We start from the raw sequence: 47,234 nt of genomic DNA, 5'->3' as shown, positions 1-47,234 counted from the left end.
CTAGGTCTTATTTTATTAATTCATTTACTGAAGTGAATTAATAAAATAAAATTTTTTGGCAGCAATAGTGCAATAGCTCCACCTGATCCCATGCCGAACTCAGAAGTGAAATGTTGTTACGCCGATGGTAGTGTGGGGATTCCCCATGTGAGAGTAGGTTACTGCCAAATACCCAATTTTGCGGAGTGGTAGTTCAGCTGGTTAGAATACCTGCCTGTCACGCAGGGGGTCACGGGTTCGAGTCCCGTCCATTCCGCCAATATATTTACCAATAGGGGCGTAGTTCAATTGGTAGAGCACCGGTCTCCAAAACCGGGTGTTGGGAGTTCGAGCCTCTCCGCCCCTGCCATTAATTTTATTATGAGCAAATTTAACAATCCGTTAGTTGAATGACTAGTGGATTTTTTATTATTGGCTTGTGGAAAAGTTGAATAATCAGACTTTTTGAATTTAATATTATTTTAATAATTTGTTATTGTAGGATAAATAAAATTATCGTTTAATGCGTATTAAAAGTGCGGTAGAATTTTAAAGTATTTATTCAGTTTTTCAGATAAAAAATAAGAAGGCTGATGCCTCCTTATCTCCTATTATTGTGATTAATGACTTTCTGCCATTAAGGCTTCAATTTCTGCTATTTCTTTTGGAACTGAACTAGTTAAGACTTTATTTCCATATTCGGTAATTAGGATGTTATCTTCAATACGCACCCCAATTCCTTTATATTGTTCAGGTACATTAGATTTAGGAGAAATATAAAGACCTGGTTCAACAGTTAAAACCATGCCAACTTCTAATGGGCGATTACGTATTTTTGAATTACGATTGCCATTTTGCGTATCTTTACTATAACTTCCTACATCATGCACATCTAAGCCTAACCAGTGACCTAATCCATGCATATAAAATTCACGATGTGCATCATTTTTGATAAGTTCATCAATATCTCCATGCATAATGCCAAGATTTAATAAACCTTGTACTTTGATACGCACCACTTCATCATTGACTTGCTGGATGGTATTACCAGCGACTAATAGCTCTAATGCACGTTTTTGAGCTTTAAGAACTATTTCATAAATTTCGCGTTGTGGTTGAGTAAACTTGCCGTTTACAGGAAAAGTACGAGTAATGTCTCCAGCATACATAGCAAATTCACAGCCTGCATCAATGAGCACTAACTCGCCATCTCTGAGAACTTGATCATTTTCTGTGTAATGTAAAATACAAGCATTTTCACCACCTGCTACAATGCTAGTATAAGATGGATAACGAGCACCAAAACGATTAAATTCGTGAAGAATTTCACTTTCAATTTCATATTCAAAACGATTTGGACGAGTTTGTTTCATCGCTTTAATATGCCCTAATGCAGAGATTTGTCCCGCTTGTTGCATTAAGCGTATTTCATTAGCAGATTTAAACAAACGCATTTCATCTAAGATTGGAGCCCAGCTAATATATTGCGGAGGTGTACTAAAGGCTTCATTAAGCAGTGCATCACCCCAAGGTTGTAATCCTTGATAATGATAAAGTGCGGTTAAATTTTTAAAAATTTTAGTCGCTTCTTGTTTGAAGTCTTCAATGGAGAAAGCTTTATTTATACGTAATTTAGTGGGCGCATTGATAACCCCTAAACGGCGACCGTTCCAAGTTTCCATGAGCGGATCAGAAGGACGTACAAAGATAGTTGTAGTTATTTGTGCATTCTGTTTGCTAATAATTAATGCAGAATCAGGTTCATTAAAACCTGTTAAATACCAAAAGTAACTATCTTGACGGAATGGAAAAGTGCAATCATTATTTCTGCGTTGCTCAATATTTGAAAAAACGATCATCGCTGAATTATCGGCTAATTGTTCGCCTATTTTTTCACGACGTTGAATAAATTCTTCAATAGGTAAAGCATCCATATAAGCTAAATCCATTTTCTACTCCTTAATGTAAAATCGGTTTTCCTTCAGTTTTAGAGGGATGGAAATGGGTATAGAACAAGGTTGCGACTGTACGCACATATTCAATGATTTCTTCTAAAGCTTCATTAAGCTCTTCTTCATTATCGTCTTCTTCATAACCTAATTGACAAATATCATGTAAATCATCAATAGCTTCGCCAATTTCATCTTTTTCTTTATCCAATTTAGGTTGGACTAAACCAAGACCTAAAAGAAAATTACTGGTCCATTCTGAGAGCGCATCTGCTCGGGAAAATACGTCATCTTCTTCTGGTAGCCATAATTCAAAAGAAAAGTTATCCATATCTGTTAGCTGTAATTGAATTGCTTGATAGACTTCAGCAACTTCATTTAATAATGAGGTTGGATAAGCATGGTTATCATTGGTGAATTGATAGAGGAGTGGTTGCCAGCTTTCATCATTGATACCTCCACATAATAAACCACTAAGAAAACCATGTAATTCTGCAGAAGTAGCGCCGATCCCTGAACTTTTAAGTTGTTGATTTAAATTTGAGTAAGAAATCATATATTTTCACTATTATTGCTTGATTAAGATACCGTCATTCTACCACTGTTTTGTGGATTATCTATGACGAAAATTTTTCTGTGTGGCATAATAAGAGAAATTTTGCAAAACAGGCGGTTATGATATGTCATCAAAAACGATTGAAGTTAATTTCTTAGGTCAAGTGTTACGTTTAAATTGTCCTGAAGAACAGCATGATTCATTGCGTGAAGCAGCAAAAATTCTAGATGCTCGTGTAAGTGAAATGAAAGAACGGACAGGTATTTTACAAGTAGAAAAAGCCTTGGCGATTGTTGCTTTAAATTTAAGTTTTGAATTGTTGCAAGAACAGCAAAAAACACATAACACAGAAAAAGTTTTACAAAACCAAATTGAGCAATTAACCCATTCATTAGAGCGTATTGCAATGTTAACCCCAATGCAAACTAGCTCCTATGAGATTGGTTAAAACTCGACTAGTTAAACTGTTCTCAGTAAATAAGGACTAGTCAAAAAAAAGAATTTACGTTAGTATACTTATAAAGACTTCCTGAGATGTTCGACAGCGGGTTACGTCCCTGAGCCGATACTTATATATTTCGAATTGGTTCTCTATTGTTGGTGTGTATGCTTACCTTGATCTTAGGATCCTGATGTAGGAAACCTGAAAACAATTACAACTGATTCCCTTGAACCGTCGGGTTCAAGGACCGACCACCCACAACGGCATCTCGGGTTCTTTTTACTCTTTTATATTTATGAAGAGCATTTCCCAACATCGTCAAGCAATTCGTTTACAAATACGAAAAAAGAGACAAAATCTTACCGCACTTGAACAAGCTCAAGCCGAGCAATTAATTACTCAAAAAGCCTTATCCTTGGTGGCAAAAAGAAAAGCACATAATATTGCTTTATTTTTGTCCTTTGATGGTGAAGTTTCGACAAAATTATTAATTGAGAGTTTATGGCAACAAGGTAAAAAGGTTTATGTTCCTCTTTTACATCCATTTACTAAAGGCCATTTATTATTTATCAATTATCGCCCCGATAGTTTAATGAAAAGGAATAAAATGGGTATTTCAGAACCTGTATTAAATGTAAATGATGTGATACCTATAGATGATTTAGATATTATTTTTACTCCTCTTGTTGCTTTTGATAAGTATGCTAATCGCCTTGGTATGGGCGGTGGTTTTTATGATAGAACCTTACAACATTGGCAGCAAAAGAATTTTCTTCCCGTTGGGCTAGCCTATGCTTGTCAGCAAGTAGATGAATTACCTATTGAAAGCTGGGATGTGCCATTGTATGACATAATAAGTGTTTAGAGCAAAGTGCGGTAGAATTTTAAAAAATTTTAGTATTCGCAGATATATAAATATGATCATCAAGATGAATGTATGCCTTTAATTTTAGATTAAAGGCATGATGAAGAGAATGACTGAATACTGATGCTAAAAATAGCTTGTTTTTATTAGACTACATTAGTTTTAATCATCCTTTAAATGTTGGCAACCCTCCATTCATTGCGAGAAAGTGGAAAATGGCAGTACATATGCCAAAGAGAATAACTATTACCAGCATTGCAGTTCCTCCCCCAACGATGAATCCTTCATTTCCTTTTGGCATTTTTCTTGATTTATAAGCAAGCACGGCTGGAATAATACAAGCCCAAATTGTTGCTACCGCACCTGCATAACCAATGGCTTTTAAGAAACCAAGAGGGAAAAGTAAGGATAAGCAGAGCGGGGGTAAAAAAGTGACAGCCCAAGATTTTGTACGCCCTAATTTGCTATTATCGAATTTGAAAAAATCAGCAAGAAAGGCAAATAATCCTAAACCTACACCAATGAATGAAGATAAAATTGCAGCAATAGAGAAGGCATGAATCGCTTGTTTGACTTCGTTACTGCAGATATTACTTAATGTATTTAGTAAAATATCAAGATTTCCATCATGGGCAATAATAGACGAAAAGTGATTACGTGGTAAATTACCAAAAATACTTAAGATCCAAAGTAAATAGAGGGCTAAGGCAATGATAGTACCTAATAGTATGGCATATTTTGCTTTTCTTTCTTCACCATAATAAGCTCGCATTGTTGCTACTGAATGATGATAACCAAACGAGGTTAATGCAACAGGGAGCATACCTATAGCATATTGTGCATAATTAGTTTCTGTACCTTGTTAATCAAATAATATGGTTAAATCAATATTTGTAGCTAATCCATAAGTACTAAAAATAAAAGATAGAGACATAAAAATAATTAATAAGACAGAAATACGATCAACAATACGTGTTGAATGCCAGACAAAATAGGAAAAAACGAATACAAAAACGACAGACCATAAGCGACTTCCTGATACACCTAAATCAATAAAAGGCTTCATTAAATTATCAAGTATACTGCCTGATGCTGTGATGTAGGCATAAAGTAAAATTCCACCAACGAAGTAAACTGCAAGATTATTGAGAAAATTAATTTGATTGCCTAATAATGCTTTTGTTACGGTACTGAATGACGCTCGGATATAAAAATGTTTATAAGATTCTAATAGTAGCCAACCTGAAATAGTCATTATTCCCATGGTGAAACAAATGGTTATTACAGACCATATTGTCCAAGCACCAGCGCCAGAAGAAGGTAAACCTAACATTCCAGCACCAACACATACGCTAGCAATAATGCAGGCTCCACCAAATATAGAAGGTTTCTTGTGCATAATAAGACCCTTATCAATATAGAATATTGATGTGAAATTTGATAAAAAGAAACCGCACATTAAGATAATATGCGGTTGATTTTACTAGACTTCTTTTAAACGTGCCGTGAAATGACGCAGGACTTTTGGTTCATAAGTAAAGGTTAACCCTTTAATATTCACTGCATTTTCTTTCACTTGTTTAAATGCCTCAATAATGAAATCCATATGAGTTTGTGTATAAGTTGCTCGAGGAATGGTTAAGCGTAATAATTCTGCTGGGCAAGGCAACTGTTTACCTGTTTTTGGATCTCTTCCCAATAAGAATGAACCAATCTCAACAGCTCGAATACCTGCGACTTTATAAAGCTCACAAGCTAAAGCTTGAGCTGGAAATTGTTCTGCGGGAATGTGGGGTAATAATTTACCTGCATCAACAAAGGCAGCGTGTCCTCCAGGTTGTTGACAAATGACACCGATTTCTTCTAATCCATTAACTAAATATTCAATTTGATTAATCCGATAGGCGAGCCAATCTTGACGTAACCCATCATGTAATCCCACTGCTAGACGTTCCATCGCTCCACCTTCTAATCCACCATAGGTCGGGAAGCCTTCTTGAACAACACACAAGGTTCTACATTCGTTATAAACGTCTTCCATTGCACTATCTTTGAAGCAGAGTAATCCTCCCATTGGTACCATAGCATCTTTTTTAGCGGACATTGCTAATGCATCAGCATAACGATAACTTTCATAAGTAATTTGTTCAATTGTCCAGTCTTTATACTCAGCCTCACGTTGTTGAATAAAATAAGCATTTTCAGCAAAGCGAGCAGAATCCATAACCACGGGAATATCATATTTACGAGCAATAGCATACATGGCTTTCATGTTTGCAATAGAAACAGGTTGTCCACCTGCGGAGTTACAAGTAATGGTACAGACAATATAAGGCACATTTTGGGGACCTACTTCTAAAATCCCCTGTTCTAATTTTTCTAAGTCAAAATTGCCTTTAAAGTCATAATTGACAGCTGTATCAAAGGCTTCCTTGATATAAGTATTACGAACTGTAGCACCATTTAATTGACTATGACCCTGTGTAGTATCAAAGAAGTAATTTGAAAAAACGACCATTTTGCTACGATCTAAACCTTTTTCTTGTTCACGTTTTTTAATTAACACAGGAATATAGATTTGTTCAGCTCCACGTCCTTGGTGTGTTGGAATGGTATATTCGTAGCCAAAGATTTCTTTCACCGCATTTGCAAGTGCATAATAACTGCGGCTACCACTATAAGCTTCATCTCCTCTTAACATGGCTGCTTGCATATTTTGTGTCACAGCACCTGTTCCACTATCTGTTAATAAATCAATAAAAATATCGTCACTATCTAGTAAGAATGGATTCATCCCCGCTTTAATAATAGCTTGTTCACGGTATTCACGTGTGGTTCTTCTTACTGGTTCAATGACTCGAATACGGAATGGTTCAGGTAAATGTTTAAAATTTTCCATAATAAAATCCTTATATAATTGGGCGAGCAATTATAAAATGCGATAAAAACACGTTACGTTATTTCAAAGAAATAATGTATGAAATTAGGTAAGAAAGAGAAGAGTGTATTATTTTATGGGAAAGAAAAAGGAAATTTTAGGGTCGGATAATACCCAGGCCTGGTTTGGTGAAAGTATTATGAGCATGCGATAATCCTCAGCTTAGCATTTAATATGATGAGAGTAACTTAGTTCTCTCGCTTATAGATTACAACATTCTGAATAATATAAATATGGTTTTCCATTGTCACGGATGACATATTAGAAATGTGAAGATTATCACAAAAATTTTATTATTTGACTTAATGGGATGTTAACAATAATCATCCCATTAGCATCACTCTGAGAGATCTTTTAGGCGATATTTTGTCTTACTATTTCGAATAAACATACCCCAGTAGCAACTGAGACATTAAGTGAAGATACCGATCCTGCCATTGGAATACTAATAAGTTGATCACAATGTTCACGAGTTAAACGACGCATGCCTTCACCTTCAGCTCCCATTACTAAAGCAAGTGGCCCCGTAAGTTTTGTTTGATAAAGTGTTTCTGTTGCTTCGCCAGCAGTACCTACAACCCAAATATTATGATTTTGTTGTAAATCACGGATAGTTCGAGAAAGATTAGTCACTCGAATAAGTGGAACAACTTCGGCTGCACCGCAAGCTACTTTACGAGCAATAGCAGTTAGCTGTGCTGATTTATCTTTAGGCACGATAACCGCACATACGCCAGCAGCATCTGCTGTACGTAATATGGCACCAAGGTTGTGCGGATCGGTAATTCCATCTAAGATTAATACTAAGGGATTTTTTTGATTGGCTAAGATCTTATCTAGATCATGCTCATTCATTTCCTTTGCTGGTTGTACACGTGCAATGATACCTTGATGAACCTCACCATTGGCTTTGTTATCTAAAGTTTGGCGATTAAGGAATTGTACAGAAATACCCAAATTGTGTAATTCTTTTAATAATGGTTGCAAGCGTTTATCTTCACGACCTTTAAGCACAAATACTTCAATAATGCGTTCAGGGGCAGTGGTTAAAAATGAATTTACTGCATGGATGCCATAAATATTTTCAGACATGAATTATTTTCTCTTTTTTGTTGTGGATTTTTTATCGGCTTTTTTATTTACCAATTTTTTTGATTTTTTAACCGCACTTTTAGCTTTTCCTTTACGGGGTGCTTGTGCTTTTTTACGTTGTTTCTCATAGCTTTCTGCATAGCGCATGGATTTTTTTGCATTATCTTTGGCTGTTTTACCTTCTCTACGAGGCTTACGTGCACTGGAAACTAAAGCAAAGTCAATTTGACGTTGTTCAAGGCTCACCGCTTCAACGCGAACTTTAATTACATCACCAATGCGATACACTGTACCACTATTTTCACCTAATAAACGTTGACCTGAGACATCATAACGATAGTAGTCATTTTCTAGGGTAGAAATATGTACTAAACCATCAATAAACAAATCTTTTAAGCGTACGAAGAAGCCAAAACCTGTGACTGACGAAATAATACCTTCAAATTCATCGCCTACATGATCTTGCATATATTCACATTTTAACCAATCAGCCACTTCACGAGTTGCATCATCAGCACGGCGTTCTGTCATAGAACAATGATCGCCCAATAAGTCCATTTCCTCTAAACTATAATGATAACCACCCGTGTCTGTAGTTTTACGTTTAAAACCTTGCTCTTTAGCTAATAGATATTTAATGCTGCGGTGTAAAGTTAAATCGGGATAGCGACGAATTGGTGAGGTAAAATGGGCATATTCTTCGAGAGCTAAACCAAAGTGACCAATATTGTCCGCATTATACATAGCTTGACTCAAAGATCGTAGCAACATCGTTTGAATTAATTCATGATCTGGACGTTCTTTCACTTCTTCAAGTAATTTTGCATAGTCTTTAGTGGTTGGCTTTAATCCACCTTCTAGACTTAGTCCGCATTCAGCAAGAAAACTACGGAATGATACCAATTTTTCTTCGCTTGGCCCTGCATGAATACGAAATAGTGCGGGTTCTTGATGGCGTTCCATAAAGTTCGCTGCCGCAATATTTGCCATAATCATACATTCTTCAATGATTTTGTGAGCATCGTTGCGCTCTACTTGCTCAATACTTTCGATACGACCTAATTCATTAAAAATAAATTTACTTTCAATCGTTTCAAAGTCAATGGCGCCACGTTGATGGCGTGCTTGTACCAAGGATTTGTACATATTGTGCAATTCTTTCAAGTCAGGTACAAGTTCTGCATAACGTTTACTAAGCTCTTCATCACCTTCTAAAATACGAGCCACTTTAGTATAAGTAAGACGAGCATGAGAATTCATTACGGCTTCGTAGAATTGATAGCTTTTTTGTTCTCCTTTATCTGAAATCGATATTTCACAGACCATACATAAGCGATCAACCTGTGGATTAAGCGAACATAAACCATTAGAAAGTACTTCTGGCAACATTGGTACCACACGATTTGGAAAATATACAGAATTACCTCGATTATGCGCTTCAATATCTAATGCTGTACGTAGGCGCACATAGTAACTTACATCGGCAATAGCTACCCATAAACGCCAACCACCATCTTCACGCTGACAGTAAACAGCATCATCAAAATCTCGGGCATCTTCACCATCAATAGTGACCAAAGGTAATTTTCGTAAATCTACACGACCGACAGTTGCTTCTTCAGGAATTTCTTCTGTAAATTTTTTAATTTGTTTTTCTACGGCTGCTGGAAAAGTATGGGGAATTTCATGATTACGGAGAGCAATTTCTACTTCCATACCTTTTGCCATATTATCACCAAGAATTTCAGTGATTACTCCAACTGCTTGGCTGAAACTCGCCGTACGAGGTTTAAGCTCAACCACGACAACTTGTCCCATACGAGCACCTTTTCGGCTTTCATTGGGAATTAAAATATCACGATTAATACGGCTATCATCAGGTACCACATAGCCGATCCCTTCTTCAAGGAAGAAACGACCGACAATTTGTTTTTTACGTCCTTCTAGGACACGAACAATACGCACTTCACGGCGACCTTTACGGTCAAGCTGACCTGGTTGAGCAAGTACATAGTCGCCATGCATTACACGTTGCATTTGTGTATTAGGAATAAATAAATCTTCTTTAGCGTCTTCTACTTGAAGAAAACCATAGCCATCACGATGTCCAATGACCGTTCCTTTCAGTAAATCTAATTTTTCAGGTAGTACATAACAACGACGTTTATTAAAAACAAGCTGACCATCATTTTCCATTGCTCGTAAACGACGACGTATACCTTCGGAACGTTCTTCATCTCGAATAGCAAAGGCTTTCAAAATTTCTTCTCGAGACATCGGTGCATTATGCTGACGGATAGTCTGTAGGATAAACTCACGACTTGGCACTGGATTATCATATTTTTCTGATTCTTGTTGATAATTAGGATCTAAAAGTGCGGTCTGATTTTTGATTTTTTTTATCATAATCTTTTCCTCGTTAGCGGATAGTGATTATTAATCATAGTTAGTTTGACATTGTGAGGGGCTGAAAGCAAGGAAAGAAATGGTTATCTTTGGAAAGTAGAAAGGTTTCTTAAATATCCTATCTCATTGTTTACAATAAAAAACCCAGCCGGTAAGCTGGGTTTTCATATCAAGTGACTTGATATTATTCAGCAACAACATTCACATTTAATGAAGTGAATACTTCACCGTGAAGTTGGAATTTAACTTCATGCTCACCTAATGTACGAATTGGGCCTGTTGATAAACGAACTTCACTTTTCGCAACTTCAACACCAGCTGCTTTAATAGCTTCAGCGATTTCACGAGTAGTGATAGAACCGAATAAACGACCTTCGTCACCAGCTTTAGAAGCGATAGTTACAGTTTCTAATGCTGAAATTTGTGCTGCACGAGCTTGTGCTGCTGCTAATTCAGCTGCAACTTTAGCTTCGATTTCTGCACGACGTGCTTCGAAGTGTTCAATGTTAGCTTTAGTTGCCATAACCGCTTTACCTTGTGGGATTAAGAAGTTACGAGCAAAGCCTGATTTAACATTAACTTGTTCACCAACATTACCTAAGTGAACAATTTTATCTAAAAGAATTACTTGCATTACCGTTATCCTCTATTAATTACTGATGATTGTCAGTGTATGGAAGTAACGCTAAATAGCGAGCGCGTTTAATTGCACGAGCTAATTGACGTTGATACTTCGCACGAGTACCGGTAATACGGCTTGGAACAATTTTGCCGCTCTCTGTGATGTAGTTCTTTAATGTAGCGATATCTTTATAATCGATTTCAACTACGTTTTCCGCTGTGAAACGGCAGAACTTGCGACGACGGAAATAACGTGCCATTTGGCTAGTCTCCTAATCTATAAATATTCGATATGTTCGGCATGTAAAACCAATTGGCTTAAGCCATTTGCTGTTTTATGAGTGGTAATGAAACCAACCACTAACAGTTTACTACCGACCGTAATGCTTTGAGTTTTTTGGATTAATTGATTGCCACTAAATTGAACGGAAATTTTACACCATGCTTGGCGAGCTAATCCTGCTTCAACTTGCTCAGAACGGTGTTCTAAACAAATTCGGCAATGTTCAATTCCATTAGGGCTTTTGCTTCGTTTAGGTTGGCCAGATACAACTCCAACTATGGATAAACGATTATCAATTTTCAAATTACTCTTCAGCATCCTCAAAATCGTTGTTTTCAACTTCAGCTGAAGCGCGACGTTCGTCTTTCGCTTTAACCATTGGGGACGCTTCTGTTACGGCGTGCTTAGTACGAATAATTACGTTACGAAGAATTGCATCATTGTAACGGAAAGTTGTTTCTAGCTCGTCGATGACTTCTTGAGGCGCTTCTACATTCATAAGCACATAATGTGCTTTGTGTAATTTATTAATTGGGTATGCTAATTGACGGCGACCCCAATCTTCTAAGCGATGAATTTGACCGCCAGCTTCTTTTACAGAACCTGTATAACGTTCAATCATGCCTGGTACTTGTTCGCTTTGGTCCGGGTGAACCATAAACACGATTTCGTAGTGACGCATTACTGCTCCTTACGGGTTAATCAGCCTCCGACTGTTAGATCAGTCACCAATCTGCGGAAGCAAGGAACGAAAATTAAATGTGACTGCAAGGAGCGAATTATACACTTCTCGAAAAATTAGCTCAAGTGTTTATTTTACGGAAACGAATATTCTCAGTATTAAAGATATTTTGCATTACATCGGTGCCTGTCATCTCACTGCATTTTTGTTTTAATTTAATTAATTCCATGCGTAAGTGGTCTAGTTCGTGTAAGCGTTTAGCAACATCACGAATATGTTTATCAAGCAATTGATTGACTTCTTGAACTTGCTTTTCAGATCCATTTTCAAGATTTAGTAACATTTTAATTTCTGACAATGAAATGTCTAGGTTACGACAATAACAAATAAAACAAAGACGTTGTAGGTGTTCGGATGTATAGATACGGAAATTACTGGGAGTGCGTTTAGGTTTGGGCAATAGGCCTCTCTGTTCATAAAATCGAATAGTTTCGTTAGTACATCCTACGGCTTTTGCAAGTTGACTGATTCTCATTTTTATCCTTTGATTTTATTAGAAAAAACACTTGACCATAAAGTTACTTTATAGTTTATCATAATTTGCAATGAAACGAATATTAGAGAATTAATGTGTTGTTAAATTTAAATCAAAATAGCTTATTAGATAATGTGACTAACTATTGGGATAATCGTGCAAAAGATTATAGCCAACATAATCAACAAGAATTACAAAGTATTAAACGAGATAAATGGAAAAAAACGCTTCTTGGTCATGTTCCTCAGGGGGCTTCTAAAGTTTTAGATGTTGGAATGGGTCCAGGCTTTTTTGCGATTTTGATGGCAAAGGCAGGATTTCAAGTAACAGGGATTGATGCAACCCATAATATGCTTGAACAAGCTAAACAGAACGCACAACAAGCCAATGTGAATATTGATTTTGTGCAAGGTGATGTGCATCAACTTCCTTTTGCTGATGAGAGCTTTGATGTTATTGTTACGAGAAATGTTACATGGAATTTGCAACATCCAGAGCAAGCTTACCAAGAATGGTTTCGTGTATTAAAGCCTAATGGACGCCTTATTAATTTTGATGCGAATTGGTATCTCTATTTATATGATGAACAGCGTCGTAAGGCTTTTGAGCAAGATAGAGCGAATACAGCAAAAAGACAAATTGAGGATCATTATGAGAATACAGATACCCATGCAATGGAAGCTATTGCTCGCCAATTACCTTTAAGTCGCCAACTTCGCCCTCATTGGGATTTGCAGCAGTTATTGAATATCGGATTTAGTCAATTTGTCGTTGATACAAAAATAGGGGAAAGACTCTGGGATGATATTGAAAAAATCAATTATTGTTCTACCCCTATGTTTATGATTGTCGCCCAGAAATAATTTCTAGCATAAATAATTATCATCAGGAGAAGGAAAACTGTATGAAAAAAATTTTTATTTTTTTGACCGCACTTTCAGTAACAACAGGAAGTTATGCTAATCAAGCCAATAATGAATTAGATTATGCGAGTACTAAAGATATTCGAGATATTAATCCGCATCTTTATTCTGGTGAAATGGCAGCACAGAATATGGTTTTCGAGTCTTTAGTAATTAATACGAATGATGGCGTGAAACCTTGGCTTGCAGAAAGTTGGTCGATTTCTGAAGATGGAAAAACCTATGTTTTCCATTTACGTAAAGACGTGAAATTTTCTAATGGTGAAAGTTTTAATGCCAATGTTGCGAAACTTAATATGGAAGCAGTAATTGAAAACTTTAACCGTCATGCTTGGTTAGAGCTAGTACAACAAATTGATCATATTGAAGCACCAGATGATTTTACTTTGGTCTTAAAACTTAAACATCCATATTATCCAACGTTAACTGAATTAGGATTAACTCGTCCATTCCGTTTTCTTTCTCCAAAATGCTTTAAACAAGGAAAAACCCTCAATGGTGTTGATTGTTATGTAGGTACAGGGCCTTGGATGTTAGAAAATCACAATAAAAATGCATATGCTCGTTTTGTCCCGAATAAAAATTATTGGGGGAAAAAGCCAGCATTAAACGCTGTGAATTGGCAAGTTATTCCAGATCGTCAAACAATGTTGTTAGCTTTTCAGAAAGGTGATATTCAGCTAATTTATGGCGCAGATGGCGATATGCTGGATATGGATTCTTTCAAGCAAATTAGTCATTCTCAACAATTTGCTTCATCAATGAGTGAGCCAACGGCTTCTCGTTCTATTGTATTAAATAGCGCTCGCCCTTTAACTAAAGATAAAAAATTACGTCAGGCTTTAGAATATGCGGTTGATAAGCAGGGAATTGCTACGGGGATTTTTAATAATGCTGAAACCGTAGCCGAAACCTTAATGTCAAAAACAGTGCCTTATGCAAATGTTGACGTGAAAACCTATGGTTTTGATTTAGCAAAATCTGCAAAATTATTAGATGAGGCGGGTTGGATTTTAGAAAAAGGTAAAACAATTCGTGAAAAAGCAGGTACTCCACTTTCGTTATTGCTTTCTTATAATGTTAATAATGCTTCAGAAAAAGAAATTGCAGAGTTAATGCAAGCTGACTTTAAAAAACTTGGTATAGATCTACAGATTTTAGGGGAAGAAAAGCAAGCCTTTTTAGATCGTCAAAAATTAGGTGATTTTGATTTACAATATTCACTTTCTTGGGGTAAACCTTACGATCCTGCTTCTTTTGTGTCTTCTTTCCGCATTCCAGCACATGCAGATTTCCAAGCACAAAAAGGATTACCAAATAAAGCAGAAATTGACCGCACTATTGGTGAGTTGCTTATTACCCCTGATGAACAAAAACGCCAAGCATTATATGCAGATCTGTTTAAAACACTGGCAGATGAAGCGGTATATATTCCTTTAACTTATTCTCGTACCAAAGCTATTTATGCGAAAGCATTAGAGGGCGTGGCTTTTAACCCTTCTCAATATGAGATTCCGTTTGAGAAGATGTCTTTTAAATCAAAATAAGCTAAATCGGAATGCAAAGCTATTTTATTCGTCGCTTACTGATGATGTTTCCACTTATGCTACTCATTTCATTTGTCGCATTTGTGTTGTTAAACCTTGCACCATCAGATCCAGCAGAAATAGCTTTGCGGATCAATGCGGTTACCATAACTGATGACGTGATCGCTGATATGCGTCATCAGTTAGGATTAGATTTACCTTTCTTACAACGCTATCTAAATTGGTTGTGGCATATTATCCATTTAGATTTAGGGCGTTCCTTTTTGAATAATCAGCCTGTACTTTCTGAAATATTACATGCATTACCTATCACCTTATATTTAGCTTTTAGCGCATTAATTATTATTTTAGTGGTGTCTTTTGGTGGTGCATTAATTTGTGTGATTTACCCAAATAGTAAATGGGATCAAAGTATTCGAGCTGTCTTATTTATTTTTACTGCGATACCTAATTATTGGCTCGCATTATTATTAATTTGGGGATTTGCAGTTCATTTTAATTGCTTCCCTTCTAATGGCTTATCTCAAGCTTCAGGGATTATCTTGCCCGCTTTAAGCTTATCTCTAGGTTATATCGGCACATATTTAAGATTAATTCGTGGTACCATGTTGAACCAATTAGAGCAACCCTATGTATTTTATGCTAGAGCTCGTGGTTTATCAGCATCTCAAATCCTATTTAAGCATGTATTAAGAAACTCGCTACATAGTATTTTAGTGGCATTAGGTATGGGAATTCCAAAATTGATTGCGGGTTCGGTTGTTATTGAAAATATTTTTGCATTGCCAGGAATTGGACGTTTATGTATTCAAGCAATCTTTGGACGAGATTATCCAATGATTCAGGCTTATATTTTACTCATGGCAGTGCTTTTCCTGTGCTTTAATTTTATGATTGACTTATTGCAACATCATCTTGATCCAAGATTAAGACGAGGTGAGTAATGCTAGCCTTATTTTTATCAAGATTACGCTATAATTATTTTGCACAGTTTTGCTTAGTTGTTGTGTTAGCGGTTTTCTTGTTGGGGATTTTTGCTCCTTGGTTAACTCAATTTGATCCTACTGTTGCGGATATTCGCCAAAAATATTTACCGATGAGTGAGGTACATTGGTTTGGTACGGATCATCTTGGACGAGATATTTTTGCACGTATTCTTTTTGGTATTCGAGTTACGGTATTTTATGCACTATGGGCAATGTTTATTACCTTATTGATCGGCATTGTAATTGGTATGATAGCTGGGGTGTTCGGTAAAAAAGTTGACGAAATACTCATGCGTTTATGTGATGTAATGCTTTCTTTTCCTAGTGAAGTCATGATATTAGCTTTAGTGGGTATTTTAGGGGCTGGAATTGAACATATCTTATTGGCGGTAGTATTAGTCAAATGGGCTTGGTATGCTCGTATGATTCGAGGTACTGTCATACAATATATGCATAAAAATTATATTCGTTATGCGCAAACTATCGGTGAATCTTCTTATCAAATTATCTATCGTCATTTATTGCCCGTCACCGCTGCAGAAATTATGATTTTAGGTTCTGCGGATATTGGATCTGTGATTTTATTGATCTCTGCACTTTCTTTTTTGGGATTAGGCGTTCAAGCGCCCGTGCCTGAATGGGGAAGTATGCTAAGTGATGCAAAAAATATTATGATTTTACACCCCGAACAAATGTTACCAGCAGGTATAGCTATTGTATTGGTTGTGGTGGCATTTAACGGTTTAGGCGATTTTTTACGCGACGTATTTGATCCTGATAATCGAATTAATTTTACTAAGGTGAAAACTGATGAACTCTGAGCTATTAACTATTCATCAGCTATCTATTAAGGCACCAGATTCAACTTTTCCCTTGATCGATAATTTAAATTTATCTCTTCAATCTAAGCAAACCTTAGCAATAGTTGGAGAAAGCGGTAGTGGTAAGAGTTTGTTGGCAAAAGCGATGATGGGTTTACTGCCTAAAAATTTACAAGCACAAGGACAAATTTATTTTAAAAATCAGCAAATTTCTTCTTCTAGCCTGAAGAAGCCAGTAGGGATGAGTTTGATTGTACAAAATGCAATGAGTGCATTTGATCCTTTAATGAGCTTAGAAAAACAATGTATTGAGAGCTTAGCATTAAGAAAAATTTTTGCAAAACATACCGCACTTTCTAAGCGAGATTATCTGCAACAATTGGCTTTGGCTTGCGAACAAGTGAAACTATCTTCTGATATCTTAAAACGTTATCCTAACCAACTGAGTGGTGGTCAGCTACAACGAGTCATGTTAGCGTTGACATTAGCTATGGATACAGAATTGATCATTGCTGATGAGCCCACAACAGCTTTAGATGCCATAACACAATTTGAAATTTTGCCTTTATTTAAACAATTGGTTGAACAAAAAGATTGTTCACTTATTTTTATTACCCATGATTTAGGCTTAGTCAAAGAATTGGCAGATCAGATTGCTGTGTTAAAAACAGGGCAATTAGTAGAGCTACAGGCAGCTCGACAACTGTTTAACCAACCTCAACATAGTTATACTCAGTATTTACTTTCCATGCGGGAAAAACTTAATCGTGCGTTGCATTCTATTAAGGGGGAAAGTTATGTGTAGCTCTCCATTATTGTCTGTAGAACATATTTCAAAAAGCTATTCCTCTTCTTTTTGTTTATTAAAATCTGCTAACCAGCAAGTTTTAAATGATGTTTCTTTTCATTTAGATAAGGGGCAAAGTCTAGGTTTAGTGGGGGAGAGTGGTTCAGGTAAAAGTACATTAGCTCGTTTAATTTGTGGTATTGAAAAGCCTGATTGCGGCAGTATATGGTTAAATGAACAATCTATTTTCAAACCGAGCAATCGACTAAATAGTATTAGTCTTGTTTTTCAAGATTATCAGTCTTCAATTAATCCAACAATGACTGTATTTCAAGCGATCAGCGAACCTTTAAGAATTCAAGGAAATTATACCTTGTCGCAATTACAACAGCGGGTGGTAGAATATTTGGATAAAGTAAATTTATCTGCTGATTTAATGTCTCATTATGTTTATCAGTTATCTGGTGGTCAGGCTCAACGTGTTTGTATTTGTCGAGCATTAATAACTCATCCTTCCTTAATCGTTTTGGATGAACCCGTGAGTTCCTTAGACTTAGTAACTCAGGTTCAAATTTTAGATTTACTGATTCGTCTTAAACAAGATTTTAATCTGAGTTATTTTTTTATTACACATAACATTCAAGTATTGTGTTATTTATGTGAGCAAGTGCTTTTCTTCAAGCAAGGACAAATAGTGGAGCAAAGTGCGGTACAAAATCTAAAAAATGTGACATCAGATTATGCAATTAAACTCTTATCATCAGTGATTTAACATTGGCATTAGACATAAAATTTTTCTAAAAAATACCGCACTTTAGTTGCTTTTGTGCGGTATTTTTTTTCGATTAACATTCATGGCATACCACAAAATTATATTCATGACGTTGTGCAATTTTTGCCTTGCGATGTTTTAACCGTTTAATCCGAGAGTTACGTCGATGAGATAAATGTAATGATAAACTAGTCGTTTTTTTTAAAGAAGGTTTACGTCTTCTAATTAACATACTTATTACTCCTATTTGTTTTGAGTTTCAGATGATGTTGTGGGCGTTTTTTCTGAAACAGGTTCATTTTGTATTTTCTCTGAAGAGCTGGAATCATTTATCTCAATATTCGGAGAAAGTGTTTTTTGTTCGTTTTCTTTATTATCAGCATTTTCTTGCACTCGATAATAATTAATGATGCTGTTCATGTAGCGACGAATATTCTCCACATATTGAAAAGCTTCATAACCTCGGGCGTAACCATATTTTAAATTGCTGTAATAACGTTTTTCAGCTAATAATGGTAAATTCTTTTTTACGTCAAGCCAATTATCAGGATCTCCGCCTAAGTTTTTAGTAAGCCTACGAGCATCTAACATATGTCCTAAACCCATATTATAGCCCACTAAAGCAAACCAAATTCGATCTTCACGAGGAATACTATCAGGCACTTGAGCAATTAACCAATGTAAATATTCTGAACCGGCTTTAATACTTTGTTCTGCATTAGTGCGATCATTAATTTTCATTCGATCTGCGGTAGCTTTTGTGAGCATCATCATACCACGAACGCCCGTGGTTGACGTGGCATTTTCATTCCAGTGAGATTCTTGATAAGCTACGGCTGCGAGTAATCGCCAATCGAGTTCTCCTTTATATTTTTCAAAAAGGGCAGCATATTTAGGCAATACAGTAGTAATAGACTTAATATAATCTCTCATATCTACATAATCAAACTGACTGAAATGATTAAAGTATTTTTCTTCAATACGTGCAGTTAATCCACCTTCAATAGAATTATTCATAAAGTCTAATAAGGCGGCTTGTAATTCATTGTAAGAGTTATTAGGTAAATACCAATGTACTGTCGCTTCATCTGTCACATCGAAGGCTACTGCAATGTTTGGCTTAATTTGTTGTACAGCAGAAACATCAATAGAATTAGCGATAGTATAATTAATTTTACCCTCTGCCACTTGTAATAATAATTCTTCTTGAGTCAGGTTATCATCTAATTGCCATTGTAGATTTGGATATTTACTTTGCCCTTCTATTAACAGTTGTGGTAGTTCTGTTCCACTGGCAATAATTAGTTTATCTTTAACTTGGTTTAAAGATTGTGGACGAGTTTCGCCTTTCCGATAGACCAACTGCCAAGAGGCTGAATAATAAGCTGGGCCAATTTGAAAAGCTTCTGCTTTTTTAGGTTGGAAGAGCAGATTCGCTGCGGCAATATCAATTTTATTATTTTCCAGAGCATTGAAGAGTTGTTCACTATTATTCATTGTTTTCATTTCGAGCTTTACGCCAAGATAATCGGCAAATGCTTTGCTTAAATCGTATTCAAGCCCAGCCTGTCCCTCGGTGCCAATGAAATAAGACACAGGATTATTGACGGTTCCAACAATAAGTTTGCCCCGTTGTTGGATAGCGGTATAACGATTTTCTTCTGAACGCATCATTTGTTGCCAAGGGAAGACCATATCAATAGCCCATAATAATAGCGCTAGTGCAGCAACGATACGTAAAAATAAGCCTTTCAAATATTTTTCTCTAGAAATTGATTATAAATTGGAGGCATTGTAACTGTTCGGCACAGAATACTCAAATTTGTGATAATTGATGTAGATTTCGAGAGCGGTTTTACCGCAAAACTGCGGTAAAAATTTTGAAAATTTTTCAGATTATCAATTGAAGTTAATTGCTCGAGTTTTCCCATCGTACATAAAAGATGCCTTCAATCAAAAGCAAAGCAAACGTTTTCGTTTTGGATGGATTTCATTTATAATAGAGGAAATTTTTAGTTAACTAATTAAGGTATGCTCCCTATGTTCAAGCGCTTTCGTGGCTCGCCAGCCCTTTCTGAATTTCGTTTAAACCAACTTCAACAAAAATTTGCCAATGCGAATTTACCTGTGAAATCCGTGTATGCGGAATATGTGCATTTTGTCAATTTAACCGCCCCGCTTTCTGCGGAGCAAGAAGACAAACTCAGCCAGCTTTTACACTACGGTCCAACCCTTGCGGAACACGAACCTGTGGGCGAAACTTTTATTGTGATTCCACGCTTCGGAACCATTTCCTCTTGGTCGTCAAAAGCCACCGACATCGCTCACAACTGCGGTTTGGCTCAAGTGGCTCGTGTGGAGCGTGGTTTGGCGTACTATTTTGATTTTGAGCGTGCATTAACTGCTGAAGAACAGACCGCACTTTCTGCGTTGTTACACGACCGTATGATGGAAACCGTGATCCGCAATGAAAGCGAAGCGGCAATCTTATTCACCCAACAAGAACCAAAACCCTTCACTACCGTGGATATTTTAAACGGTGGTCGCAAGGCGTTAGAAGAGGCGAACATTAACTTAGGTTTAGCGTTGGCAGACGATGAAATTGATTATTTGGTGGAAAACTTCACCAAATTAGGGCGTAACCCGAACGACATTGAGCTGTATATGTTTGCTCAGGCGAACTCGGAACACTGCCGCCACAAAATTTTCAACGCAGACTGGATTATTGACGGCGAGAAACAGGAAAAATCGCTGTTCAAAATGATCAAAAACACCTTTGAGAAAACCCCTGACTATGTGCTGTCTGCCTACAAAGACAATGCTGCGGTAATGGAAGGCTCAAAAATCGGGCGTTTCTTCCCTGATCAGGACGGTCAATACCGCTACCACGAGGAAGACGCTCACATTTTAATGAAAGTGGAAACCCACAACCACCCAACCGCTATTTCGCCATTCCCAGGCGCGGCAACAGGTTCGGGCGGGGAAATCCGTGACGAAGGGGCGACAGGGCGTGGTGCCAAACCAAAAGCTGGTTTGACCGGTTTCTCGGTGTCTAACTTAGTAATTCCAAACTTTGAACAGCCTTGGGAAAATCCACTGTCTAAGCCAAGCCGTATCGCTTCGGCGTTGGATATTATGATTGAAGGCCCGTTGGGCGGTGCGGCGTTTAACAACGAATTCGGTCGCCCTGCGTTGTTGGGTTATTTCCGTACTTACGAAGAAAAAGTAAACAGCTTTGCGGGCGAAGAAGTGCGTGGCTACCACAAACCGATTATGCTCGCTGGCGGTATCGGCAACATTCGTGCCGAACACGTGCAAAAAGGCGAAATCCCTGTGGGAGCGAAACTGATCGTGCTTGGCGGCCCAGCGATGAACATCGGCTTGGGCGGTGGTGCGGCTTCATCAATGGACAGCGGTAAATCCAAAGAAGATTTAGACTTCGCCTCCGTGCAGCGTGAAAACCCAGAAATGGAACGCCGCTGCCAAGAAGTGATCGACCGCTGCTGGCAGTTGGGCGACGAGAACCCGATTTTATTCATTCACGACGTGGGGGCAGGCGGTTTGTCTAACGCTATGCCTGAATTGGTACACGACGGCGAACGAGGCGGTAAATTTGATTTACGCAACATCCTTTGCGATGAAAAAGGCATGTCGCCGCTGGAAATTTGGTGTAACGAATCGCAAGAGCGTTATGTGTTAGCCGTTGCCCCTGAAAAATTGGAATTATTCACCGCACTTTGTGAGCGTGAACGAGCGCCATTTGCCGTGATTGGCGAAGCGACAGAGGAAAAACACTTAACCTTACACGATGCGCATTTCGGCAACGATCCGATTGATTTGCCGATGAATGTGTTACTTGGCAAAACACCAAAAATGACCCGCAATGTTTCGCAAAAAAATGTGGAAAACGCACCGCTTGCAACCGCTAATATCAACCTGAAAGAGGCCTTGCACCGTGTGTTACGCTTGCCTGTGGTGGCGGAAAAAACCTTCTTAATTACCATTGGCGACCGCTCGGTCACCGCAATGGTGGCGCGTGACCAAATGGTTGGTCCGTGGCAAATTCCTGTGTCTGATGTGGCTGTTACTACGGCTGGTTTAGACACTTACCACGGCGAGGCAATGTCTATGGGCGAAAGAGCCCCTGTTGCCTTGTTAGATTTCGGGGCATCAGCTCGCTTGGCGGTGGCGGAATCCATCACCAACATTGCGGCAACCGATATCGGCGACATCAAACGCATTAAACTTTCTGCCAACTGGATGTCGGCGGCAGGTCACGCAGGCGAGGACGCAGGCTTATACGAAGCCGTGAAAGCAGTGGGCGAAGAGCTTTGCCCTGCACTCGGCTTAACCATTCCAGTGGGCAAGGACTCAATGTCGATGAAAACTACTTGGGAAGAAAATGGCGAGAAGAAAACTGTCACCGCACCGCTTTCCCTTGTAATTTCAGCCTTCGCTCGTGTGGAAGATGTGTGTAAAACCGTCACTCCACAACTTCGCACCGACAAAGGGGCGAGCCGCTTACTCTTAATTGACTTAGGCGAAGGCAATAACCGCTTGGGAGCAACCGCCTTAGCACAGGTGTATAAACAATTAGGCGACAAACCAGCTGATGTGGTAAATGTTCAAGCGTTAAAAGACTTCTTCAACGCAATGCAAGCCTTGGTGGTGGAGCGTAAATTATTGGCTTACCACGACCGTTCAGACGGTGGTTTGATCACCACTTTGGCAGAAATGGCGTTTGCCGGCAACTGCGGCGTGGATGTGGATATTTCAGCCCTTGGCGATAACGATTTAGCGGTGTTATTCAACGAAGAATTGGGTGCGGTGATCCAAGTGGCAGACAGCGAACTCAATGCTGTGCGTGATGTGTTGAAAGCTCACAATTTAATCCACCTTACCAAAGAATTAGGTGTGGTAACGGCGGACGACCGTTTTGAAATCAGCCGCGGCTCACGCAAATTACTAAGCGAAAAACGCTCTGAATTGCGTGGCATTTGGGCAGAACTCACGCACCAAATGCAGCGTTTGCGTGACAACCCAGAATGTGCAGACCAAGAATTTGCCGCGAAAAAAGGCCCGAACAACCAAGGTTTATCTGCATTCTTAACCTACGATGTGAATGAAGATATTGCCGCACCATTTATCAACAAAGGCGTGAAACCAACCATTGCGATTTTGCGTGAGCAAGGCGTGAATAGCCATTATGAAATGGCAGCAGCGTTTGACCGTGCAGGTTTCAATGCGATCGATGTGCATATGTCTGACTTAATGGCAGGTTGCCATAATGTCAATAATTTCAATGCGTTAGTGGCGTGCGGCGGTTTCTCTTACGGCGATGTGTTAGGTGCTGGTGGCGGCTGGGCGAAATCAATCCTGTTCAACCCAGCATTGCGTGACCAATTCAGCCAATTCTTTGCCAACCCGAACACGCTGGCGTTAGGTGTGTGTAACGGCTGCCAAATGATCTCTAACTTGGCGGAAATCATTCCAGGCACCGAAAACTGGCCGCGTTTCGTTCGCAACAAATCTGAACGCTTTGAAGCCCGTGCCGCAATGGTGAAAATCAATGACACCCATTCGCTCTGGTTCAATGGAATGGCAGGCAGCCATATGCCGATTGCGGTTAGCCACGGCGAAGGGCAAGTGGAGTTCAAATCTGCCGAGCAACTCGCAGGCTTAAAAGCCCAAAACTTGGTGGTCGGACAATACATTGACAGCCAACTCAACCCAACGGAAATCTACCCAGCCAACCCGAACGGCTCGGCAGAGGGGATTACCATCATCACCAACGTTGATGGACGAGTAGCGGCAATGATGCCACACCCAGAGCGAGTGTTCAGAGCGATCAGTAACTCTTGGTATCCAGAAGATTGGACGGAAGATGGGGCTTGGATGCGGTTGTTTAGAAGTGCGAGAGTGGCACTTAAATAAACATTAAGGAAAGCACTTGCTTTGGCGGGTGCTTTTTAATTTATATAACCAATAATATTATTTGGAAAGGTTTATGATAAAGTTAGATAAATCAATGCTAGCATTAACTAAAAATGCTTATTTTTATAAATCCAAAGGAAATGTAAATCATTCAGAAATTCTTAATTATGCAAGTAAAAATTGCCAAGAAGGAAAAAATTTTATAGTTAATATAGTAGAAGAAGAACTTGAATTCAATGGAAAATCATACACTTATTCATTGCGGATTTTCCCATCTCAAAGAGATGTGTATTTTATTAATAATCCTGATATAAAAGAGTTTATTGATATTATTCATGCTTATGCCGCTGGCGATTTCTCAACAAGGGGCGAGTATTTATCTTGTTTGTCGTTTTGGAGGATTTGATGATAACCGTTTGCTTGCCTTACACCGCTTACAAAAAGCCAAAATTTCCACCTTTGGCTTTGAACGCCCTGCGGATTTTAATCTGCAACAGTACCAAGATGAAGGCAATCTTGGCTTTTCTAACCAAGGAAAAATCCGCCTTTCTTTTTCGATTGAACACGGTGAAGGTTTTCATCTGATCGAAACCCCACTTTCCAAAGATCAAAAACTGTTGGAAGAAAGCGAAGAATACTACCGTTTCCAAGCCACTGTTGCTGATAATGATATGCTGAAATGGTGGTTACGGCGATTCGGCGATAATATTTGGGATATTGAAAAAGAACAACTTTAATCGAAGACATTTTAGCCAAGGGCTTAAAGAATTGTTGAAATTACAAGGTGTGGAAGCAGGCGACTACTATGAACCGATGACCGAAAAAGTCAACTAACAGCAATTAGCTGTAGAGAAAGAGCTTAAAGCGAAATTTCTATAACAAACAATACATTTCATAAAACTTCCTTGAATATTCCCCCTTGATAACCAACTGTTCAAGGGGCTTTTTTGTAAATATGATTTGCATTCTTTATATATTATGAATAATCCATCTAAAAATCCTCCACCAAGCATAGACGCTATAAATTGCATCGCTTTTCTGATCGTCCAATAAACCATGCCCAACTTCATTTCTTAAATTTGGACCTAATGAGTTCGAAAATACAGCTTGTAGTTCAAACCATAGATTATCGCCTAAAATCTCATTATTTTGGGTTTATCTAACAAGGACGATAGCCCAATTTTATGCTCAATACCATCAGAGTCAGTTGTCGTTATCATTACGCATTTCAACTTCCCAACAAAAACTCCCCAATATGCTGATGTACAATCCCATCAATATTTTCCTGCCAGAAATCATCCATTGTAATAACATATTTCGGGTAATTATCGGCAATAGCTTGTAGTGGGGAGAATTCCCGTTGAACGGTTTGTTCGCTTTCTAGTTTATAGGCGACTTGGATATAGCGTTTTTCATTCTGTTTTTGTGCTACAAAATCTACTTCTTGTGTGCCGTGTTTGCCAATGTAAACCTGATAGCCTCGACGTTTGAGTTCAAGATAGACTACATTTTCCAAAATACCTGCAATCAAGCTGGTACGAAACCCCATTGTGGCATACAGTAAAGAAACATCGCCCAAATAGAATTTTTCTTGGGTTTTCAAAATTTCCTTGCCTTTCAGATCAAATCGTTCTACTCGATGCAAAATAAAGGCACTTTCCAATGCTTTCAAATAGTTATAAACAGTATTGATATCTACTTTTCGTTGTTGGCTTTTAAAATAATCTGCAACATTTTTGCCTGAAAAGGTATTTCCAATATTATCAAAAGCATATTTGACAATGCGTTCTAATAATTCTACATCTCTGATTTTATGCCGTTGCACCGTATCTCGCAGAATCACAGAAGCATAAATATCCTGCACGATTTTATATGCGGTTTCAGTATTATAGTCTGCTGTATGCACCATAGGAAAACCGCCTTTTTGCAGATATTCGTTGAAAAGTGCGGTCGGATTTTCGCTATTTTTTTGCGAATAACCAGCTTTGAAATCTAAAAATTCTTTATAAGATAGAGTTAAAATCAGTATTTCCACATAGCGTCCTGCTAGATAAGTTGAAAGTTCAGACGAGAGTAAATGCGAATTGGAACCTGTGATATACAAATCAACATTGAAATCCACCATAAAAGCATTTACGGCTTTTTCCCAGTCGGCAACTTCTTGGATTTCATCAAGCAGCAAATAGTATTTGTCTGCCGCCTGAATTTTCTCTTTTATTAATGCATAAAGCTTTTCGGCAGTTTTGAACTCACTAAATGCAAAACTTTCAAAATTGATATGGATAATTTGCTGTTCGCTAATACCTTGTGCAATAAGTTCTGCCCTCAATAATTTCATTACCGTAGATTTACCCGAACGGCGAATCCCTGTAATCACTTTGATTAAAGGTGTGTTGATAAAAGGTTTGAGTTGTTGAATGTAATTTGGTCGATTGATCATAGTAAAGTATTTTGGTTATGTTCTAAATTAAGAACAATTTTACTATTTATTTTTGGTTATAACCATAAAAATATCATAAATAATTATTTTTTTATGAGTATGAATTGCTAGGAGTTGATCATTCTGTTGCGTTTGGGAGAACTATTTCGATTTTTACCGCACTTTTCTCACTTTCTCGACTTTTAATTTCAGATTTTTTCCTGTTTAAAAGATCTCTATTTTTTATTTAACGCTAAAAATAATTTTTTAGCGACACAAAATGACTCATCTATACATAAAATACCCTAAATTTATAGAGGAAAAACAAATGAATACAGAAATTGAAAACATCATTCATCAATTACAAAAATCTGAAAAAATCCTTGTTAAACAAGGTAATATCATCAGAACTGAATTAGAAAAAAATGAGCTGATGGCTTTATTTAATGCAGCTTTATCTAGTGATAATTCTATTCATCTTGACGAAAAGGATCTGAAATATGTCAGCGAAATGAAAAATCTTAAAAGTTATGATATTCGGATCGAGACTTGGAAAAATGATAAGGAATTGGCACATCAATTAAGTCTGGTTTTTCAAGAAATTAGACGGTATCAACATTTATTTTGTCATATAACGGTGAGTCTCGGCTTTAGTTTGGCAGAATATTGTACAGTGACAGACTGGGTAAGATTGCTAATGTCTGATGATGGCGACTTTTGTTTTGGAATGAAGTTTGAAAGAGATGAGAATTTTGCATTAAAGTTATTCATTTTAGCAGGCTATGAGCTTTAAATTTTGTGGAGAATAAAATGTTCCAACTTACCTACTGCCAGCAAGCAGGCAACAAACACCAGAAAAATCAAGACGCACTATTCAACGGCAAAGCCGTGTATCAATGGCAGCTGAAAAATGCGGAAAGTGATATTTTAGACGATAAAAAAGTGATTTTGGGCGTGGCGGACGGCATTTCCAACTGCCCAAAACCACAGCTTGCCAGTCGGTTTTTAATGGAAAAGATCGCCACCTGTAAAGCGTTAAATGCCGCTTGGTTACGCAATGTTCAAGCCGAACTTTGTGAGCGATTTGCCTTGTCTGATTTCGGCACTAGCAGCACATTTGTCGGCTGTGAGCTGCATTTTGATGAAAAAAGTGCAGTCGGAAATGGCAATGTTTTGAATGTTGGCGACAGCCGAGCTTATAAAATTTCTGCAACGGACGAATGGAGCCAGCTTAGTTTTGATCACTCCGTGCTGGCAGAAATGAAAGCTCAAGGTTTAGCTTTGGCAGAAATAGAATACGCCGCAATGTATCACGCCTTATCGGATTGCATTACCGCAGATTTTGATGCGGCGGATTTCCGCATTCATTCGGCTGCCTTTCAGCTGGAAAAAGGCGAAAGTATCTTGCTCTGTTCGGACGGTTTGCACGATTACATCACTCCACAACAGCTTGCTCATATTTGGCAACGCTACACCAATAACACCGAACGGTTACAAATTTGCAGAAAAATGGTGAAAAAACACCGCTTGTATGATGATTTTTCGGTGGTGGTTTGTGAAATAGTGTAATTGTGCGACACAAATTGTCGTGTTAATCCATAAAATTGCTCAAAACAATACAAAGGAGTAACTTATGAAAAACGATCTTAACTACGCCGCTGAACTTATCCGCCAAGCAGATGGCATTTTAATTACCGCTGGGGCAGGAATGTCGGTGGATAGCGGTTTGCCTGATTTCCGCAGTGTGGGCGGATTTTGGAACGCCTATCCGCCGCTGAAAAAATTCAATTTGCAATTTATGGACATCGCCACGCCGCAGGCTTACCAATACCGCCCCGAGCTTGCCAAATGGTTTTTCGCTCACCGTCTAAACCAATATCGCCAAGCCGAACCGCACGAGGGCTACGCCATTTTGCAACGCTGGGCAGCGGAAAAACCGCACGGCTATTTCGTTTTCACCAGCAATGTGGATGGGCATTTCCGCAAGGCAGGCTTTGCTGAAAGCCGCATTTACGAATGCCACGGCACATTAGACCGCTTGCAGTGCGTGGAGAATTGCGAGGATAAATCTTGGTGGTCATACGGCTACCGCCCCGTAACTGATGATGAACAATGTATTGTTACCAGTGAAGTCCCAACCTGCCTACATTGCGGCGGCTTGGCTCGGCAAAATGTGCTGATGTTCAATGACTGGACATACAGCGAAGGCTACCAACTTGGCAAACAGGCGTTGCTAGACGAATGGCTACACAAAACGCAATGCCCTGTGGTAATTGAAATCGGTGCAGGAAAAGCCATTCCCACTGTCCGCAATTTCTCTGAACGCACTGCTAAACAGAAAAAAGGCGGACTTATCCGCATTAACCCCATAGATGCAGGCGTGCCCAAAATGCATTTTTTAAGTTTGGAAATGGGCGGATTGGAGGCGTTGAGGGCGATTGATAAATTATTAAATAAGTAGAGTTGAAGTTTTTTCTAACAAAATCAATAATTTATTGCTTGCTTGCTTGCTTGCTTGCTTGCTTGTGATAATTGTGTGAGAATTATCCATCTTTTAAAACACGGAGCTATTTATGGAATCTTCTACTACTATCCGAAAAATGTTAGCCAATGGCCAAATCATTGTTCCAAGTTATCAACGAGCTTACTCTTGGGAAAGAGATAAACAGGTAAGCCAATTTTTGCAAGATTTGGAAGAATACCGCAAAAGCCAGTCTCATTCAGCTTATTACTTTGGGCATTTTCTTTTTGAAAATAAAGGTAATGATATTTACCACATTGTTGACGGGCAACAGCGATTAACGACGATTGTTATTTTTGTTGCTGCACTTTTTCAGCGTTTAAAAGAAATTCATAATGTAAACGGTATTGAAAAATTACCGCCTAAATTGCAAGCTAAATATGGTGAAATGATCAAGTATTATGAGCAAGATCGTTTCCAAACGGTTGAGTATGACAGACTCTTATTTAAAGATGTCATTATTGATAATGTGAAAAATTCAGAAACAGAACTGCAAAGTGCAGATACGGAATCTAAGCGTCGTTTCTTACAAGCATTTCAGTATTTTTATGCGCGTTTTGTAGATTGTGACGAAGAAAAATTGTTAAGGTTATTGGATATTGTCAGTGATGCCGCTTGTACTACTCACGCAGTAACAGATGAATCAGAGGCTATTCAGATGTTTATTTTCCAAAATAACCGTGGTAAGAAGCCGACAGATTTGGAAATAATTAAAGCAGAATTGATGTTTTATGTACATCTTTATGGCATATCTGCGAAAGACAGTTTATTAAATGAAATTAAAGATCGCTTTGAAATCATATATAAATCCATATCATCAATAGAATATAAAATTAGTGAAGATGATGTTCTTCGTTATACTATTAGAGTGTATAGCAATAATTTGAATACATTGAATGATATGACACCGCAAGAATGGATTGCTAAAAGATTAGAAGAGAAAGGTGTTCAATTTATCCAAGAATTTGTTTTAAAACTTTCTCAAGGTTTTGAAAGTTTGAAGTTGTTCTTTACTAAAGATGATCAAGATACACATCAAATTCACTCTTTCATTTCATTAGGGAACTTAGGGGCTGTGATGCCATTTGTGTTAAAGGCTTATAACTTCAGTATTCCTATGGAAGAAAAAGTAGCATTATTCCGAGCATTAGAGTCTGTTTTATTGAGACACAGATTATCAGGAACACGGGCAGATTTAACGGCAAGATTAAATGGTGTTTATCAAGAATTTATTGCTGAAAATAAGAATATTACTCCAATTTTGGCTAAGATTGATGAATTGAAAACAACAAACTACGAATGGTGGGGATACTGGACAAATGATATTGTCAAAAAAGCATTGTTAGGGAATGTTTATCACCCTGTTGCTAAATTTCTATTATGGAAATATGAAAATCATTTGGAGTCTCAAAATGCCAATGGCTATGCATTAACTCGTTTTGATGAAGTAAAAAGTCCGGAATTAGAACATATTTCGCCTAAAACACCGAGAGATCAATCTGAAATTGCAAGTGGCTATGATGATTACGATAATGAATTTGAAACAAGTTATTTGCATTCATTGGGTAATCTTTTGCTGATTTCAAAGTCTCAGAATTGCTCTTTGGGGAATTGCTCATTTGATGAAAAAAGAATGAGCTATAAAGACAACCATCTGGCACAGCAACGAGAAATTTTCTCAATGACGGAAAATAATCCGAAATGGAAAAAAGCAGAGATTGAGAAACGGCGGGATAAAATTGTTGAATTTATCATGTCAGTAATTTAATTATTTTATTTAACAAGCGGTGCAATTTTGCAAAAACTTCGCAAAATTGCACCGCTTTTTTATTTTTTACGACTTTTAATTTGGGGGATAAGCCTGTTTTAAAGAGAGGGATATTATGCCCTACTTGGCCAGAAAATTTAGCATTTTGCGACACTAATTGTCGCAATGGTAAATAAAATAGCCTTATTCTTAATGAAACAGGAGTATAAAAATGAAAAAATACCGTTTAATTGAAGGTGACAAAGAGTATAGAGGGCAAAAGCTCTATCAAATTCAGGCGTTGCGAGATTTTACGACCAGTAATAATACCGAGGTGAAAACTGGCGATTTGGGCGGATTTGTAAGTGGTGAGCATAATCTTTCCCACGAGGGGAATTGTTGGGTGGCAAATTCGGCAGAGGTGCGAGATAAGTCTTGCGTATCGGAAAATGGCTATGTGGGTGGTTTTAGCTATTTGAATGGTGCGGTGCAAGTGTTTGGTAATGCTCGTATTACAAGGGGAGATTTTTATGGCGAGGTAAAAATTTATGATAACGCCAAGGTTTCTGTTAAAGGTACAGTTTGTGATGAGGTAGAGATATTTGGAAATGCAGAGGTAGGCGGTAAAAATACGAATATTTTTGATGCAGTTAAAATTTTTGAAAATGCTGTAATAGGCGGTTCTTTGATCTGCGATATTAAGATTGGCGATAATGTTCAGATTTATGGCAATGCTCAAATTGGGACGCAGTGTTGTTTAGCAGGTAATGCTGAAATTTATGGTAATACGAGAATTAAAGGGGGAAATGTAGATATTCAAGATAATGTCAAAATTTGTGGTGCTGAAATTACGGGTGGTAATCGTTTTAAAAATAATGTCCAAATTGTAGGGCAAAACATCGTAATTAGTGGCAGTGTATCTTTTTCAGAAAATGCCAAAATTATAAATACTGATGAAACACAGAGCATTGAAATAGGTGGCGATGGTACGATTGCAGGCAATGCGTTTATTCGCTCGCAAAATGATTTTGTACAGAGCAAGATTTTTTCCGATTTTTTGGAATATTTCACAGCCTATAAAACCGAAAACGGCATTGAAATTCGCTATAACGATCAGTCTTTTTCCCCAGAGCAAGTGCGTAAAGCATTATCGGCTTATACAGAATATGAAACAGCTATTCAAATTGCAAAATCACGCATTTTAGGAGATTTTTAATGAAATATCGTTTAACTGAAAACACCGTGGAATATCGCGATAAAATCCTTTATCAAATTGAAGCCTTAAAAGATTTTAAAATTGAAATTGAACGAGGCTGGGCGTTAAAAGTTAAAAAAGGCGATTTAGGCGGCTATATTGAAAAAGAATCTAACCTTTCTCAAAAAGGGAATTGTTGGATTACAAAAGCAGTTTATGTGTTGGATAATGCTCGAGTAGAAAATGATGCGGTTATTAAATGTTGCTGTGTAGTGCGTGAAAACAGCCGTGTATTTGGGCGCGCTTGGCTTTCTGATGAAAGTATTGAAAGTTATCAATCTGATATTTCAGGGCAGGCAAAAATTTATGGTGATGCCTTTATTTATAAAGTGGGTTTAACAATGACGGGTAATGCCAAAATATACGGTAATGCAGAAGCAAAATATACGCAATTTGATATTTATGGTAATGCGATATTTTCAGCAGGGAGAGTATCAGGTGATGATAAGGGGTGTATTACTGTAAGCGATAATGCGGAAATACGAGGCGGTTGGTTAAAAGATAATTGTTCTGTATCTGACAATGCCAAAATTTATGGCGGTTGTGTTAGTGATAATGCTCAAGTTTACGGTAATGCTAAAATTTATGATTCTGATATTTGTGGCGAAGCGATAGTGGAGGGTAATACCGAAGTGAAGTTTGATACTAACATTAGCGGTAATGCCTATCTTTGCGGCAATGCGATTGTTGAGCGAGATGAGGATATAATGACCTTTTCCAATATTGGCACGCTGGCACTATTGCTTAATAAGGAAATAGAGGGAATGCAACATCTCACTTTTTTCCGTGCTGGCGATAAAATACAGATGACGATTGGGGGAGATTTTTATGATGACACGGATAAATTTTTACAACATATGAAATTATTCTGCCAAAATTTGCAAGCAATGTTGGAAATGGCGGAAAAGCGGTTTGCTTAAAAGTAGGAGCAAAAAATGAAAAAAGATCTAAAAATCGTGGTTTTAACTGGGGCAGGTATTTCAGCGGAATCGGGCATTCGGACTTTCCGTGCGGAGGATGGGTTGTGGGAAAATCATCGGGTGGAGGATGTGGCAACGCCTGAGGGCTATAAGCGGGATCGTGAATTGGTGCAACGCTTTTACAATGAACGCCGCCGTAAGCTGTTTGACCCTGAAGTGCAACCCAATGCGGCTCATCTTGCCCTTGCCGAATTAGAAGTGAAATTGGGCGAAAATATGCTGATTGTGACGCAAAATGTGGATAATTTGCACGAAAGGGCAGGCTCAAAAAATGTGATCCATATGCACGGCGAACTGTTGAAAGTACGTTGCCCGAATAAAGGCTCGGCGTATGAATGGCAAGGCGATGTGACTGATGAAAGCCGTTGCACCTGCTGTGTTCAACCTGCACGGCTGCGTCCGCATATTGTTTGGTTTGGCGAAATGCCGTTGGAAATGGCACGAATTGAAAAGGCGTTGATGGATTGTGATATTTTCGTTTCTATCGGCACATCGGGCAATGTTTATCCAGCGGCAGGCTTTGTGCAAGTCGCCAATAATTGGGGAGCGAAAACCGTTGAGCTGAATTTAGAACCGAGCAAAGTCAAAAATGCATTCCAAGACGCAAAATACGGCAAGGCAAGTGAAATTGTGCCTGAATTTGTGAAAGCGGTGTTGGCTCAGTTGGAGAAATAAGGTTGCGAGCGGTGCGAGTTTGTAGATTCACGATTAACCTTGCGATTATCTTCTTAGCGAACTATTCGGAAATTCCGAATGGTTGAAATTTCATCAAGTTATTGTGTATTAAAAATCGCTTTTAAATGTTCATTGATTGTTTGCGTTTGTACCCCAAACAGCTTCGCCATATTTTTTTGCATCAGCTAAAAAGTTTCATCAATATATTGCACTTCAATATGCACATCCTAATTGGCAGAATAGAAAAGAATGTTAGCACTGGTAGGGGTAGTCAAATTTGTCATTTTAAACTCTTTAATTGGGCGTTACCTTACCATAAAGTGCGGTCGGTTTTTGCGGAATTTTTGTGATCTGCATTCCAAAATTTGCAGATTTTTTGCAAATTTTTACCGCTTTCTGTTTTATGCGACATTAAATGTCGTATCAACTCATATAATTTCTTCTGTGAAATCAGTAGAAGGAATGTTTTATGAGTCACTATCAATTAAATCCCTCCACCGTTTCCCTTTATTCTGAAAAAATTATGCTAAAAGCGATGTTTGAGCATAGCTTATTTTCGGAAATATTTAATGTTCATCGGTATGATGAAATTGTAAGTTCAATCGGACTGCCAGAGGAATTTGGCAAAGATGTGGATATAAAAAAAGCCTCTCGTGAATTATTGACTCAGCGGTACAAAGCCATTTTAAATCGAGATAATTTGCCTGAGCAGTGGCAAACTGCCTATGAGAATTTAGCCCTTTTAGGGCAGTTTTTAGATCTCACATCTTGCGAGCAGGCTGTGATGCGGTTTGTGTTTCATTTCCGTGCCGAACGAAATTTGCACAGCCTGCTTGAATGTTTCCCTAAAATGGATTTAAGCCAAACAGCCTTAATTTTAGCGGATTTTCTCGGGCAAAATCACAAAGAGCTTAAAACGGTATTGGGTAAAAAGAGCAAATTAAGCAGCTATGGCTTGATTGATCGTAGCTATAGCCCCGATCAGTTTCACGATTATTTGGGCTGGGGCGATGCCTTAGATTTTGATGATTTTGTGATTGTGCCGATTACTGAACAATCCTTGATTGAGCGTGCCACCGTGCCAACCACGCCTTCTACGCTGAAACTTTCGCATTACGATCATATTGCGAAAAATCGTGAAATGATGCTGAACTATCTGGACATTGCGGCGAAAACGCAGAAAAAAGGCGTAAATATTCTGCTTTATGGCGCGGCTGGCACAGGCAAAACCGAGTTTGCCGCACTGCTTGCCGAAACGCTGAATCTGCCTGCTTACACAATGGCAAGCCAAGATCAAGATGGCGATGTGTTGAGTGGCACGACTCGTTTGGAAAATTGCCGTTTGGCTCAAAAATTATTGGCAGGCAAAAGTGCGGTCATTATTTTTGATGAAGTGGAGGATGTGTTTGCTGGCTCTTTTACCGAGCGTTCGGTGGCACAAGAACACAAGGCTTGGGTCAATGATTTCCTTGAAAATAATACGATTCCGATGATTTGGATTTCCAATTCGGTGGGTTGCATTGATAACGCTTATCTCCGCCGTTTTGATATGATTTTTGAAATGCCGATGTTGCCGAGCAAGCATAAAGAAACGCTGATTACTGATTTGGTGGGGGATAAATTATCGGTAGAATATGTTCGCCATTTTGCCCAAAATGCCGATTTATCGCCTGCGGTTTTAACTCGCACGCTCGGGGTAATGAATGCGTTGCCAACGGAAAATCAAGCGAATTTTGCCGCCAAAATGCTCGTAATGTTCAACCAAACCCTGATTTCGCAAGGTTTTCGCAAAATCGAACCGCTTGTTGAGAGCAAAATTGCCTACAATTTGGATTGGGTAGCGTGTCAGGAAAATTTGCACAAAATCACGGACGGCTTGAAAAATACTAAGCGTGGCAGAATTTGCTGCTATGGACCAGCGGGTACAGGCAAAACAGCTTGGGCAAACTGGCTGGCTCAGGAAATGGTCTTGCAAGTGTTGGTGTGCCAAGGTTCGGATTTGATTTCGCCTTATGTGGGCGGAACCGAGCAAAATATTGCTGCCGCTTTCCGCCAAGCGAAAGAGAACAATAGGGTGCTGATTTTTGATGAAGTGGATACTTTTTTGTTCGCTCGCCAAAGCGGACAACGCAGTTGGGAACATAGCCAAGTAAATGAAATGCTGACCCAAATTGAGAAATTTGACGGCTTGCTGGTGGTTTCCACCAATTTAATGGATAACCTAGACCCAGCGGCACTCCGCCGTTTTGACATCAAACTGCATTTTGATTATTTGAAATTGGAACAACGCAAAAATGCAGCGATCAGCCAAGCGGAAAAATTGGGGCTGCCAGCATTAAGCGAAGCTGATCTTTCCCGTTTTCAGCATTTTGAAAATCTTACTTTGGGCGATTTTGCCGCCGTCTCACGCCGTCACCGCTTCGCTCCGTTTGAGAATGTGGCGGATTGGATTGCTGCGTTAGAAGCGGAACTTTCGCTAAAACCCAAAGTGGATAATCAGTTAGATAAATGGGTATTGTAGGTTAAGTAAGCGGTGGATTTTGCGAAAAAATTTGTAAACCCCACCGCTTGTTTTTATTCTATTTTTTCAATTTCGCTATTTTTTCCAAAAACTTATTAAAATCGCTTTTAAAAGTGCGGTCTTGAATGACACGGAATTTTTCATATTCGCTTTCCGCTTTAATTCTTGCCATTTCGGCACTGATTTTGCCTTTATCGTGTAAGATCGGGTAATTTGACAGCATTAAGAAATTATTTAAGAAAGTTTCCCATTCCGCCATATTCATTAAAATCTACCGTCTAGCTCGGTTTTCGGCAAGATCTAGATAAGCAGAAAACAACTGATTCAGCTCGCTGATATGAGCTTCTTCCAAATAATTTTTCGCTACCGACACATCGCTTTTCAGAATTTTGCCGTCGGGGGCATTTCGCCAAGTGGCCAGCCCCATATTCGGTGACTGGCTATCGGCTTTGTGATAAATCAGTTCTGCTGCAGTTTGCTATGTAATTGCCCAATGCAATTTATTTTGCATGGTAGCGAAAAATTGTTTGGTGAGTGGCGATTTTGGATCATAATCGGATGATAACGCATACAGCTCGGTGATTTTCTCGTAAAAACGGCGTTCCGAAGCTAGAATTTCACGGATTTTCTCCATCAACTGCTCAAAATAATCCAGCCCAAACTGTTTGCCTTGTTTCAAGCGTTGATCATCAATCACAAAGCCTTTGATGATAAATTCACGCAGTGTATTGGTTGCCCAAATGCGGAATTGAGTCGCTTCACGGCTATTCACACGGTAGCTCACGGCGATGATGGCATCGAGATTGTAGAAATCAATATTTCTTGCTACTTGGCGATTACCTTCTTGTTGAACTATTCGAATTTTTCGAGTGGTTGAAATTTGAGCTAATTCTTCACTCTCAAAAATCTGTTTTAAATGGAAATTGATGGTATTGGTTTGAACACCAACAACTCCGCCATATTTTTTGCGTCAGCCAAAAGGTTTTATCAAGATATTGCATTTCAATATGCACATCTTGATTAGCTGAATAGAACAGAATATTGGCACTAGTCGGGGTAGTCAGATTTGTCATTTTAAAGTCCTTAATTGGGCGTTACCTTACCATAAAGTGCGGTCGGTTTTTGTGGAATTTTTGTGATATTCATTCCAAAATTTGCAGATTTTTGCAAAATTTCATCACTTGTGAGTTTATGCAACACATTATGTCGCAATTTTCCAAACCTTTACCGCACTTTTGTTGATATAACTATCTTTTTAATTCCAGCTAAAGATTAGTTAACTTTACTTTTCCTTTGCGGTTCTTTACATAAAAGGCGAGTATAATTTCCTAGAAGAATAAAGATAAATGATTTCTTTTATTCTGGAATTTACTTAGCTTATCGTTTATGAAGGATTTATTATGAATTTTGATTTAAGCCAATTACTTCAAGGTCCAGTACGTGATTTAGTGTTAAATCAAGTCACTCAAAAACTTGGTGTATCAGCAGAAAATGGAGGTAACTTATTAACCAAAGGTCTTTCAATGATTCTTGGTGGTATGGTATCTAAAGCAAATACTCACGAAGGTGCTGGTAATTTATTTGATTTGATCAAAAATACGGCATTTCCAAGTCATGCAAATCCGTTAGAGGCGCTCACAGGCAAAGCTGATATTGATGCTGAGAATAGCTTGTTAGATTTAGGTAAATCATTATTACCCAGTATTTTTGGTACAAATACAGAGTCTGTTACAAATCATTTAGCGGCTTCTGCGAATACTTCTGCTGATGCGGCTAAAGGAATATTAGGAATGTTATTACCTGTGGTTTTCTCATTCTTTAAAGGTAAAATGAATAGTGGATTAGGGGTATCAGCATTAACAGGTATATTAGGTGGTTTAGCAAAATCTGTGGCACCTCATTTAGATAGTAGCGCATTACAATCATTAGGCTTTAAAGGTTCTTTTGATGATGTGGTTGCTAATATGGCGAGATCCAGCGTAACCACTTCGGCGGCACCTAGCACTGCAACAGTTGAGAAAAAATCAGGCTTAGGCAAATGGCTAGTTCCAGCCTTAGTGTTATTAGCCGCATTATTCGGTTATAAGAGTTGTTCAACTGATAGTGCAGATAAAACAGCAGCAACTCAAACTGCATCAACCACTCAAGCTCCTGAAGCTAAAGCTGTGGCTGAAGTAAAAACTGTTGAAGGATTAGGTAATTTAGCTTGGAACAAAACAGATAAAGATTTAACTGTTTCTGGTACGGTTCAAAATGACAGTATTAAGGCTAGCCTTCTTGAAGCATTTAAAGGTTTAGCTGGTGGTTTACCATTAGTAGATAAATTGATGGTAGATCCTCAAACTGGAAAATTTGCATTTAGTGATTTTGCTGGCTTAGCTAATTTATTCAAAAATTTCCCTGGCGTAAGCGGTTCATTTGCAGATAAAGTTTTGAATTTAGTTGGTTCTGTTGAAAGTGATTCTGCCAAATCAAGTTTGGTTGATGGCGTAAAATCAGTATTGGGGAATTTATTCTCTGTGAATGCTGATGCAGTTAAAGTAGTTGAGCCTGAAGCAAAAGAAATTGCAGATATGTCTTTAGCTAATTTAGATTTAGATATCGTTTTTGCAACGGGATCTTCTGATATCAACCCTCGTTACTTCCGTCGTTTAAATGCATTAGCAAAATACTTTGTTGAAAATAACCGTCGTGGTGAAATCGCAGGTTACACAGATAATGTGGGGGATGCTGCAGCAAATCAAAAATTATCTGAAGCTCGTGCGAATGCAATTCGTAATTACTTAGTTTCACAAGGCGTGCCTGCGGATGCATTAGTTGCGGTTGGTTATGGTCAAGATAATCCAATTGCAGATAATAATACTGAAGAAGGACGTGCGAAAAATCGCCGTATTGAATTCAGAACTCGTTAATGAATTGAATAAAATAGATAAACAAAGGCACGGACAAAAATCCGTGCTTTTTTGTTTTTAGTATTGGAATAAAATTTTTGAAAAATCTACCGCACTTATTAAAGGCTACATCACAGTTTGCATTAATAAATTCACCATAAAACCACCCACTGTTAACCAAATATAAACTATAGCCCCTAATAAAATAGGTTTGAAGCCAGCTTGTTTAATTGCACTGATTTGGGTTGTTAAGCCTAATGCTGTCATTGCTGCAATTAATAATAAGCTATCAAGGCTAATAATAAACTTGACTAGGCTTTCTGGTAGTAAGTTAAAAGAGTTAAAAATAGCAATTAAGATAAAGTACACTGCAAACCAGGGAATATTGATTTTACGAGTTTGATCGTTGCTATCTTGTTTATTTAGGAACCAAGAGAGTGCTAATAAAAAAGGGGCGAGCATCATTACTCGGATCATTTTTGTGATCACTGCATTATCTGCGACAGTTGGGCTAATATTGCCACCAGCTGCATAAACTTGAGCAACTTCATGTACTGTAGAACCAATATAAATACCAAATTGGTGGGCGTTCATCCAATTACTGAGATAAGGATAAGCAAGGGGATAAATTAGCATAGAGAGCGTACCAAAAATAACGACTACTGCCACGGCAACCGAAATTTGATGTGATTCTGATTTAGTAATAGGTGCAGTTGCCATCACTGCGGCAGCTCCACAAATGCTACAACCTGCGGCACTTAAGTAGGTAATATGTTTATCGATTTTTAGATAATGAATACCAAGATAGCAAGTTAACAGAAAGGTTGTTATGAGCATAACTGCGTCAGCACTAATTGCATTTATTCCCACTTGGTTGATGTCTTGTAAGGTGATTCTGAACCCATATAATACAATTGCAGTACGGAGCAAGGTGCCTTTGGCAAAATTGATGCCATCAGCGGTATAAGGTTTTAGTTGATTATGGAATAAGTTACCAATAATAATTCCCAATATAATAGCTATTGTAAGCGAACTTAGTTGGAGATGGGTAGCAAAAGTGGTTTGGGCTAACAGGTTGACGATAATTGTGAGTATGGCGATAAATAATAACCCAATATAAAACGTATTTTTCATATTTATCCTTTCATTTTTTATTTTTATTAATAGTCTATATAAAGATTCTAATAAAGTTTAATAATTTTAAATTATATTAATTATTTGGAAAAAATGAATAAAAAACTGCACTAAAGTGCGGTTTCAATTTCAAAAATTTTGTTTGGATTAACCTAACCAGAAGAAATAAGCAAATATTGCAATAATAAAGCTACAGATAATGTTTAATACAAACCCTGCTTTAATCATATCGCTTTGCTTGATATGGCCTGTGCCATAGACAATTGCATTTGGTGGAGTAGCCACTGGTAACATAAATGCACAAGAAGCACCTAAACCGATAATCAATGATAAGCCGAGTTCTGGCATACCTAATGATTGGGCAATTGAAATAAAGATTGGCACTAATAATGCCGCACTGGCTGTATTTGATGTGAACTCAGTTAAGAACACAATAAAGAATGAGACCAGTAAACCAATGAGGAAGTAATGCCCTCCATCAATTAAGAATACGATACCATCGGCAAGAATTTTGCTTGCACCTGAGTCTTTTAATACCGCACTTAAGGTTAAACCGCCACCAAATAGCATTAGCACGCCCCATTCAGTGCCTTCTTGTAATTGTTTCCAGCTGGTTACTCCCGAGATACAAATTAAAGCTGCTGCCACCAGAGCAATTACACTATCAAAACTGCCCATATTTTTTTCTAGCCCTAATAATCCTGAAAGAAATGGATTTAATGAGCTACTAAATACCCAGCATAATGCAATAAGAACAAAGATTCCTAAAGTAATAAGGCGTTGGGTATTGATTTCGATCTTTTCAAAGTTTTGGTCGAAATGTAAGTTTAATTTAGGTTTGAAAATAACAATTAGTGAACCGATCATAATTGGCATCAAAACAAACATAATCGGTAAACCATACCAAAGCCAATCAGAGAAGGTTAAGTGTAATTGAGAGGCAACGATAGCATTTGGAGGACTTCCGACTAAGGTTCCCATACCACCAATACTTGCACTATAGGCAATCCCTAATAATACGAAAGTGTAAGTATTGTGTTCTTTTTGTGGTTCAAGTTGACTAAGAATCCCCATCGCTAATGGTAACATCATGGCAGCAGTCGCAGTATTACTCATCCACATAGAAAGAAATGCGGTGATAATAAATAAATAAATCACTGCAATAAATAAATTGCCTCGAGCTAAAGACATAATTCGATTAGCAATCATTTTGTCAATTTTTTGAATATGTAATGCTGTGGCTAGTGCAAAACCACCAAAGAATAAGAAAATAGTCGGATCAGCAAATGCAACTAAGGCATTCTTAGTGGTGACAAGACCAAGTCCAATTGCCAGAATCGGGACTAAAATCGCGGTTACCGTAACATGTAACGCTTCAGTAAGCCATAACACCCCAACAAAGAAAAGCAAAGATAAGCCCGCATTTTCTTTTGGGTTAAAGGGTAAAGTTTTTAATAGAATAAAAAAGATAATGACATCTGCAATAAAAATAATTGAATTTTTATTGAGAGCATTAGGTTTTGATGTTGTGTTCATCATATCCTCCAAAGGGTAAATAAAGTTCCTTAGTATAGGGTCGTATTAAAGTTAATATAATGTTAAAAATATGCAAATTTTATTTTCGAAAAATGTGATAAGGTTCAAATAATTATATAAATAAAAAGAGTTAGTTAACTTGAACCTCAGTTGTTGTCATCTTCAATAATATATAGCCCAATACGGCAGAAAAACAGGAACCTAATAGAATACCGATACGAGATAATATATTGATGGTGGATTCTGAGCCACCTTCGGTAAAAGCTAAACCTGCTAAGAACATAGACATGGTAAAGCCAATACCACATAGCATAGCGATTGCAAAAATTTGTTTCCATTTAACCTTTTCTGGCAATTTGGCTATGCCTAATTTTACTGATAAGTAACTAAAGCTAAATACACCTAAGGGTTTTCCGAGTAATAGCCCTAAAGCAATGCCTAAAGGTAAGGTGGATAAAATCATGTCTTGAGAGACATTATGAAGAGACACACCTGCATTAGCAAAGGCAAATAAAGGTAACACAAAGAATGAGCACCAAGGCGAAAGAATATGTTCGAAAGAGTGTAAGGGGCTATTTCCCTGTTTATCTTTCATTGGTATACAAAAACCAATAATGACACCTGCTAAGGTTGCATGGACTCCTGATTTTAATACCGCAGCCCATAAGATCAGTCCAAATACTAAATAACCACAGATATGCCCTGATTTATTGCGATTTAAAGTTATTAAACCAATAATAGCTAAAATTGCTACAGATAAAGCTGGCATACTCAACTCTTCAGAATAAAATACTGCAATCACAACAATTGCACCTAAATCATCAATAATAGCAAGGGCTAATAAAAAGACTTTGAGAGGTAGAGGTACACGTGTTCCCAATAATGCGACAATACCTAAAGCAAATGCAATATCCGTGGCCATTGGAATTGCCCATCCATTAGCTAATTCAGGATGATTTTGGGTGATAAAATAATAGATCATGGCGGGTACAATCATGCCACCAATAGCTGCGATTGCAGGGAAGATCGCTTGTTGATAACTGGCGAGCGATCCCTCAAGCATTTCACGTTTTACTTCAAGCCCGACAAGTACAAAGAAAACAGCCATAAAACCATCATTTATCCAATGTAAAAGGTGCTTATTGATAATAAAGTCACCAAATTGCACTCGTACAGGAATATCGAGAAAAGAAAAATATAGCGAGCTTAATGGGGTATTTGCAAAAATCATGGCAAGTAACGCGAAAAAGAATAATAAAATGCCACTAGCTGACTCCATTTTGAAAAAACGTTCTAATTGAGCCATCAACATATTACATACCTCCTTAAAAAAACGTAATAGGTATAATGATATTATCATAATTTATTATATTTTCATTATATATTGGTTGGATATTTGTTAAATTAGAGTTGTAATTAAATGAAATTTACTATTTTCATATAAATAGTAAGTTTTTATTTAATTTTATTCTCTGTGCTAGTACGGAGGTCGGGAGGAGAAAAAATAAAAAAAGTGCGGTGAATTTTTAAAAAATTTACCGCACTTTAGTTACGCTTTATGAAAGATTAAAGATAACCATATAAGCCTGTGAAGATATAACCGAAGATACATGATGTAATTACACCGATTAATCCCACTAATATGAAGCTGTGATTGATAACAAATTTACCAATGTGGGTTGTACCTGAACGGTCAAATTGAATTGCAGCTAAGTCACTTGGATAAGTTGGTAAAATATAGTAACCATAACAAGCTGAAGCAAATGCAAGGATAATCGCAGGATCAACACCAATGCTTAATGCTAATGGTACGAAAGCCACTAAAGCCGCAGCTTGTGAGTTTACAAATTTAGAGATGAGTAACAACATTACTGCATAGGTCCAAGGGTGTGCTTTTACAATATCACCAAGGGCAGCTTTCATCATTGGAGTATGTACAGTAAACATGGTTTCCGCCATCCAAGAAATACCAAATACAGCGACTAATGCGATCATACCTGAACGGAAGATTTCATTTTTACTGATTTTACCTGGCTCAGTTTTAGTGAATACAACAATTAGCGCACCAGCTAACAGCATGAAAATTTGAATAACGTGTACCATACCTAAGGTAGATTTTTTCTTCACGCTATCTTTTAATAGGATAGAGGCATCATTAATCGTTTCGGATTTATCACCTGCGGTAATAACAACATTATTATCTTGTGTAGAAACGGTTTGTGCGAGCACCCCTTTATCATCATAAATATCAATTGCATTATAGGCAATTTTGGCTTTACCTTTGTTTTCTTTAACGTCAATAGCCATTTTGCCATCTTTTGCGGTAGCAACAATTTTACCGTCTTTTACATTGATACTTTTTACTGTTTTGTCAGCTGATACAATTTCAACTACTTGAGCGGGCACAGATTTTTCGAAAGAAGGGCGTAAATCTTTAAAGTAACCTAATAAAGCCACTAATAGAATGGTGCCAAAGAAGATCCACATTGCATTCCAGCTGGATTGTGGCAATTTTTTGTCTAATAGTGAAGTAGTTTCACCATAAACATATTTTTTGAATTCAGGATCTTTAAGTTTTTCTTGGAATTCTGGGTCTTTATCTAAATCTTTGCCACGGAACCAACTGAAAATACCAATAGCTAATACACCACAAAGTGTAGAAGGTACGGTGATTTTTAATAGATCTAAGTAACCATCAAAACCTGCTAATGGTGTTTTCGCATTGATTAAGAAGGCTGTTAAGGTGACTACAGCAACTGAAACTGGTGAGGCAATAATCCCCATTTGAGAGGCAATAGAACTAGCAGCCATAGGTCGTTCAGGGCGAATATCATTTTTGATAGCAATATCATAAATAATAGGTAACATAGTATAAACAACGTGACCTGTCCCACAAAGAATAGTTAATGTACAGGTTACAAAGGGGGCAAGTATACTCACGTATTTAGGATTTCTACGTAACATTTTTTCTGCAATTTGTAACATTACATCTAAACCACCACTGGCCTGTAATGTTGCAGATGTTACCACCACAGCAAGAATGGTTAGCATAACATCAATTGCTGGTTTGCCAGGTTCGATACCAAAGCCAAATACTAAAACAAGTAAACCTACTCCACCTAGCATTCCAAGTGCAATCCCACCTTTTCTTGCACCATAAAATAAACAGATAAGTACAATCGCAAGTTGAATTGCAAATTGACTTCCTTCACTTAGATTTATTAGAAAATCCATAAATACTCCAAATATTAAATATGATTAATGTATAGTTGCTAATTTTAACATCAATTTTACTACTTAAAAGGGGGTATTTAATTAATTTCTGTTCTAAGTCAATAAATGGAAAATAACTTAGTCATTAACAGAATGGAAATTTAATGAAATTGGTGAGAGATATATAATTAAGGCGACTTGATAGTCGCCTTAATAAATTAATTATTGATTGTTTTGAACGTAGTCAATTGCTGATTGAACGGTAGTAATTTTTTCTGCTTCTTCATCAGGAATTTCGATATCGAATTCTTCTTCTAAAGCCATTACTAATTCAACTGTGTCTAAAGAGTCAGCACCTAAATCCTCGATGAAAGATGCTTCAGATTTAACTTCTTCTTCTTTAACACCTAATTGGTCAACAATGATTTTTTTTACGCGTTCTTCAATGCTCATTTTTTTTTCCTATTGTAGTTCTCGCCCAATGCGATAAAGTAGATAGTGTATGTATTTTTCTAAAACTTGCAAGAACTTTATTTTAGTGGTCAAACCACGAATTCTCACGCTAGTTAAAACATACCGTTAAAATTTAATTACCTCGTTTATATACGCATGATTGCGTTACTAAGGTTTAATCATATTTGATTTTAACATTAAGCTTTATGGTTTTCTATGGTTTTTATTCCTTTTTTGGATGTATTCCATAGTCTTTCTTTGTTACGCCATGTAAAGTCCGCCATTTACATGTAATGTTGTTCCTGTAATGTAGCTTGCATCTTCAGACGCTAGGAAGGCAACAGCTTTAGCAATATCCTTAGGCTCGCCTAGATGACCCGCTGGAACATTAGTTAAAATACTTGCTTTTTGTTCATCTGTTAATACTTCTGTCATATCTGTCGCAATAAAACCAGGAGCAACGACATTTACGGTAATACCTCGTGAAGCTACTTCTTTTGCTAGACCTTTGCTGAAACCAATTAAGCCCGCTTTAGCTGCGCAGTAGTTTGATTGACCTGGGTTACCGCTTGAACCTACAACAGAACCAATAGTGATGATACGACCAAAACGTTTCTTCATCATGCTGCGTAACATTGCTTTTGATAAACGATATACTGAGGTAAGATTTGTTTGCATAATATCAAACCATTCATCATCTTTCATTCGCATTAAAAGGTTATCACGAGTGATTCCTGCATTGTTAACAAGAATATCAATATCTCCAACCTCTTTTTTGATTTGTTCTAATACTGAATCAATAGATTCTTGGTTAGCTACATCTAATACTAAGCCTTTGCCTTTTTCACCTAAATAAACAGAAATACTTTCTGCACCTTTTTCAGATGTAGCCGTGCCAATAACAAATGCACCTTGAGCCGCTAATTCTTCGGCAATTGCACGCCCAATACCACGAGTTGCACCTGTAACTAATGCGATTTTATTTTGCATATTATCTCCCTGATTATTTATAAAATAGATTTTTCCAAAAGTGCGGTGTATTTTTGATAAATTTTACCAATAACCTTGTTTAATCCAATTAACTTAAGATTAAGCTAAAATTTCTGTCACTGCGTTTAATGTTTTGACATCATTAACCGCTTGTGCAGATAATTCTGTTACAATACGGCTAGTTAAACCTGTCAATACTTTGCCAGGGCCAATTTCAATGAGCACTTCAATTCCATTTTTTGCCATACGTTCCACGGATTCTGTCCAGCGTACCGGGCTATATAATTGACGAACAAGCGCATTACGAATTGTTTCAGCATCAGTTTCAGTTTTTACATCTACATTATTAATCACTGCAATGCTTGGTGCTTTAAATGTAATACTTTCTAAGGATACAGCTAATTGATTAGCAGCAGGTTTCATTAAAGCACAATGTGAAGGAACACTAACTGCTAATGGTAAAGCTCGTTTAGCACCAGCTTCTTTACAAGCAACCGCCGCACGTTCAACTGCTGCTTTATTACCAGCAATGACAACTTGTCCTGGTGAGTTGAAGTTTACTGCTGAAACTACTTCACCTTGTTCTGCATCTTTACATGCTTTGATAATAATTTCATTATCTAAGCCAATAATAGCATACATTGCACCAGTGCCTTCTGGCACAGCTTGTTGCATTAATTTACCACGCAATTCAACAAGTTTGATTGCATCTTGAAAATCAATTACACCTGCACATACTAAAGCAGAGTATTCACCTAAACTATGTCCGGCCATAAGCTCT

The 47,234-nt window shown here is 37.8% G+C and carries 44 protein-coding genes, 2 tRNA genes, 1 rRNA gene, 1 other RNA gene and 2 pseudogenes (1 of these 50 only partly in view); 24 read left to right on the top strand and 26 right to left on the bottom strand.

Annotated features, from left to right (window positions below; translation table 11 throughout):
• The first annotated feature begins 54 nt into the window (after nt 1–54).
• From rrf to HMPREF1052_RS04115, 3 genes are all read left to right on the top strand, one after another.
• Nucleotides 55–170 (top strand): 5S ribosomal RNA (gene rrf, locus HMPREF1052_RS04125).
• 12 nt (nt 171–182) lie between these two features.
• Nucleotides 183–259 (top strand) — tRNA-Asp (locus HMPREF1052_RS04120).
• Nucleotides 260–273: 14 nt separating this feature from the next.
• Nucleotides 274–349: transfer RNA gene (locus tag HMPREF1052_RS04115), tRNA-Trp, on the top strand.
• Between the two features lie 250 nt (nt 350–599).
• Here HMPREF1052_RS04115 and pepP read toward each other — a convergent pair.
• Together pepP and HMPREF1052_RS04105 are read right to left on the bottom strand one after the other, a co-directional pair.
• Nucleotides 600–1,928 carry a Xaa-Pro aminopeptidase gene (gene pepP / locus HMPREF1052_RS04110; RefSeq protein WP_005759945.1) on the bottom strand — a complete coding sequence of 443 codons (1,329 nt, stop codon included), beginning with the start codon at nt 1,926–1,928 and terminating at the stop codon, nt 600–602.
• A 10-nt stretch (nt 1,929–1,938) separates the two neighbouring features.
• Nucleotides 1,939–2,484, bottom strand: a complete 546-nt coding sequence (locus HMPREF1052_RS04105) for a YecA/YgfB family protein (protein WP_005759867.1) — start codon at nt 2,482–2,484, stop codon at nt 1,939–1,941.
• Between the two features lie 124 nt (nt 2,485–2,608).
• Here HMPREF1052_RS04105 and HMPREF1052_RS04100 point away from each other — a divergent pair, with 124 nt between their 5' ends.
• From HMPREF1052_RS04100 to HMPREF1052_RS04095, 3 genes are all read left to right on the top strand, one after another.
• Nucleotides 2,609–2,932, top strand: a complete 324-nt coding sequence (locus tag HMPREF1052_RS04100; protein WP_005759894.1) for a cell division protein ZapA — start codon at nt 2,609–2,611, stop codon at nt 2,930–2,932.
• A 75-nt stretch (nt 2,933–3,007) separates the two neighbouring features.
• Nucleotides 3,008–3,205, top strand: a non-coding RNA gene (gene ssrS / locus HMPREF1052_RS11060) — 6S RNA.
• A gap of 16 nt (nt 3,206–3,221) precedes the next feature.
• On the top strand, nt 3,222–3,791 hold the full coding sequence (locus tag HMPREF1052_RS04095) for a 5-formyltetrahydrofolate cyclo-ligase (RefSeq protein ID WP_005759863.1): 570 nt from the start codon (nt 3,222–3,224) through the stop codon (nt 3,789–3,791).
• A gap of 166 nt (nt 3,792–3,957) precedes the next feature.
• Here the strand turns inward: HMPREF1052_RS04095 and HMPREF1052_RS04090 are convergent.
• The 10 genes and pseudogenes from HMPREF1052_RS04090 to HMPREF1052_RS04050 form a co-directional block, all read right to left on the bottom strand.
• Nucleotides 3,958–5,190 (bottom strand): annotated as a pseudogene (locus HMPREF1052_RS04090) (aromatic amino acid transporter).
• 84 nt (nt 5,191–5,274) lie between these two features.
• Nucleotides 5,275–6,690 (bottom strand): tryptophanase, encoded by a 1,416-nt coding sequence (gene tnaA, locus HMPREF1052_RS04085; protein WP_005759789.1) that lies wholly within the window; start codon nt 6,688–6,690, stop codon nt 5,275–5,277.
• A 108-nt stretch (nt 6,691–6,798) separates the two neighbouring features.
• The gene (tnaC, locus tag HMPREF1052_RS11640; RefSeq protein WP_081484389.1) at nt 6,799–6,876 is read right to left on the bottom strand and encodes a tryptophanase leader peptide; all 78 of its coding nucleotides are present in this window, start codon (nt 6,874–6,876) and stop codon (nt 6,799–6,801) included.
• A 207-nt stretch (nt 6,877–7,083) separates the two neighbouring features.
• Entirely contained in the window at nt 7,084–7,821 is a 738-nt protein-coding gene (rlmB, locus tag HMPREF1052_RS04080; RefSeq protein WP_005759807.1) for a 23S rRNA (guanosine(2251)-2'-O)-methyltransferase RlmB, read from the bottom strand.
• A 3-nt stretch (nt 7,822–7,824) separates the two neighbouring features.
• Nucleotides 7,825–10,227, bottom strand: coding sequence for a ribonuclease R (gene rnr, locus HMPREF1052_RS04075; protein ID WP_005759844.1), 2,403 nt, complete (start codon nt 10,225–10,227; stop codon nt 7,825–7,827).
• A 184-nt stretch (nt 10,228–10,411) separates the two neighbouring features.
• Nucleotides 10,412–10,861, bottom strand: a complete 450-nt coding sequence (gene rplI / locus HMPREF1052_RS04070; protein ID WP_005759897.1) for a 50S ribosomal protein L9 — start codon at nt 10,859–10,861, stop codon at nt 10,412–10,414.
• 19 nt (nt 10,862–10,880) lie between these two features.
• Nucleotides 10,881–11,108 (bottom strand): 30S ribosomal protein S18, encoded by a 228-nt coding sequence (rpsR, locus tag HMPREF1052_RS04065; RefSeq protein ID WP_005759927.1) that lies wholly within the window; start codon nt 11,106–11,108, stop codon nt 10,881–10,883.
• Nucleotides 11,109–11,125: 17 nt separating this feature from the next.
• Nucleotides 11,126–11,449, bottom strand: a complete 324-nt coding sequence (gene priB / locus HMPREF1052_RS04060) for a primosomal replication protein N (protein ID WP_040596263.1) — start codon at nt 11,447–11,449, stop codon at nt 11,126–11,128.
• Nucleotides 11,436–11,813, bottom strand: coding sequence for a 30S ribosomal protein S6 (gene rpsF, locus HMPREF1052_RS04055; RefSeq protein ID WP_005759888.1), 378 nt, complete (start codon nt 11,811–11,813; stop codon nt 11,436–11,438). Before rpsF ends, priB begins: the two co-directional genes overlap by 14 nt.
• Before the next feature lie 121 nt (nt 11,814–11,934).
• A complete protein-coding gene (locus HMPREF1052_RS04050; RefSeq protein WP_005759885.1) occupies nt 11,935–12,348 on the bottom strand; it encodes a MerR family transcriptional regulator in 414 nt (137 codons plus the stop codon).
• Nucleotides 12,349–12,443: 95 nt separating this feature from the next.
• Here HMPREF1052_RS04050 and HMPREF1052_RS04045 point away from each other — a divergent pair, with 95 nt between their 5' ends.
• The 6 genes from HMPREF1052_RS04045 to HMPREF1052_RS04020 are packed head-to-tail and all read left to right on the top strand — an operon-like array spanning nt 12,444 to nt 18,184.
• Nucleotides 12,444–13,211 carry a class I SAM-dependent methyltransferase gene (locus HMPREF1052_RS04045; protein ID WP_040596262.1) on the top strand — a complete coding sequence of 256 codons (768 nt, stop codon included), beginning with the start codon at nt 12,444–12,446 and terminating at the stop codon, nt 13,209–13,211.
• Between the two features lie 41 nt (nt 13,212–13,252).
• The gene (gene nikA, locus HMPREF1052_RS04040) at nt 13,253–14,818 is read left to right on the top strand and encodes a nickel ABC transporter substrate-binding protein (protein ID WP_005759843.1); all 1,566 of its coding nucleotides are present in this window, start codon (nt 13,253–13,255) and stop codon (nt 14,816–14,818) included.
• A gap of 11 nt (nt 14,819–14,829) precedes the next feature.
• Nucleotides 14,830–15,762, top strand: a complete 933-nt coding sequence (gene opp1B, locus HMPREF1052_RS04035; RefSeq protein ID WP_005759825.1) for a nickel/cobalt ABC transporter permease — start codon at nt 14,830–14,832, stop codon at nt 15,760–15,762.
• Nucleotides 15,762–16,625 carry a nickel/cobalt ABC transporter permease gene (opp1C, locus tag HMPREF1052_RS04030; RefSeq protein WP_005759782.1) on the top strand — a complete coding sequence of 288 codons (864 nt, stop codon included), beginning with the start codon at nt 15,762–15,764 and terminating at the stop codon, nt 16,623–16,625. Before opp1B ends, opp1C begins: the two co-directional genes overlap by 1 nt.
• Nucleotides 16,615–17,430, top strand: coding sequence for an ATP-binding cassette domain-containing protein (locus tag HMPREF1052_RS04025; protein WP_005759846.1), 816 nt, complete (start codon nt 16,615–16,617; stop codon nt 17,428–17,430). Before opp1C ends, HMPREF1052_RS04025 begins: the two co-directional genes overlap by 11 nt.
• Nucleotides 17,423–18,184 carry an ABC transporter ATP-binding protein gene (locus HMPREF1052_RS04020; RefSeq protein WP_005759813.1) on the top strand — a complete coding sequence of 254 codons (762 nt, stop codon included), beginning with the start codon at nt 17,423–17,425 and terminating at the stop codon, nt 18,182–18,184. The genes HMPREF1052_RS04025 and HMPREF1052_RS04020 overlap by 8 nt, the downstream gene beginning before the upstream one ends.
• Before the next feature lie 73 nt (nt 18,185–18,257).
• Here HMPREF1052_RS04020 and HMPREF1052_RS11210 read toward each other — a convergent pair whose 3' ends face one another.
• Both HMPREF1052_RS11210 and mltF read right to left on the bottom strand, forming a co-directional pair.
• The gene (locus tag HMPREF1052_RS11210) at nt 18,258–18,416 is read right to left on the bottom strand and encodes a hypothetical protein (protein WP_155811587.1); all 159 of its coding nucleotides are present in this window, start codon (nt 18,414–18,416) and stop codon (nt 18,258–18,260) included.
• An 11-nt stretch (nt 18,417–18,427) separates the two neighbouring features.
• On the bottom strand, nt 18,428–19,939 hold the full coding sequence (gene mltF, locus HMPREF1052_RS04015) for a membrane-bound lytic murein transglycosylase MltF (protein ID WP_005759849.1): 1,512 nt from the start codon (nt 19,937–19,939) through the stop codon (nt 18,428–18,430).
• Nucleotides 19,940–20,224: 285 nt separating this feature from the next.
• On the opposite strand from mltF, the gene purL reads away from it, so the two are divergent.
• From purL to HMPREF1052_RS04005, 3 genes are all read left to right on the top strand, one after another.
• The gene (gene purL, locus HMPREF1052_RS04010; RefSeq protein WP_005759839.1) at nt 20,225–24,118 is read left to right on the top strand and encodes a phosphoribosylformylglycinamidine synthase; all 3,894 of its coding nucleotides are present in this window, start codon (nt 20,225–20,227) and stop codon (nt 24,116–24,118) included.
• A 73-nt stretch (nt 24,119–24,191) separates the two neighbouring features.
• Nucleotides 24,192–24,524 carry a hypothetical protein gene (locus HMPREF1052_RS11205; RefSeq protein WP_147280365.1) on the top strand — a complete coding sequence of 111 codons (333 nt, stop codon included), beginning with the start codon at nt 24,192–24,194 and terminating at the stop codon, nt 24,522–24,524.
• Nucleotides 24,454–24,855, top strand: coding sequence for a helix-turn-helix transcriptional regulator (locus HMPREF1052_RS04005; RefSeq protein ID WP_081484387.1), 402 nt, complete (start codon nt 24,454–24,456; stop codon nt 24,853–24,855). Before HMPREF1052_RS11205 ends, HMPREF1052_RS04005 begins: the two co-directional genes overlap by 71 nt.
• A gap of 232 nt (nt 24,856–25,087) precedes the next feature.
• On the opposite strand, the gene HMPREF1052_RS11050 is transcribed toward HMPREF1052_RS04005, so the two are convergent.
• Together HMPREF1052_RS11050 and HMPREF1052_RS04000 are read right to left on the bottom strand one after the other, a co-directional pair.
• Complete coding sequence (locus tag HMPREF1052_RS11050; protein WP_231284613.1) at nt 25,088–25,258, bottom strand: DUF4209 domain-containing protein; 171 nt, start codon at nt 25,256–25,258, stop codon at nt 25,088–25,090.
• An 88-nt stretch (nt 25,259–25,346) separates the two neighbouring features.
• Nucleotides 25,347–26,558: an ATP-binding protein gene (locus HMPREF1052_RS04000; protein WP_005759832.1), complete on the bottom strand. Its 1,212-nt coding sequence runs from the start codon at nt 26,556–26,558 to the stop codon at nt 25,347–25,349.
• 307 nt (nt 26,559–26,865) lie between these two features.
• On the opposite strand from HMPREF1052_RS04000, the gene HMPREF1052_RS03995 reads away from it, so the two are divergent.
• The 8 genes from HMPREF1052_RS03995 to HMPREF1052_RS03960 all read left to right on the top strand — a co-directional run bounded on the left by HMPREF1052_RS03995 (nt 26,866) and on the right by HMPREF1052_RS03960 (nt 36,236).
• Entirely contained in the window at nt 26,866–27,330 is a 465-nt protein-coding gene (locus HMPREF1052_RS03995; RefSeq protein WP_005759853.1) for a hypothetical protein, read from the top strand.
• A gap of 17 nt (nt 27,331–27,347) precedes the next feature.
• A complete protein-coding gene (locus HMPREF1052_RS03990; protein WP_005759935.1) occupies nt 27,348–28,106 on the top strand; it encodes a PP2C family protein-serine/threonine phosphatase in 759 nt (252 codons plus the stop codon).
• Between the two features lie 64 nt (nt 28,107–28,170).
• Nucleotides 28,171–28,998: an SIR2 family NAD-dependent protein deacylase gene (locus HMPREF1052_RS03985; RefSeq protein WP_005759947.1), complete on the top strand. Its 828-nt coding sequence runs from the start codon at nt 28,171–28,173 to the stop codon at nt 28,996–28,998.
• A 112-nt stretch (nt 28,999–29,110) separates the two neighbouring features.
• The gene (locus HMPREF1052_RS03980) at nt 29,111–30,826 is read left to right on the top strand and encodes a DUF262 domain-containing protein (RefSeq protein WP_005759906.1); all 1,716 of its coding nucleotides are present in this window, start codon (nt 29,111–29,113) and stop codon (nt 30,824–30,826) included.
• Between the two features lie 211 nt (nt 30,827–31,037).
• On the top strand, nt 31,038–32,021 hold the full coding sequence (locus tag HMPREF1052_RS11475; protein WP_005759904.1) for a hypothetical protein: 984 nt from the start codon (nt 31,038–31,040) through the stop codon (nt 32,019–32,021).
• Nucleotides 32,021–32,980 carry a hypothetical protein gene (locus HMPREF1052_RS03970; protein ID WP_005759792.1) on the top strand — a complete coding sequence of 320 codons (960 nt, stop codon included), beginning with the start codon at nt 32,021–32,023 and terminating at the stop codon, nt 32,978–32,980. The genes HMPREF1052_RS11475 and HMPREF1052_RS03970 overlap by 1 nt, the downstream gene beginning before the upstream one ends.
• Before the next feature lie 15 nt (nt 32,981–32,995).
• Nucleotides 32,996–33,715, top strand: a complete 720-nt coding sequence (gene cobB / locus HMPREF1052_RS03965; protein WP_005759809.1) for a Sir2 family NAD+-dependent deacetylase — start codon at nt 32,996–32,998, stop codon at nt 33,713–33,715.
• Nucleotides 33,716–34,184: 469 nt separating this feature from the next.
• Entirely contained in the window at nt 34,185–36,236 is a 2,052-nt protein-coding gene (locus tag HMPREF1052_RS03960; RefSeq protein WP_005759879.1) for an AAA family ATPase, read from the top strand.
• Nucleotides 36,237–36,294: 58 nt separating this feature from the next.
• Here the strand turns inward: HMPREF1052_RS03960 and HMPREF1052_RS11200 are convergent.
• The 3 genes and pseudogenes from HMPREF1052_RS11200 to HMPREF1052_RS11575 all read right to left on the bottom strand — a co-directional run bounded on the left by HMPREF1052_RS11200 (nt 36,295) and on the right by HMPREF1052_RS11575 (nt 37,448).
• Nucleotides 36,295–37,053 (bottom strand): annotated as a pseudogene (locus HMPREF1052_RS11200) (virulence RhuM family protein).
• A gap of 82 nt (nt 37,054–37,135) precedes the next feature.
• Nucleotides 37,136–37,309, bottom strand: a complete 174-nt coding sequence (locus HMPREF1052_RS11470; RefSeq protein WP_231284612.1) for a hypothetical protein — start codon at nt 37,307–37,309, stop codon at nt 37,136–37,138.
• A 10-nt stretch (nt 37,310–37,319) separates the two neighbouring features.
• On the bottom strand, nt 37,320–37,448 hold the full coding sequence (locus HMPREF1052_RS11575) for a hypothetical protein (protein WP_005759804.1): 129 nt from the start codon (nt 37,446–37,448) through the stop codon (nt 37,320–37,322).
• 188 nt (nt 37,449–37,636) lie between these two features.
• Between HMPREF1052_RS11575 and HMPREF1052_RS03945 the strand changes: the two genes are divergently transcribed.
• Nucleotides 37,637–39,148: an OmpA family protein gene (locus HMPREF1052_RS03945; RefSeq protein ID WP_005759874.1), complete on the top strand. Its 1,512-nt coding sequence runs from the start codon at nt 37,637–37,639 to the stop codon at nt 39,146–39,148.
• A gap of 105 nt (nt 39,149–39,253) precedes the next feature.
• On the opposite strand, the gene HMPREF1052_RS03940 is transcribed toward HMPREF1052_RS03945, so the two are convergent.
• The 7 genes from HMPREF1052_RS03940 to fabD form a co-directional block, all read right to left on the bottom strand.
• Nucleotides 39,254–40,261: a YeiH family putative sulfate export transporter gene (locus HMPREF1052_RS03940; RefSeq protein ID WP_005759890.1), complete on the bottom strand. Its 1,008-nt coding sequence runs from the start codon at nt 40,259–40,261 to the stop codon at nt 39,254–39,256.
• Between the two features lie 147 nt (nt 40,262–40,408).
• Entirely contained in the window at nt 40,409–41,797 is a 1,389-nt protein-coding gene (locus HMPREF1052_RS03935) for a DASS family sodium-coupled anion symporter (protein ID WP_005759818.1), read from the bottom strand.
• Between the two features lie 130 nt (nt 41,798–41,927).
• Nucleotides 41,928–43,103 (bottom strand): Na+/H+ antiporter NhaA, encoded by a 1,176-nt coding sequence (nhaA, locus tag HMPREF1052_RS03930; protein WP_040596267.1) that lies wholly within the window; start codon nt 43,101–43,103, stop codon nt 41,928–41,930.
• Nucleotides 43,104–43,363: 260 nt separating this feature from the next.
• Nucleotides 43,364–45,031, bottom strand: a complete 1,668-nt coding sequence (locus HMPREF1052_RS03925; RefSeq protein WP_005759940.1) for an anaerobic C4-dicarboxylate transporter — start codon at nt 45,029–45,031, stop codon at nt 43,364–43,366.
• A gap of 201 nt (nt 45,032–45,232) precedes the next feature.
• The gene (gene acpP / locus HMPREF1052_RS03920) at nt 45,233–45,463 is read right to left on the bottom strand and encodes an acyl carrier protein (protein ID WP_005759872.1); all 231 of its coding nucleotides are present in this window, start codon (nt 45,461–45,463) and stop codon (nt 45,233–45,235) included.
• A 261-nt stretch (nt 45,464–45,724) separates the two neighbouring features.
• Nucleotides 45,725–46,453, bottom strand: a complete 729-nt coding sequence (fabG, locus tag HMPREF1052_RS03915) for a 3-oxoacyl-ACP reductase FabG (RefSeq protein WP_005759892.1) — start codon at nt 46,451–46,453, stop codon at nt 45,725–45,727.
• Nucleotides 46,454–46,552: 99 nt separating this feature from the next.
• Nucleotides 46,553–47,234, bottom strand: partial view of an ACP S-malonyltransferase gene (gene fabD / locus HMPREF1052_RS03910; protein ID WP_005759881.1) — the 3' portion only. 257 nt of this gene lie beyond the right edge of the window; only the last 682 of its 939 coding nucleotides appear in the window; its start codon lies beyond the right edge, outside the window — the gene reads right to left on this strand; it ends in the stop codon at nt 46,553–46,555.

It is taken from the genome of Pasteurella bettyae CCUG 2042 (genome assembly GCF_000262245.1).
Classification (GTDB): domain Bacteria; phylum Pseudomonadota; class Gammaproteobacteria; order Enterobacterales; family Pasteurellaceae; genus Basfia; species Basfia bettyae.
The sequence above is the reverse complement of the archived record's forward strand: the minus strand, read 5'-3'. Positions and strand labels throughout refer to the sequence as shown.

Coding starts and splice junctions, on each gene's coding strand:
- pepP (WP_005759945.1), bottom strand. CDS start 1,928: ATGGATTTAGCTTATATGGATGCTTTACCTATTGAAGAATTTATTCAA.
- HMPREF1052_RS04105 (WP_005759867.1), bottom strand. CDS start 2,484: ATGATTTCTTACTCAAATTTAAATCAACAACTTAAAAGTTCAGGGATC.
- HMPREF1052_RS04100 (WP_005759894.1), top strand. CDS start 2,609: ATGTCATCAAAAACGATTGAAGTTAATTTCTTAGGTCAAGTGTTACGT.
- HMPREF1052_RS04095 (WP_005759863.1), top strand. CDS start 3,222: ATGAAGAGCATTTCCCAACATCGTCAAGCAATTCGTTTACAAATACGA.
- tnaA (WP_005759789.1), bottom strand. CDS start 6,690: ATGGAAAATTTTAAACATTTACCTGAACCATTCCGTATTCGAGTCATT.
- tnaC (WP_081484389.1), bottom strand. CDS start 6,876: ATGCTCATAATACTTTCACCAAACCAGGCCTGGGTATTATCCGACCCT.
- rlmB (WP_005759807.1), bottom strand. CDS start 7,821: ATGTCTGAAAATATTTATGGCATCCATGCAGTAAATTCATTTTTAACC.
- rnr (WP_005759844.1), bottom strand. CDS start 10,227: ATGATAAAAAAAATCAAAAATCAGACCGCACTTTTAGATCCTAATTAT.
- rplI (WP_005759897.1), bottom strand. CDS start 10,861: ATGCAAGTAATTCTTTTAGATAAAATTGTTCACTTAGGTAATGTTGGT.
- rpsR (WP_005759927.1), bottom strand. CDS start 11,108: ATGGCACGTTATTTCCGTCGTCGCAAGTTCTGCCGTTTCACAGCGGAA.
- priB (WP_040596263.1), bottom strand. CDS start 11,449: ATGCTGAAGAGTAATTTGAAAATTGATAATCGTTTATCCATAGTTGGA.
- rpsF (WP_005759888.1), bottom strand. CDS start 11,813: ATGCGTCACTACGAAATCGTGTTTATGGTTCACCCGGACCAAAGCGAA.
- HMPREF1052_RS04050 (WP_005759885.1), bottom strand. CDS start 12,348: ATGAGAATCAGTCAACTTGCAAAAGCCGTAGGATGTACTAACGAAACT.
- nikA (WP_005759843.1), top strand. CDS start 13,253: ATGAAAAAAATTTTTATTTTTTTGACCGCACTTTCAGTAACAACAGGA.
- opp1B (WP_005759825.1), top strand. CDS start 14,830: ATGCAAAGCTATTTTATTCGTCGCTTACTGATGATGTTTCCACTTATG.
- opp1C (WP_005759782.1), top strand. CDS start 15,762: ATGCTAGCCTTATTTTTATCAAGATTACGCTATAATTATTTTGCACAG.
- HMPREF1052_RS04025 (WP_005759846.1), top strand. CDS start 16,615: ATGAACTCTGAGCTATTAACTATTCATCAGCTATCTATTAAGGCACCA.
- HMPREF1052_RS04020 (WP_005759813.1), top strand. CDS start 17,423: ATGTGTAGCTCTCCATTATTGTCTGTAGAACATATTTCAAAAAGCTAT.
- HMPREF1052_RS11210 (WP_155811587.1), bottom strand. CDS start 18,416: ATGTTAATTAGAAGACGTAAACCTTCTTTAAAAAAAACGACTAGTTTA.
- purL (WP_005759839.1), top strand. CDS start 20,225: ATGTTCAAGCGCTTTCGTGGCTCGCCAGCCCTTTCTGAATTTCGTTTA.
- HMPREF1052_RS11205 (WP_147280365.1), top strand. CDS start 24,192: ATGATAAAGTTAGATAAATCAATGCTAGCATTAACTAAAAATGCTTAT.
- HMPREF1052_RS04005 (WP_081484387.1), top strand. CDS start 24,454: ATGCTTATGCCGCTGGCGATTTCTCAACAAGGGGCGAGTATTTATCTT.
- HMPREF1052_RS04000 (WP_005759832.1), bottom strand. CDS start 26,558: ATGATCAATCGACCAAATTACATTCAACAACTCAAACCTTTTATCAAC.
- HMPREF1052_RS03995 (WP_005759853.1), top strand. CDS start 26,866: ATGAATACAGAAATTGAAAACATCATTCATCAATTACAAAAATCTGAA.
- HMPREF1052_RS03990 (WP_005759935.1), top strand. CDS start 27,348: ATGTTCCAACTTACCTACTGCCAGCAAGCAGGCAACAAACACCAGAAA.
- HMPREF1052_RS03985 (WP_005759947.1), top strand. CDS start 28,171: ATGAAAAACGATCTTAACTACGCCGCTGAACTTATCCGCCAAGCAGAT.
- HMPREF1052_RS03980 (WP_005759906.1), top strand. CDS start 29,111: ATGGAATCTTCTACTACTATCCGAAAAATGTTAGCCAATGGCCAAATC.
- HMPREF1052_RS11475 (WP_005759904.1), top strand. CDS start 31,038: ATGAAAAAATACCGTTTAATTGAAGGTGACAAAGAGTATAGAGGGCAA.
- HMPREF1052_RS03970 (WP_005759792.1), top strand. CDS start 32,021: ATGAAATATCGTTTAACTGAAAACACCGTGGAATATCGCGATAAAATC.
- cobB (WP_005759809.1), top strand. CDS start 32,996: ATGAAAAAAGATCTAAAAATCGTGGTTTTAACTGGGGCAGGTATTTCA.
- HMPREF1052_RS03960 (WP_005759879.1), top strand. CDS start 34,185: ATGAGTCACTATCAATTAAATCCCTCCACCGTTTCCCTTTATTCTGAA.
- HMPREF1052_RS11470 (WP_231284612.1), bottom strand. CDS start 37,309: ATGACAAATCTGACTACCCCGACTAGTGCCAATATTCTGTTCTATTCA.
- HMPREF1052_RS03945 (WP_005759874.1), top strand. CDS start 37,637: ATGAATTTTGATTTAAGCCAATTACTTCAAGGTCCAGTACGTGATTTA.
- HMPREF1052_RS03940 (WP_005759890.1), bottom strand. CDS start 40,261: ATGAAAAATACGTTTTATATTGGGTTATTATTTATCGCCATACTCACA.
- HMPREF1052_RS03935 (WP_005759818.1), bottom strand. CDS start 41,797: ATGAACACAACATCAAAACCTAATGCTCTCAATAAAAATTCAATTATT.
- nhaA (WP_040596267.1), bottom strand. CDS start 43,103: ATGGCTCAATTAGAACGTTTTTTCAAAATGGAGTCAGCTAGTGGCATT.
- HMPREF1052_RS03925 (WP_005759940.1), bottom strand. CDS start 45,031: ATGGATTTTCTAATAAATCTAAGTGAAGGAAGTCAATTTGCAATTCAA.
- acpP (WP_005759872.1), bottom strand. CDS start 45,463: ATGAGCATTGAAGAACGCGTAAAAAAAATCATTGTTGACCAATTAGGT.
- fabG (WP_005759892.1), bottom strand. CDS start 46,453: ATGCAAAATAAAATCGCATTAGTTACAGGTGCAACTCGTGGTATTGGG.